49 protein-coding genes, 1 tRNA gene and 1 rRNA gene (1 of these 51 cut by a window edge) are annotated in these 57,229 nt (G+C 69.6%); 28 read left to right on the top strand and 23 right to left on the bottom strand.

All coding sequences use genetic code 11. The annotated features are described in order from the left end of the window. From ACFZBU_RS27200 to drmC, 4 genes are all read left to right on the top strand, one after another. On the top strand, positions 1 to 4,066 hold the 3' portion of the coding sequence (locus ACFZBU_RS27200) for an Eco57I restriction-modification methylase domain-containing protein (protein ID WP_391586294.1). 17 nt of this gene lie to the left of the window's left edge; the window shows 4,066 of its 4,083 coding nt (coding positions 18-4,083); the start codon falls outside the window, past its left edge; the stop codon is at positions 4,064 to 4,066. A 120-nt stretch (positions 4,067 to 4,186) separates the two neighbouring features. Continuing rightward, positions 4,187 to 7,729, top strand: coding sequence for a DISARM system helicase DrmA (gene drmA / locus ACFZBU_RS27195; protein WP_391586293.1), 3,543 nt, complete (start codon positions 4,187 to 4,189; stop codon positions 7,727 to 7,729). After that, positions 7,726 to 9,594 carry a DrmB family protein gene (gene drmB, locus ACFZBU_RS27190; protein ID WP_391586292.1) on the top strand — a complete coding sequence of 623 codons (1,869 nt, stop codon included), beginning with the start codon at positions 7,726 to 7,728 and terminating at the stop codon, positions 9,592 to 9,594. Before drmA ends, drmB begins: the two co-directional genes overlap by 4 nt. Then, positions 9,591 to 10,430, top strand: a complete 840-nt coding sequence (gene drmC, locus ACFZBU_RS27185; RefSeq protein ID WP_391586291.1) for a DISARM system phospholipase D-like protein DrmC — start codon at positions 9,591 to 9,593, stop codon at positions 10,428 to 10,430. The genes drmB and drmC overlap by 4 nt, the downstream gene beginning before the upstream one ends. Positions 10,431 to 11,061: 631 nt before the next feature. On the opposite strand, the gene ACFZBU_RS27180 is transcribed toward drmC, so the two are convergent. Both ACFZBU_RS27180 and ACFZBU_RS27175 read right to left on the bottom strand, forming a co-directional pair. Beyond that, positions 11,062 to 12,021 (bottom strand): alpha/beta hydrolase, encoded by a 960-nt coding sequence (locus ACFZBU_RS27180; RefSeq protein ID WP_391586290.1) that lies wholly within the window; start codon positions 12,019 to 12,021, stop codon positions 11,062 to 11,064. A gap of 97 nt (positions 12,022 to 12,118) precedes the next feature. Beyond that, positions 12,119 to 12,436: a putative quinol monooxygenase gene (locus tag ACFZBU_RS27175; RefSeq protein WP_391586289.1), complete on the bottom strand. Its 318-nt coding sequence runs from the start codon at positions 12,434 to 12,436 to the stop codon at positions 12,119 to 12,121. A 144-nt stretch (positions 12,437 to 12,580) separates the two neighbouring features. Here ACFZBU_RS27175 and ACFZBU_RS27170 point away from each other — a divergent pair, with 144 nt between their 5' ends. Both ACFZBU_RS27170 and ACFZBU_RS27165 read left to right on the top strand, forming a co-directional pair. Further along, entirely contained in the window at positions 12,581 to 13,486 is a 906-nt protein-coding gene (locus ACFZBU_RS27170; protein WP_391586288.1) for an AraC family transcriptional regulator N-terminal domain-containing protein, read from the top strand. A 157-nt stretch (positions 13,487 to 13,643) separates the two neighbouring features. Next, positions 13,644 to 14,393, top strand: a complete 750-nt coding sequence (locus tag ACFZBU_RS27165) for an SDR family oxidoreductase (RefSeq protein WP_391586287.1) — start codon at positions 13,644 to 13,646, stop codon at positions 14,391 to 14,393. Positions 14,394 to 14,877: 484 nt separating this feature from the next. Here ACFZBU_RS27165 and ACFZBU_RS27160 read toward each other — a convergent pair whose 3' ends face one another. Genes ACFZBU_RS27160 through ACFZBU_RS27150 form a run of 3 tightly spaced genes read right to left on the bottom strand, consistent with a single transcriptional unit; the run spans position 14,878 to position 16,968 of the window. Next, entirely contained in the window at positions 14,878 to 15,870 is a 993-nt protein-coding gene (locus ACFZBU_RS27160) for a hypothetical protein (protein ID WP_391586286.1), read from the bottom strand. Beyond that, positions 15,867 to 16,772: an ABC transporter ATP-binding protein gene (locus ACFZBU_RS27155; protein WP_391586285.1), complete on the bottom strand. Its 906-nt coding sequence runs from the start codon at positions 16,770 to 16,772 to the stop codon at positions 15,867 to 15,869. Before ACFZBU_RS27155 ends, ACFZBU_RS27160 begins: the two co-directional genes overlap by 4 nt. 13 nt (positions 16,773 to 16,785) lie before the next feature. Continuing rightward, on the bottom strand, positions 16,786 to 16,968 hold the full coding sequence (locus ACFZBU_RS27150) for a hypothetical protein (RefSeq protein WP_391586284.1): 183 nt from the start codon (positions 16,966 to 16,968) through the stop codon (positions 16,786 to 16,788). Positions 16,969 to 17,086: 118 nt separating this feature from the next. Between ACFZBU_RS27150 and ACFZBU_RS27145 the strand changes: the two genes are divergently transcribed. The 3 genes from ACFZBU_RS27145 to ACFZBU_RS27135 all read left to right on the top strand — a co-directional run bounded on the left by ACFZBU_RS27145 (position 17,087) and on the right by ACFZBU_RS27135 (position 19,913). Next, positions 17,087 to 18,217 (top strand): sensor histidine kinase, encoded by a 1,131-nt coding sequence (locus ACFZBU_RS27145; RefSeq protein WP_391586283.1) that lies wholly within the window; start codon positions 17,087 to 17,089, stop codon positions 18,215 to 18,217. Beyond that, a complete protein-coding gene (locus ACFZBU_RS27140) occupies positions 18,214 to 18,882 on the top strand; it encodes a response regulator (protein ID WP_391586282.1) in 669 nt (222 codons plus the stop codon). The genes ACFZBU_RS27145 and ACFZBU_RS27140 overlap by 4 nt, the downstream gene beginning before the upstream one ends. Positions 18,883 to 19,637: 755 nt before the next feature. Continuing rightward, positions 19,638 to 19,913, top strand: a complete 276-nt coding sequence (locus tag ACFZBU_RS27135; RefSeq protein WP_391586281.1) for a hypothetical protein — start codon at positions 19,638 to 19,640, stop codon at positions 19,911 to 19,913. Positions 19,914 to 20,154: 241 nt separating this feature from the next. Here ACFZBU_RS27135 and ACFZBU_RS27130 read toward each other — a convergent pair whose 3' ends face one another. Then, entirely contained in the window at positions 20,155 to 20,355 is a 201-nt protein-coding gene (locus ACFZBU_RS27130) for a hypothetical protein (protein WP_391586280.1), read from the bottom strand. 113 nt (positions 20,356 to 20,468) lie between these two features. Between ACFZBU_RS27130 and ACFZBU_RS27125 the strand changes: the two genes are divergently transcribed. From ACFZBU_RS27125 to ACFZBU_RS27095, 7 genes are all read left to right on the top strand, one after another. Then, entirely contained in the window at positions 20,469 to 22,805 is a 2,337-nt protein-coding gene (locus ACFZBU_RS27125) for a hypothetical protein (RefSeq protein ID WP_391586279.1), read from the top strand. Between the two features lie 270 nt (positions 22,806 to 23,075). Further along, positions 23,076 to 23,489, top strand: a complete 414-nt coding sequence (locus ACFZBU_RS27120; protein ID WP_391586560.1) for a cupin domain-containing protein — start codon at positions 23,076 to 23,078, stop codon at positions 23,487 to 23,489. Between the two features lie 110 nt (positions 23,490 to 23,599). Further along, the gene (locus ACFZBU_RS27115; RefSeq protein ID WP_391586278.1) at positions 23,600 to 24,451 is read left to right on the top strand and encodes an NAD-dependent epimerase/dehydratase family protein; all 852 of its coding nucleotides are present in this window, start codon (positions 23,600 to 23,602) and stop codon (positions 24,449 to 24,451) included. A 113-nt stretch (positions 24,452 to 24,564) separates the two neighbouring features. After that, positions 24,565 to 25,161 (top strand): GNAT family N-acetyltransferase, encoded by a 597-nt coding sequence (locus ACFZBU_RS27110; protein WP_391586277.1) that lies wholly within the window; start codon positions 24,565 to 24,567, stop codon positions 25,159 to 25,161. A 35-nt stretch (positions 25,162 to 25,196) separates the two neighbouring features. Next, positions 25,197 to 26,654 carry a PLP-dependent aminotransferase family protein gene (locus ACFZBU_RS27105; RefSeq protein WP_391586276.1) on the top strand — a complete coding sequence of 486 codons (1,458 nt, stop codon included), beginning with the start codon at positions 25,197 to 25,199 and terminating at the stop codon, positions 26,652 to 26,654. 62 nt (positions 26,655 to 26,716) lie between these two features. Further along, positions 26,717 to 27,610, top strand: a complete 894-nt coding sequence (locus tag ACFZBU_RS27100; protein WP_391586275.1) for a phosphorothioated DNA-binding restriction endonuclease — start codon at positions 26,717 to 26,719, stop codon at positions 27,608 to 27,610. A 204-nt stretch (positions 27,611 to 27,814) separates the two neighbouring features. Continuing rightward, a complete protein-coding gene (locus tag ACFZBU_RS27095; protein ID WP_391586274.1) occupies positions 27,815 to 28,600 on the top strand; it encodes an SDR family NAD(P)-dependent oxidoreductase in 786 nt (261 codons plus the stop codon). 101 nt (positions 28,601 to 28,701) lie between these two features. Here ACFZBU_RS27095 and ACFZBU_RS27090 read toward each other — a convergent pair whose 3' ends face one another. The 3 genes from ACFZBU_RS27090 to ACFZBU_RS27080 all read right to left on the bottom strand — a co-directional run bounded on the left by ACFZBU_RS27090 (position 28,702) and on the right by ACFZBU_RS27080 (position 31,430). Next, positions 28,702 to 29,406 (bottom strand): pentapeptide repeat-containing protein, encoded by a 705-nt coding sequence (locus ACFZBU_RS27090; protein ID WP_391586273.1) that lies wholly within the window; start codon positions 29,404 to 29,406, stop codon positions 28,702 to 28,704. 273 nt (positions 29,407 to 29,679) lie between these two features. Further along, on the bottom strand, positions 29,680 to 30,588 hold the full coding sequence (locus ACFZBU_RS27085; protein WP_391586272.1) for a PDR/VanB family oxidoreductase: 909 nt from the start codon (positions 30,586 to 30,588) through the stop codon (positions 29,680 to 29,682). 212 nt (positions 30,589 to 30,800) lie between these two features. Continuing rightward, a complete protein-coding gene (locus tag ACFZBU_RS27080) occupies positions 30,801 to 31,430 on the bottom strand; it encodes an MSMEG_1061 family FMN-dependent PPOX-type flavoprotein (protein ID WP_391586271.1) in 630 nt (209 codons plus the stop codon). A gap of 197 nt (positions 31,431 to 31,627) precedes the next feature. On the opposite strand from ACFZBU_RS27080, the gene ACFZBU_RS27075 reads away from it, so the two are divergent. Continuing rightward, positions 31,628 to 32,263: a TetR/AcrR family transcriptional regulator gene (locus ACFZBU_RS27075; protein WP_391586270.1), complete on the top strand. Its 636-nt coding sequence runs from the start codon at positions 31,628 to 31,630 to the stop codon at positions 32,261 to 32,263. Positions 32,264 to 32,520: 257 nt separating this feature from the next. Here ACFZBU_RS27075 and ACFZBU_RS27070 read toward each other — a convergent pair whose 3' ends face one another. The 5 genes from ACFZBU_RS27070 to ACFZBU_RS27050 form a co-directional block, all read right to left on the bottom strand. Next, positions 32,521 to 34,989 carry a protein kinase gene (locus ACFZBU_RS27070; RefSeq protein ID WP_391586269.1) on the bottom strand — a complete coding sequence of 823 codons (2,469 nt, stop codon included), beginning with the start codon at positions 34,987 to 34,989 and terminating at the stop codon, positions 32,521 to 32,523. Between the two features lie 287 nt (positions 34,990 to 35,276). Next, complete coding sequence (locus ACFZBU_RS27065) at positions 35,277 to 35,927, bottom strand: response regulator (RefSeq protein WP_391586268.1); 651 nt, start codon at positions 35,925 to 35,927, stop codon at positions 35,277 to 35,279. Positions 35,928 to 36,015: 88 nt separating this feature from the next. After that, positions 36,016 to 37,332, bottom strand: coding sequence for a sensor histidine kinase (locus ACFZBU_RS27060; RefSeq protein ID WP_391586267.1), 1,317 nt, complete (start codon positions 37,330 to 37,332; stop codon positions 36,016 to 36,018). 232 nt (positions 37,333 to 37,564) lie between these two features. After that, positions 37,565 to 38,944 carry an FAD-binding oxidoreductase gene (locus ACFZBU_RS27055; protein WP_391586266.1) on the bottom strand — a complete coding sequence of 460 codons (1,380 nt, stop codon included), beginning with the start codon at positions 38,942 to 38,944 and terminating at the stop codon, positions 37,565 to 37,567. Between the two features lie 109 nt (positions 38,945 to 39,053). Further along, positions 39,054 to 39,422 (bottom strand): CGNR zinc finger domain-containing protein, encoded by a 369-nt coding sequence (locus ACFZBU_RS27050; protein WP_391586265.1) that lies wholly within the window; start codon positions 39,420 to 39,422, stop codon positions 39,054 to 39,056. Between ACFZBU_RS27050 and ACFZBU_RS27045 the strand changes: the two genes are divergently transcribed. From ACFZBU_RS27045 to ACFZBU_RS27035, 3 genes are all read left to right on the top strand, one after another. Continuing rightward, the gene (locus tag ACFZBU_RS27045) at positions 39,408 to 40,241 is read left to right on the top strand and encodes an isocitrate lyase/phosphoenolpyruvate mutase family protein (RefSeq protein ID WP_391586264.1); all 834 of its coding nucleotides are present in this window, start codon (positions 39,408 to 39,410) and stop codon (positions 40,239 to 40,241) included. The two genes, ACFZBU_RS27050 and ACFZBU_RS27045, sit on opposite strands and share 15 nt — an antisense overlap. Before the next feature lie 444 nt (positions 40,242 to 40,685). Beyond that, entirely contained in the window at positions 40,686 to 42,134 is a 1,449-nt protein-coding gene (locus ACFZBU_RS27040; RefSeq protein WP_391586263.1) for a hypothetical protein, read from the top strand. A 75-nt stretch (positions 42,135 to 42,209) separates the two neighbouring features. Beyond that, positions 42,210 to 44,081 carry an AAA family ATPase gene (locus ACFZBU_RS27035; RefSeq protein WP_391586262.1) on the top strand — a complete coding sequence of 624 codons (1,872 nt, stop codon included), beginning with the start codon at positions 42,210 to 42,212 and terminating at the stop codon, positions 44,079 to 44,081. A 43-nt stretch (positions 44,082 to 44,124) separates the two neighbouring features. On the opposite strand, the gene ACFZBU_RS27030 is transcribed toward ACFZBU_RS27035, so the two are convergent. Next, the gene (locus ACFZBU_RS27030; RefSeq protein WP_391586261.1) at positions 44,125 to 45,657 is read right to left on the bottom strand and encodes a helicase HerA-like domain-containing protein; all 1,533 of its coding nucleotides are present in this window, start codon (positions 45,655 to 45,657) and stop codon (positions 44,125 to 44,127) included. A 168-nt stretch (positions 45,658 to 45,825) separates the two neighbouring features. On the opposite strand from ACFZBU_RS27030, the gene ACFZBU_RS27025 reads away from it, so the two are divergent. Beyond that, the gene (locus tag ACFZBU_RS27025; RefSeq protein ID WP_020556786.1) at positions 45,826 to 46,122 is read left to right on the top strand and encodes a type II toxin-antitoxin system VapB family antitoxin; all 297 of its coding nucleotides are present in this window, start codon (positions 45,826 to 45,828) and stop codon (positions 46,120 to 46,122) included. A 145-nt stretch (positions 46,123 to 46,267) separates the two neighbouring features. After that, positions 46,268 to 46,870: a LytR C-terminal domain-containing protein gene (locus ACFZBU_RS27020; protein WP_391586260.1), complete on the top strand. Its 603-nt coding sequence runs from the start codon at positions 46,268 to 46,270 to the stop codon at positions 46,868 to 46,870. Positions 46,871 to 47,044: 174 nt separating this feature from the next. Here the strand turns inward: ACFZBU_RS27020 and ACFZBU_RS27015 are convergent, their stop codons facing one another. Next, on the bottom strand, positions 47,045 to 47,935 hold the full coding sequence (locus ACFZBU_RS27015; RefSeq protein ID WP_391586259.1) for an NAD(P)-dependent oxidoreductase: 891 nt from the start codon (positions 47,933 to 47,935) through the stop codon (positions 47,045 to 47,047). A gap of 48 nt (positions 47,936 to 47,983) precedes the next feature. Here ACFZBU_RS27015 and ACFZBU_RS27010 point away from each other — a divergent pair, with 48 nt between their 5' ends. Beyond that, positions 47,984 to 48,391, top strand: coding sequence for a MerR family transcriptional regulator (locus ACFZBU_RS27010; protein WP_391586258.1), 408 nt, complete (start codon positions 47,984 to 47,986; stop codon positions 48,389 to 48,391). A 76-nt stretch (positions 48,392 to 48,467) separates the two neighbouring features. Here the strand turns inward: ACFZBU_RS27010 and ACFZBU_RS27005 are convergent. From ACFZBU_RS27005 to ACFZBU_RS26990, 4 genes are all read right to left on the bottom strand, one after another. Further along, positions 48,468 to 48,554, bottom strand: a tRNA-Ser gene (locus ACFZBU_RS27005). Between the two features lie 10 nt (positions 48,555 to 48,564). Further along, positions 48,565 to 49,095, bottom strand: coding sequence for a tRNA adenosine(34) deaminase TadA (tadA, locus tag ACFZBU_RS27000; RefSeq protein ID WP_391586257.1), 531 nt, complete (start codon positions 49,093 to 49,095; stop codon positions 48,565 to 48,567). A gap of 5 nt (positions 49,096 to 49,100) precedes the next feature. Next, complete coding sequence (locus tag ACFZBU_RS26995) at positions 49,101 to 49,568, bottom strand: tRNA adenosine deaminase-associated protein (RefSeq protein WP_355534957.1); 468 nt, start codon at positions 49,566 to 49,568, stop codon at positions 49,101 to 49,103. A 125-nt stretch (positions 49,569 to 49,693) separates the two neighbouring features. Next, positions 49,694 to 49,882, bottom strand: a complete 189-nt coding sequence (locus ACFZBU_RS26990) for a hypothetical protein (protein ID WP_026219506.1) — start codon at positions 49,880 to 49,882, stop codon at positions 49,694 to 49,696. A gap of 254 nt (positions 49,883 to 50,136) precedes the next feature. Between ACFZBU_RS26990 and upp the strand changes: the two genes are divergently transcribed. The 4 genes from upp (at position 50,137) to ACFZBU_RS26970 (ending at position 52,980) form a co-directional block, all read left to right on the top strand. After that, on the top strand, positions 50,137 to 50,778 hold the full coding sequence (upp, locus tag ACFZBU_RS26985) for a uracil phosphoribosyltransferase (protein WP_391586256.1): 642 nt from the start codon (positions 50,137 to 50,139) through the stop codon (positions 50,776 to 50,778). A 362-nt stretch (positions 50,779 to 51,140) separates the two neighbouring features. After that, positions 51,141 to 51,308, top strand: a complete 168-nt coding sequence (locus ACFZBU_RS26980; protein WP_020556777.1) for a hypothetical protein — start codon at positions 51,141 to 51,143, stop codon at positions 51,306 to 51,308. Positions 51,309 to 51,325: 17 nt separating this feature from the next. Further along, positions 51,326 to 51,850 (top strand): PH domain-containing protein, encoded by a 525-nt coding sequence (locus tag ACFZBU_RS26975; RefSeq protein WP_391586255.1) that lies wholly within the window; start codon positions 51,326 to 51,328, stop codon positions 51,848 to 51,850. A gap of 248 nt (positions 51,851 to 52,098) precedes the next feature. Further along, on the top strand, positions 52,099 to 52,980 hold the full coding sequence (locus ACFZBU_RS26970) for a SigB/SigF/SigG family RNA polymerase sigma factor (protein WP_020556775.1): 882 nt from the start codon (positions 52,099 to 52,101) through the stop codon (positions 52,978 to 52,980). Positions 52,981 to 53,079: 99 nt separating this feature from the next. On the opposite strand, the gene ACFZBU_RS26965 is transcribed toward ACFZBU_RS26970, so the two are convergent. Next, positions 53,080 to 54,237 carry a tyrosine-protein phosphatase gene (locus tag ACFZBU_RS26965; protein ID WP_391586254.1) on the bottom strand — a complete coding sequence of 386 codons (1,158 nt, stop codon included), beginning with the start codon at positions 54,235 to 54,237 and terminating at the stop codon, positions 53,080 to 53,082. A 601-nt stretch (positions 54,238 to 54,838) separates the two neighbouring features. Here ACFZBU_RS26965 and ACFZBU_RS26960 point away from each other — a divergent pair. Next, positions 54,839 to 56,626, top strand: a complete 1,788-nt coding sequence (locus ACFZBU_RS26960; RefSeq protein ID WP_391586253.1) for a protein phosphatase 2C domain-containing protein — start codon at positions 54,839 to 54,841, stop codon at positions 56,624 to 56,626. A 113-nt stretch (positions 56,627 to 56,739) separates the two neighbouring features. On the opposite strand, the gene ACFZBU_RS26955 is transcribed toward ACFZBU_RS26960, so the two are convergent. Further along, positions 56,740 to 56,922 (bottom strand): hypothetical protein, encoded by a 183-nt coding sequence (locus ACFZBU_RS26955; protein ID WP_391586252.1) that lies wholly within the window; start codon positions 56,920 to 56,922, stop codon positions 56,740 to 56,742. Between the two features lie 72 nt (positions 56,923 to 56,994). Beyond that, positions 56,995 to 57,111, bottom strand: a 5S ribosomal RNA gene (rrf, locus tag ACFZBU_RS26950). Positions 57,112 to 57,229 lie beyond the last annotated feature (118 nt).

The following is a 57,229-nucleotide window of genomic DNA, read 5'->3' as shown; positions in this document are numbered from 1 at the left end:
CTTCCCGAAGTCGGGCCAGCAGGCCCCCATTGACCAGCACGCCGAATGGCTCAACCTGCTGCGCCCGGAAGGCCCCTTCCTCTCCGCGAAGATCCTCGCCGAAGCGTTCCCCCAGGGTCTTGGCGTCGTAGAGACCGCGCTGCGCGCCCGCATCCGCCAGGCGTGGGCCGAGCTACAGGCTGATCCGGCGACCTTGTGCTCCGCCTGGCAGCATCTGGTGCTGGAGGAACTGCTCGGCTACCAGAGCCAAGCGCTGCGTCAGGGCTCGATGCTGCCCAGCGAACTGACCCAAAGTCCAGGCACAACTCCCGACGCCCTGCTGATGGGCCCGGCCGACCCGACCAGCGGCCTACCGGGTGCGGCCGAACGCGCCCTGATCTACCGGCGGCCTTGGGAGGAATCCCTCACCCGTGCGCGAAAGGGCATGCCGTCGCTGGCCGAGCAGGCTGCCGAGCTGTGCCGCCGTCGCGCCGTTCCGCTTGCATTGCTCAGCAACGGCCGCCAGTGGGTCCTCGTCCATGCTCGACCCACCACACCGACCTCCGTCGCGGTCTTCGACGCGGACACCTGGTCCGAAGAACAGCTACTTCTGCGAGCCTTCGCCTCGCTGTTGGGTATCCGCTGTGCCGCGATCGCGCCGAGGGACCGCGAGGGCAAGGACACTGACTCCCTGGCCGCCCTGTTCACCCGTACCGCCGACGACACCACCGCCGTCACCAAGACGCTCGGCAAGCAGGTCCGCGCAGCCGTCGAACTGCTCGTCGCGGAATTGTCCCGCCTCGATCGGGAGGCCGACGGCGCTGTCCTGGACGGCGTAGCCCCGCGCACCGTCTACCGCGCCACGCTGACCGTGATGATGCGCATCGTCTTCCTCCTCTACGCCGAGGAACAGAGCCTGTTGCCCGCCGACGACGAGTTGTACGCGGACTCCTACTCGGTCGCGAAGCTCTATGACCGACTCGACCAGGACGACGCGACCATCGCGGACCGCGGGCAGGCCGCCTGGCCTACATTGCTTGCCACGTTCAGGGCCATCCACGGCGGCGCTCGGCACCCGGATATGTGGATCCCGGCGTATGGCGGATCGCTGTTCGATCCGGCTCGGTTCCCATGGCTGGAACGGCTGAAGGTCACAGACCGCGTCGCCTACGCCATGCTCGACGCGCTCATCAAGCTCAAGCGCACCTCGCCGTCCGGCAAGGTCACCTCGACGGAACGTCTGTCGTACAAGGGCCTCGACGTCGAACAAATCGGCCACGTCTACGAGGGCCTCCTCGAACACTCCGCTCTCCGACTCGAAGAGACGCGCCTCGGGCTCAAGGGCAAAGCCGGCCTCGACGCCAAACTCACCGACCTCGAAGCCTGGCAGGCCACCGGGCGCCTCCAAGCCGAACTGGTCAAGGCAGCGGGGCTGACACCAGGACAGTTCGCGTCGGCACTCGTAATCGAACCGACGAGCACCGATGTCGGCAAGCTCGACGCAGCCTGCGACAACGATCCAGAACTTGCCGCCCGTGTCCGGCCGTTCTTTGGTTTGCTGCGCTCCGACTTGCGCGAAGAGCCGATCGTCCACCCTGCTGGGACCGTCATCGTCACCCAGGTCGGCGACCGGCGCGACCAGGGTACGCACTACACCCCACGTGCCCTCGCCGAAGAGGTCGTTCTGCACACGCTCGACCCGCTGTGCTTTTCACCCGGATCCCCGGATGGCATCCCCCGGCCATCCAATGGCATGCAGCCCGCCACGTGGGAAGTGCGTTCGGCTGCGGAACTCCTGGCGCTCAAGATCCTTGACCCCGCGATGGGTTCCGGGGCCTTCCTAGTGTCCGCGTGCCGGTACCTATCCGAACGCGTCGTCGAGGCTTGGGAGCGCGACGGTTTGCCCAAGGCGGTCAACATACGCCTCGGGGAACAACGAGAGGATCGTGACGCGCTGCTCCTCGAAGCCCGCCGCCTGGTCGCCGACCGCTGCCTCTACGGCGTCGACATCGACGAAATGGCCGTAGAACTCGCCAAACTCAGCCTCTGGCTAGTCACTCTCGCCAAGGGCCGCCCGTTCAACTTCGTCGACCACGCCCTGCGATGTGGCGACTCGCTGATCGGGTGCCTCACTGCTGATCAGATCGAGTCGTTCCATCTCAATCCGAGTGAAGGCCATCGTCTCAATGCCCGTCTCACCGGGGAGATTGACAAGATCACCGGACCGTTGCTCTCCCGGGCTGCGGAGCTGCGCCGTGACATCGAGGAACACGAGGTCTTCGACATCCGCGACGCGCAGGCAAAGGCTGCGAAGCTCGCCGAGGCCGAAGCGCTGACCGATCAGCTACGGCTTGCGGCGGATGCGGTAGTTGCAGCGAAGCTGTCTACCGCGACGGCCAAGTCTGATGAGGACTACGCAGACCGACTCGCTGCCATTGCCGACCTCGTTGAACAGGCCCTGCTAGGAGACAAGCCTGCCGAAATCGAGGCCCGCGGCATCATCGACGGCTGGCTCCTTGGCCCCAGCGGCGGATCCCGCGTTGTCCCCCTGCGTCCGCTTCACTGGCCACTTGAATTCCCGGAGATCATTGCCGACCCCACTCGCGGCGACCTTCGCTTTGATGCCGTGGTCGGGAACCCACCGTTTTCGGGCGGCAAGATGCTCGGCGGCCGGATTGGTACCGACGCGCACGCCTACGTTGGCGAGGTCGTGTCGCGGGGTTTTACAGCGGGTGGACGTGCCGACCTGGTTGCCTACTTCCTCTTGCGGGAAGTTGCTCTCGCGCCGCGTGGACGTGTGGGAATGATCGCAACTAAGACCATCGCGCAGAACGAGACTCGCCAGGTCGGATTCGATCAGGCAGTCAAAAGCGGCATAAGAATTTATCGGGCAATCAAGTCACAGCCATGGCCGGGTGAGGCGGCAGTGCATGTTGCGCTGGTTTGGCTCGGCAAGACAGGAGGCAATGAAGAATCTGTTCTCGACGGCACGAATGTAGTAGGTATCGATCCGAATCTGACACGGCCATCGCGGATTTCTGGCAATCCAAGTGTACTTAGCTCATTCGCGGGGAAATCCTCTCAAGGCTGCTCATTGAGCGCCAAAGATTTCCTTCTCGAACCAGTAGAGGCACAAGCTCTGATCACCAGGAATGAACGCAACGCCAAGGTCATTTTTCCTTATCTGGTCAACGATGAAGTAAACAATCGCCCAGACTCGTCGGCGACGCGCTGGGCGATCGACTTCAACGACATGTCTCTCGCTAGCGCTCGGGGTTTCCCTGAGGTGTTTGCCCTTCTAGAGAGTCGTGTTCAACCATCGCCCGCATCTGACACGGGAGCGGCCACACGTTGGTGGCAGCATCACAGGCGGCGCCCTGAGATGCGCCAAGCCATCGCGAACCATGACCACGTCCTCGTGATTGGCCGCCACAGCAAGTACGGCCTTCCGAGCATCGTCGCGAATGGTCAGGTCTACTCCGATTCGCTGGTCGTTTTCTTCACATCCGACTCAGCTGCCATGCTCGCGCTTCTGACCAGTACTTGGCACTTCAACTGGTGGACCGTCAAGGGTGAGTCGACGATGAAATCGGACCCGCGGTACACTCCCTCCGCCGGATTCGACACGTTCGCACAGCCGGATCTCACCTTCCGTATCCGTACTGCTGGCAAAGAACTGTACACCCAACGTCGAAGCATCCAGCTGGCGCGGACACCACAGCTCGGGATGACTGATCTATATCACGAGGTCCATAACCCAGCGAACCGAGATTCTGATATCCAGCGGTTGCGTGAGATCCATGTCGAGATCGATGAAGCCGTCGCCGAGTCCTACCTCGCACATGCCCTCGCTGTGCAGTTCGGGTGGACGCCACTCGATCTGAATTACGAATTCCACGAGACAACTCATGGTCTGCGTTGGACCGTTGATCCGGACGTCCAGATCGAGATGAACGACCGGCTGCTCGAGCTCAACCACGCCCTGTATAACGACGAAGTCCGCCGCGGTCTCCACAACAAGAAGGGCAGCGCCAAGATCAAGATGATCGCCGCCCCCACAGAGACCCCCGATGGCGCACTGTTCTAGCTGTCCGCGAGTCGGTGATCGGCGCTGGTAGCGCCGATCACCGATTCCAGCTCGCGTATGGCTCGTGTCCTGGCGATGATCTACTCGCCCTGTCGGTGTCGCGCCCTATCGTGGTGACGCATGAGTGATGAGTTCCCGTCGGCGACATCGAGCAGTCCCGTCCTCGCTGTCCCCGGTCCGGGCGCGGTGCGCGACGAGTTGGCCCAGCTGGTGGTTCGGGACCTGCTCGGACCAGTGGGCGGCGATGAGGAAGAGGTTCGAGACGCGCCGACGGATTGGTACGTGCTCGGTCGGCTCGCGCCGAACGGCACCACGATCGTTCCGGAGGAACTGGACGCCTCGCTTGGTGACAGCGAACACCAGAGTGCGGACGAGGGGTCCCCGGATGCGGATGCACCTAATGTGCCGAGCCTGAGCCCCTCCTCAGTCGGGTTCACCGCGCGGGTGCGTGGGGATACCGATCACCTGGAAGTGACCGGGACCTGGGCGCGCTATGTCCGTGAGCACTCGACGGATCCGAGCGTCGAGAAGCTGATCTGGCGGCGCAAGCCGCACTCCGGCCGTGTCCAGGTCAAGCTGGTCGAAGGCCTGGTCGACCCGGTGGTGCTCGATTCCAACGACGAGTCCAAGGACGAGCACGTCGTACTGCGTGGGCGAGTACGCCGCTTCCACCACGACTGGCTGGTCACACTGTTCCTGGTAAACGCGACCGAGACCGACTCCAAGTCCGCACTGCACTGGGTGTTCCAAGCCGAACTCGCGGCGGCCGGGGTCAACGGTGCGGCGGTCTTCCTGCCTCGACACGAGCCAGGCTCTGGCGGAGATAGCGCAGACCGGCGCGAGCAGCGTCGGCTGGCGATGGCGTACCGGTTCAGCCCCGAGTTCGTGGTCGGGCACGCGACTGGGGTGCATGCGACGGCGAGTGAAGCCGATCCGATGACAGCGGTTGCGGTCCAAACGATGGCCGCGCCGGCGCATGACATTGCGCAGACCGATGCGCCGTCGTTCGACAGCGATCCGGACCTGCCGGAATTGGCCGACCTGCTGGTGGATATGAAGCTGCTCGCCGAGCGTGAACCACAGCAGTTGCGGGCGGGGCTACAGCCGTTGGTGGCCGGCTACCGGGCGTGGATCGAGCGGGCCGAGGCACGGATCGGCCAGGACGGTCAGTACCTCAATGACGAGTACGCCGATCAGGCAAGGGACACGCTGACCGAGGCGAAGAAGGCGGCCGACCGGATTGAAGCGGGGATCGAGCTGATACTCGGAAATCCCCACGCCCTGGCCGCGTTCCGGTTCGCGAACAGTGCGATGCACCTGCAGCGCGTCCACACACGGGTTGCCGCCACTCGCCGCCGTGACCAAACCCTCGACGTCGATGTGGTGTTCAGCGACGAAGATAGACCGCACAACAGGTCTTGGCGTCCGTTCCAACTGGCGTTCCTGTTGTTGAACCTGCCCGCGCTGACCGATCCGGCACACCCGGAACGAAGTACCGGGGCTGAGGCGGTGGCGGACCTGCTGTGGTTCCCCACCGGTGGCGGCAAGACCGAGGCATACCTTGGCCTGACCGCATACACCCTTGCCATCCGCAGGCTGCGGCCGGACCTTGGCGGGCTGGATGCGCGCGACGGGGTCGCGGTCCTGATGCGGTACACGCTGCGACTTCTGACCATCCAACAGTTCCAACGTGCGACCGCGCTGATCTGCGCCTCTGAGGTGCTGCGCCGCCAGGACGAAGCGCAATGGGGCAACGTGCCATTTCGGATCGGTCTGTGGGTCGGCGGGAAGGTCAGCCCTAACACCACCAAGAAGGCCGAGGATTGGGTCAAGGACGTACGCCGGGCCAGTGGCCGGCCAGCGCAGGCCTCCGGCTCCCCATATCAGCTCACTAGTTGCCCGTGGTGCGGCACGAAGCTGGAGAAGGGCCGCGACGTTGACGTCGATATGACCCTTCGCCGCACGTATCTGCGCTGCCCGGACCTGTTCGTCTGCCCGTTCGGCGGCGGCGACCCGAACGGCGAGGGCCTGCCAGTCGTAGTGGTTGACGAGGAGATCTACCGGCTGCTGCCGAGCCTGGTGATCGCAACCGTCGACAAGTTCGCACAGTTGACCTGGAACGGACGTACCCAGGCCTTGTTCGGCCGGGCCTCGCGACGCTGCTCTCGGCACGGGTACGTCACGGCCCAGATTGCCGATGAGGACTGGGAAGCCAGCAGGCATCTGGCGGAGGGACGCCATCCTGCCGCGACGCTCACCGCAGCCCCAGAACTTCGCCCGCCGGACCTGATCGTGCAGGACGAACTGCACCTGATCTCCGGTCCACTCGGTTCGCTGACCGGTCTGTACGAGGCCGCCGTGGACCGGTTGGCCACCTGGGAGTGCGCGCCGGGCAAGTCGGCACGGCCGAAGGTGATCGCCTCGACAGCCACCGTGCGGCGTGCCGAACGGCAGATCCATGCCCTGTTCGACCGGCGTACGGAGGTCTTCCCGCCGCAGGGCCTGGAGATCGACGACAGCTTCTTCGCCCGGCAGCGGCCCACCGATTCGCATCCGGGTCGTCGCTACATCGGGATCTGCGCTCAGGGGGTGCGTACGAAGTCGACGATGATCCGGGTGTACGTCGCCGTGCTCGCCGCGGCTCAGACCGTACACAAAAAGTACGGGCGAAACTCGGTGACCGACCCGTACATGACGCTGGTCGGCTACTTCAACAGCCTGCGCGACCTCGGCGGCATGCGCCTTTCGGTCGAAGACGACGTCTCCACCCGTCTGGAGCGCATCAACGAACGTGGCCTGTCGCGGCGTTACGACCTCAGGCTCGAGGAGCTTACCTCGCGCCTGAGTTCGGAGAAGATCCCAGACATCCTCGAGCAGCTGGAGTACACCTTCCCCCGGGCAAACAAGCTGACGCCGATCGACGCGCTGCTAGCCACGAACATGATCGCCGTCGGCGTCGACGTATCCCGCCTCGGGGTCATGGTCGTAGCCAATCAGCCAAAATCCACCGCCGAGTACATCCAGGCCACCAGCCGAGTCGGCCGGGCCGCCCCAGGCCTGGTCTTCACCGTGTTCAACTGGGCCCGCCCGCGGGACCTGTCGCACTACGAGACCTTCGAACACTTCCACGCCACCGTGTACCGGCACGTCGAAGCCCTCTCGGTCACCCCGTTCGCGGAACGCGCCATAGACCGCGGACTGACCGGGGTGCTGGTGGCGCTGGCCCGCAACCTGACGGCTGGAGACAACGGCAACCTCGGCGCGCAGACCTTCGATACGCGTGGCAGCAAAGCCGACCACATCGTGCGCTATCTGGAGCGCCGTGCGGGCGACGTAGCCACCGATCGCGCTGTGGCGACGCGGGTACGCGAGGAACTGGACAGTATCCTGGACCTGTGGGCGCGCGAACAGCGCCGCCCGGCGTCGCGACTGGCCTTCGACGCCAAGGGCAAGACCGACGACATCGTCGCGCTGCTCCATAGCCCTGACTCCGGCCCGTGGAAGCGTACGACCTGTCCGACGTCGCTGCGCGAAGTCGAGCCGGGTATTCGGCTGGTACTGCGGAATGCGCCGGGCGGCGCCGACGACCATGACGAGCATCCGTTCCTCCCGCGCCAGAACCCGGACGCCGAAGATGGCGGACACGAAGTGGACCCCGCATGAACATCGCAGCAGACGGTTCCCGGGCAAGTGAGTTGCGCGTTGGGGAACTGAGGCCCAGCCAACTACTGCACACCTACGGGGTCGGCGCGGTCGCGGACCTGCCGAACCTCTCGGTGATGATCCTGGGGCTCGACGAGTGGGAGTTGGACAAAGCCGCGATCGTGCCGGAGGAGCGGCTCCTCGCGGCGGTGCGCAGCAAGATCGGTGCTCAGGTGCGGAACCTGCGCATGCCGCCGTACACGCCGGAAGACTCGACCGATTTCACCGGAGCCTGGACTCGGGTCGGAGTACCGGTAGCGGTATTTCCCGGCTGGCTGCGCTGCACCGACAACCGGTGCAACCGGCTCGCCCCGGCCGACTCCGGGTTGTTCCACTTGCTGCCCAACAACTTCGCGCCCGACCAAACCCGCTACGTACACTCGTGCCGCGATTCCGGGCGCAAGCGGCCGACCGCGGTGCCGGCCAGGTTCGTGTCCGCCTGCCCGGCCGGACACGTGGACGACTTCCCCTGGATGTACTTCGTCCACCGCGGCGCGCAGTACGGGGCGGACCACACGCTGAAACTGGTCGAGCGCGGTACTACCGGCGAGGCGGCGAACATCTTCGTCGAATGCTCCTGCGACGTAAATGCCAGGTCCATGGCCGAGGCGATCGGGACGCGCAGTGAGCAAGTACTCCCGGCCTGCCGGGGCCGACACCCGCACCTTGGAACCTTCGAACCGTGCACCGAACAGACCCGCACCATGGCGCTCGGCGCAACGAACGGCTGGTTCGCGATGCAACTGCGGGTCTTCTCCCTCCCGCGCGCCGACGACCCGGTGGACAGCGCTGTGTCCGAACACTGGGCTGCCCTACGGGTGGTGGCACCGCTGCCCCGGGAGACCGCGCGCGAGCTCCTGCCCACCCAAACCGTGTGGCCCCAGCTTGAGCGCTTCGGCACCGACCAGGTCTTGGACGCAATCGTCCGCCACCAGCACGCGAACCAGGCCGCTCAGGCGGAGGATGCCGACGCGCTGGATATCGCCGGGCCGGAATGGCTCGCGTTCACCGGGCGACCTCAAAACCACCCCGACTTCAACGTAAGTGACGAAGCCGTGCCAACCGCGCATCGCGATTGGCTGACCCAAGTACGACTCGTCAAGCGGTTGCGTGAGGTATCAGCCCTCTACGGGTTCAGCCGGATCGATGCACCGGAATGGGGCTCGGCGACCAGCGGCGGCCTGGTAGTGGAGGAGCACCGCGCACCCCTGTCCAGCGGCGCACCGACCTGGGTGCCGTGTGCGGAGACCCGCGGCGAGGGGATACTCCTACGTTTCGACGAGCAGCGGGTCGCCACCTGGGAACAGGACCTGAACGTCATCCGGCGCGCCAACACTCTGATGGAGGCACACCAAAAGTGGTGCGCCCAACGCCGAACCGATGCCGACTGGCCGGGCATCCGTTACCTGTTGCTACACACCTTCGCTCACGTCCTCATCCGCGAGTTCGCCCTCGAATGCGGGTACGGTGCCTCCGGAATCGGCGAGCGGATCTACGCCCGCTCCGGGGACGACCCAATGGCCGGGATCCTGCTGTACACCGCAGCCCCCGACAGCGAGGGAACCCTCGGCGGCCTGGTCAGCCTCGGCGGTCAGCACCGGCTGGGCGCCTTGATCGAGCAAGCGCTCGAAGCCGCGCGCTTGTGTGGCTCGGATCCGCTGTGTGCCGACCACAACCCGATCGCCCATGGCCGGCTGCACGGCGCGGCCTGCCACGCCTGCCTGTTCGCCGCGGAGACGTCCTGTGAACGCGGCAACCACTTCCTGGATCGTGAACTACTCGTCGAAACGTTCAGCGGTCGACCAGGCGGGTTCTTCACGACATGACCGGCCACGATACGCATCAAGTCGCGGCCTCCTTGCCCGAAGTGCTCTCCGAGCTCGTCGCCAGCCTCCCGGAGACGCACCTCGCCGCCTGGATCAAGGTTTTGCGCACGGTCGGCCACCCCGACGCATGGACCGAGTCCCACCTCGTCGCTGCGCACCCCGGCGCGGGCCTCGCACCGCGTGCTGCGCTGCTGTTGGCATCTTGGAAGGCCAGTGATCCTCAACCTCCAGGCCAGGCGTTAGCCCTGGCCCTCGAAGCCGCCAGCACCCGGTACGAGACGGACCTGGCCGTTCACCATGTCGAAATCGCCGTCTCCGGCCCCGTGAGCGACGCGGTTCCCATCAGGCTGACCGCGTCCGTCGCGATCCAGGTGATACGGGCGGCCACCAGCACGCTTCTGGTCACCAGCTACGCCGCGTTCGGCATCCAGGAGATCGTCAGCGAGATCAGGGCGGCGGCAGACCGCGGTGTCAGTGTGGACCTGGTCTTTGAGACCGCACGCTCCTCCGGCGGCAGACTGCATGGGGGCGATGACGGCCGCACCGCCTTCCACGATTTGCGTTTCCATCCGGATGTGCGCCTCTGGCAGTGGGCGAACAATGAGCGCCAGGGTCCCGGCGGCCGACGCGGCAGCATGCACGCCAAAGTCATTGCTGCCGATCGCGGCACCGTTCTGATCGGCAGTGCGAACCTCACCGACAACGCGTACAGCGACAATCTGGAGATCGGCGCGGTCATCCGCGACCCCACAGCTGTCGCCAGTCTCGTCGATCACTTCAGGACCCTGATGAATTCAGCGAACGGTCCCTTGATCCGACTGCCATGGGCGCCATGATGAGTCCAACCAGTTCGGCGTGCGCCATGTCGAGGTAGCTGGCACGGCCCGGTATTCAACAGAGGCGTGATCCCAGCTCGTCTGGTTCCGAACGTCGGCGTGTCAGCTGCGGATCCTCCCGCGCCGTCCCGTCCGAAGGTGCCGCGATGCTCATGTTCGGGATCGACCGGCACAGGTTCACCCACACAGCGACCGCAGGCAGCAACGTCGACCAGCGCACCTGCGGGGCGTCTCATGCTCCGCATTAGGCCGCTCAACTGCAACCACTCCGACCCGGTTCTGGTTGCGGTTCTGGTTGCGGTTCTGGTTGCATTCACCGCCGTACGGGAGCGTTCACCAGTCGACAGGCTGGGCACTCCTATGCAGGTCAGGACGTCGGCGAGGCTATCTGAACCGGCAGATGAACCATTGGAAAGCGTGTTGGGTTCACACCCTCACGAGTTCGAATCTCGTATCCTCCGCCAGCCTGAACAGGCAAAACGTTGCCCCCGGTCGCTCTGCGGCCGGGGGCAACGTCGTTGTCGGTCTCGGTTCTGCTCTCGCTTGCAGCGCATCACCCCCTCGCTTCCGTCCCCGGCCTTCGCCCGCCGAGCCGGCGCCGGGCGCGCCTGCGGCACCGCGGGTTGCGGCGTCATGCGGCGTGCAGGAGCCGGGCGAGCCAGTCGGTGCGGGTGCGGCGGGCCGTGGCCGAGATGTGAGCCTGCGGATACAGGGCGTCGAAGCCGTGGAAACCGCCTGCCCAGACGTGGAGTTCGGCCTGTCCGCCGGCCGCCCAGATCCGGGTGGCGTAGTCGGTGTCCTCGTCGCGGAACACTTCGGCGGAGCCGGTGTCGATGTAGGTGGTCGGCAGGTTCGAGAGATCGTCGGCCAGCGAGGGTGAGACATACGCGGGTACGTCGTCGTCGGCGAGGTCGCCGAGAACGCAGCGCCAGCCGAAGTCGTTCATCTCGCGAGTCCAGACGCCGGGCCCGCCGGAGTACTGGCGGCTGGAGGTGCTGGTGTTGCGGTGGTCGAGCATGGGGCAGGTCAGTATCTGCGCGGCGATCGCCGGAGTGCCGAGGTCGCGGGCCAGCAGGGTGACGCCGGCCGCCAGGCCGCCGCCCGCGCTGGCTCCCGCGACGATGATCCGGGCGGGATCGACGCCCAGTTCCTCGGCGTGTTCGGCGACCCAGAGCAGTCCCTGGTAGCAGTCGTCGACGGGGACGGTGCCGGTGGCCTCGGGTGCCAGCCGGTAGTCCACGGACACCACGACCGCGCCGAACTCGTCGAGCCACTCCAGCGGGATGTCGATCTGCGAAAAGCGGTCACCCATCACCATTCCGCCGCCGTGGATCCAGTACACGCAGGGCGCGGCGGTGGTGCGGTCGGCGCTGCCGGGGGTGAAGACCGACAGGGGTATCGGAGTGCCGTCCTTGGCGGGCACGGTGACCTCGCACCGGTGGACCCGCCGGTCGGCGAGCAGGGACTCGACCGGCGTCGAGGGGTACTGCCGCAGTTGTGCGAGCAATTCCATGGTGAGCTCGGGCATCAGCGGCATGTCGGAAAGGAGGTCGCGCAGTTCGGGGTCCAGGGCGGGGCGCGCTGTGGTCATGGTCGTCGGCCTTTCGCGGGGTGGTGCGGGGGCGTTCGGGCGGGATTTCGGGTGGAGCGAGGGCCGCCTCGGCAGCGCCGGGGCGGTCTCCCCGGGCCTAGAAGGCGGCCTTGCCGCAGACCGGGACGTAGTCGGTGTTCTCCGGCTCCTTGGCCAGCAGTCCGCCGATCCGCGCCACGATCGCCTGGGCGGCCTCGCCGGCGAACGTCCGGTGGTGGTCCTCCTCGCTGGTCCATCCCTCGGTGACGTGAACGACGTCGGGGTCGGAGGCGGAACGCGAGACCAGGTAGACGACGCAGTACTCGCTCGCGCCGGGGCTGCCCTCGTCCAGGCCGGTCGACAGCAGATCGACCAGCCGGTCGCCCATCCCGGGAGCGGCGGTCAGAGTGGCGTTGAATCCGTAGTTGGCAATCATGGGGAGCCTTCTTCGTTTCGGTGGAGTGGACCGCTTCCATTCAATGCCCCTGACCTGTGGAAACGTTAGAAGGATTCTCTTCCGCTCTTGCACGATCCTCCCGAACCTGGGAATGCTTTCGCGCATTGCTGCTGAAATGGGCGCATGCCCCTCGATGAGTTCCGCGACCTGCTGGCCCGGCACGCCCGCCCCGACTGGACCACCGCCGTCGACGGCGTCCTGATCTCGAAGGTCGACCGGCCCGACCCGCCCGCGCCCTCCATGTCCGGCACGGTCCTGGCGGTCATCGCCCAGGGCGCCAAACGGCTCGCGCTGGGAGACCGGGTCTACGAGTACGGCCCGGGGCAGTACCTGGTCGCCTCCGTCGACCTGCCCGTCACCGGACAGTTCACCCAGGCCGACCCCGGCCGCCCGGCGCTGGGTTTCGGGCTCGTCCTCGAACCGTCCGCCGTTGCCGAGCTCCTGCTGCAGGCCGGCCCCGGAGACATGCCCCGCACCGGCGGAGGCCCGCCGTCGGGGATCGCCGTCAGCAATGCCCCGCCCGCCCTCCTGGACGCGGTGGTCCGGCTGCTGCGCCTGCTCGACGAACCCCGCGACCGCGCCGTACTGGCCCCGCTGATCAAACGCGAGATCCTGTGGCGCGTGATCACCGGCGAGCAGGGTGCGACGGTGCGCCAACTGGGCATCGCCGACAGCGGCCTCAGCCATGTCTCACGCGCCGCACGCTGGATCCGTGAGCATTACGCCGAGCCCTTCCGGGTCGAGGACGTGGCCCGCCTGTCCGGCATGAGCGCCTCCGCGTTCTACCGCAACTTCCAGGCGGTGACCGCGATGAGCCCCATCCAGTTCCAGAAGCAGATCCGGCTCCAGGAGGCACGACTGCTGCTGGCCACCCACCCGGGCGACGTCGCCGGGGTCGGCCGGCGCGTCGGCTACGACAACCCGTCGCAGTTCAGCCGCGAGTACCGCCGCCGGTTCGGCGCGCCCCCGGGCCGGGACGCGGTCCGCCTGCGTAACGCCGCCCGCACCCCGGCAAGCATCATGCTGTAAGCACGGTTGGGCAGAACGGGAGAATCATGCAAGGAAGAGCGAGGATAGTTCTACTGTTTTCCCAGTTCAGAGCGATTCAATGGGATCACTGAAAGCACCGCCGAGCAGGAATGAACATTCCAGCCTGCGGATCCCACCACATCGCAAGGGGCACAGCATGAACACCGTTCTGATCACCGGGACCTCGTCCGGCTACGGCCGCGCGACCGCCCTCCACTTCCACGCGCAGGGGTGGAACGTCATCGCGACGATGCGCAGCCGGCGTCCGGATGTCCTGCCCGAGTCGGACCGGCTGCGCATCGTCGAACTGGACGTGACCAAGCCCGACACGATCACCACCGCGCTCGAGCTCGCCGGGCCGATCGACGCCTTGGTCAACAACGCGGGCGTCCCCTCGATCAGCGTGTTCGAGGGCACCCCGATGACCCGCGTGCGGGAGGTCTTCGAGACCAACACGTTCGGCGTGATGGCCACAACGCAGGCGGTGCTGCCCCAGTTCCGCGAGCGCGGATCCGGCGTGGTGGTCAACGTGACCTCCAGCGTGGTGCTGGGCCACATGCCCCTCTCGGCCGTCTACAAGGCGAGCAAGGCGGCCGTCGAGGGGTTCACCTCGTCCCTCGCGCTCGAACTCGCACCCTTCGGCGTACGGGCCAAGACGGTCCAGCCGGGCGCCTGTCTGACGACGAACTTCGCGGGAAAGGCCATGGACGGCGGGCCGCTGGACGAGCTGGTCCCGTCGCCCTACACGCCGTTCGCAAGGAAGGCCATGGCCGACTTCACCGGCCAGGATCTGTTCACTCAGGAGAGCGACGTCGCCGAGACGGTCTGGCGCGCCGCCCACGACACGACCGGCCAACTGCGTTTCCCGGCCGGCCCCGACGCCGTCCTGCTCGCCCAGGCGACGTGACCAAACCGGATACGCGCTCACGTGCACCGGCGTGGGGCTGTCCGAGACGGGCTTGGGGAGACTCGGCCCGCTGGGCGCGGCGGCCGTCTTCATCCGCCGGCAGTGGCGCTGTACGCGCCTTCCTCCCAGAGCTGCCACAGACCGCCCGCAGCATCACCGAGCCGTAAGGGCGCGGCCCCGAGAACCTCAGGGGCGCAGGAGAGGCTGTCAGCCTGATCAACTGCAATCAAGAGCCACCACCCTGGTTGCGGTTCTGGTTGCATTCACCGGCGTACAGCGGCGTTCGCGAGGCTGCCAGCCGTGTACTCCACCACAGGTCAGCACGTTGGCGAGCGTCGCCGGATCAGCAGATGACCCCTTGGAAAGCGTGTTGGGTTCACCCCCTCACGAGTTCGAATCTCGTATCCTCCGCCGGTAGAAGGCCCGGACCGCACGGCGGCCCGGGCCTTCGTCGTGTTCGGAAGCGGGGCGCGGTGGTGTTCGGTCAGACCGGATGCCTGCGGATCCGCCAGAAGGCAATGGCGGCCAGGACGGCCGTCAGGGCGGCGAAGAGAGCCGTCTCCAGGTACTGGAAGGTCCAGTAGCGGTCGGCCGGCTGCTCGGCGATCTCGACGTGGACGTCGCCCTTGGCCAGGCAGGTGGGCAGTTCGGAGAGCGAGCTGTGGTCCATGCAGTCCTGGAACCAGGCGGTGTGGCCGACCTCGTTGCCTGCGGAGTCGAGGATCGGGCTGGTCTCGACGACCCAGGGCCCGCCGGGGATGCGCAGGCCGCCGATGTCGCCGTAGGTGCCGATCTTCGTCAGCCGGCCGATCAGGTCGGCGGTGAGCGGCACCGAGGTGCGGACCGGCGCTTCGTAGTGCGGTCGGACCAGGGCGGGGACGGCGATCTGGAGTGCGGCGAAGACCACGAGCGTGGCGGCCATGGCGGGCACGGCACGGCGGAGGACCAGGCCCAGGGTCGCGCCCAGGACGGAGGCGAAGGCGGCGTAGCCCAGCGGGGCGAGATTGCGTGAGGCGAAGAGCGCCGGCTCGAAGCGGTTGTTGAGGACGCTTGTCACCGGCCCGGTCGCCCAGGTGAGCAGCAGGCTGTACAGGCCGGTGGTGGCGACGCTCAGCAGGCCGACCAGTCCGAGTTCGGCCGCGAGCCACCGGCCCCGGGTCACGCTCTGGTTCCACACCAGCTGGTGGGTGCCGGCTTCCAGCTCCCGAGCGATCAGGGGCGCGCCCCAGAACACGCCGATGGCACCGGGGACGGCGAGCAGCAGGTAGCCGAGCAGGTCGGTCCGGAGGCTGTAGTGGTCGGCGAAGGCACCGAGCGGTCCCGCGCAGGCGTCGCGGGTGGCGCAGTGGGCGAGGGTGTCGTCGTACGCGTCGTGGATCTGCCCGCCGAGTACGACGAGATAGGCGGTCAGGAGCACGAGTGCCCCGAGGCCCACGAGGGCCTGGGCGCGGAACTGGCGCCAGGTCATCCAGATCATCGGTGAACCTCTGTACCGATCGGGGTGGGTTGGGGGCCGGACTGCTCGGCCCTGCCGAGGTGGGCGAGGACCAGTTCTTCGAGGCCGAGGTCCGCCGTGGTCCAGGGGCCACCGGCCGGCAGAGCGCGGTCGGCGCGCACGACGGCGGTGCTCTCGTACTCGGTCCGGTCGGTGCGCAGGATGATCTCGGCACCGACGGGCAGGGCCGCGAAGTCCGTACGACGGGCGGTCACCCGGACGTGGCCCGCGAGCAAGTCCGCCACATCACCGGCCAGTTGGACGCGTGAGCCCGCCAGCACGATCAGGTGGTCGCACACCCGCTCCACGTCCGGGAGGGCGTGGGAGGAGAGGATGGCGGCGGCTCCGAGTTCGGTAACGGACTCCATCAGGTGGTCCAGGAAGGCGTGCCGGGCCAGTGGGTCCAGAGCGGCGGCGGGCTCGTCGAAGATCAGCAACTCGGGCCGTTTGGCCGCGGCGACGGTCAGGGCGAGTTGGGCACGCTGGCCACCGGAGAGCCGGCCGGCCTTCTGCCGGGGGTCGAGGTCGATCCGGGCGAGCCGGCGGCGGGCGAGAGCCGCATCCCAGCCGGGGTTGAGTCGGGAACCCATCCGCAGGTGGTCGGCGACGGACAGGTGCGCGTAGACCGGGGTGTCCTGAGCGACGAAGCCCACCTTCGCCAGGTGGGCCGGCCCGGTCGCGGGGGTGTCGCCCAGCACGCGGATCGTGCCCGAGCTGGGCCCGATCAGGCCGCAGGCCAGTTGCAGCAGGGTCGACTTGCCGGCGCCGTTCGGGCCGACCAGCCCGATCACCCGGCCCGGCGGGACGTTCAGGTCGACGTCGGCGAGCGCGTGGTGGCGGCCATAGCGCTTGCCCAACTTCACGGCTTCGAGTACCGGTGTCATGGTGCTCCCCCGGTCAGCCGCGCCGGGCGCGCTTCGTGCGCCGCCCCAGGACGAGGCGGTACACGCCGTAGCCGAACGCGATGAGGACGGCCAGATTGAGCGCCCACCAGGCGTAGAGCAGCGGGCTCCGCTCGGTCTTCTCGGCTTGGGCGGCCGCCGTGGCGAGCAGGGTGGGTGCGGAGATGAGATCAACCATGGGGCCCAGCCTGCGGAACCCCGCTGACCGCCACAGCAGCCGAAGGTACGGTCTGCTGGTCGCCGAGTCGTACTTTCGGCCGGTTCGAGGCCTGCGGAGATCGCCTAGCGTGGCCCGGGTGAGTTCAGCGAAGCGCCCGACGGCGCTGGTCAACACGGCACTGGGGCTGATGTTCGCCCTGGCCCTGGTCGCCATGGCCGCCCAGTACGCGGCCCAGGACCGGGTCTGGGCCTTCGACGCGGCGGTCGGCACCGTCGTGTGCCTGATCGCGCTCGGCCGCGGGCGACACCGCGGCTGGGCGGCGGCCTTCGGGCTGCTAATGGCAGGCGCGGCAGCGGTCGTTGCCCGGTTCACCCACCTGCCCGGTGAACCCGGAGCCGCCGCGGTGCTGGGGCTGCTCGTCCTCGGCGGCTCCGCCGTCCGGGCGCTCGCCTGGCGACAGGCGGCCGCCGTCGCGGTGGCCGGGTTGGCCCTGATGGCGGCCGGCCTGCTGACCGTCGAGGCGCCGAGCACCCCGTTCCGGGTGGGGATCGAGGTCTGGACCCTCGCGCTCGGTGCCGGGCTCGGCCTGCGCTTCCTGGACCACCGCCGCCGGGCGACCGCCGAGGCGGTTCGTCAGGAGGAACGTCTCGCCCTGGCAAGGGAGTTGCATGATGTGGTCGCCCACCACATCACCGGCATGGTCGTCCAGACGCAGGCCGCTCGGATCGTGGCCAGGCGTCGGCCCGAGAGCCTGGACACCACTCTCGCCGGTATCGAGGAGGCAGGCGGCGAAGCGCTTGCGGCGATGCGGCGGGTGGTCGGCCTGCTGCGCGACACCGACGACGTCGCCACCACAGCCCCCACGGCGCCCGGCCCAGAGCAACTGGCCGAACTGGTCCGGCGGTTCGACGGGCACGGCCCCGAGGTGAGCATGCGGCTGCCCGCCAAGTCGGCGCCCTGGCCGCCCGAGGTGGCCACCACCATCCACCGCATCGTCCAGGAGGCTTTGACCAACGTCGCCCGCCACGCCGCATACGCTCGCACCGCCATCGTCGACATCGTCGAGGGTCCGGAGACCGTGACCGTCACGGTCACCGACGACGCCCCGCCCGGCCGTACTCCGCGCAAGCACCATGGCGGCTACGGCCTCATCGGTATGCGCGAGCGGGTCGAGGCACTCGGCGGCCACCTGTCCGCCGGGCCCGGGCCGGACACCGGGTGGTCGGTCCGCGCGGCCCTACCCGTTCCGGCAGAAGAACCCCGTTGAGCATCCGCGTCCTGCTCGCCGACGACCAGGCGATGATCCGCGGCGGCCTGCGCCTCATCCTGGAGGACCAGGACGACATCAGCGTGATCGGCGAGGCCGCCGACGGCGCCGAGGCGGTCGAACTCGCCCGCCGGCTGCGACCCGACGTGTGTCTGGTCGACATCCGCATGCCCTGCCTGGACGGCATCGACGTCACCCGCGCCCTGTCCGGCCCCGGCGTCACCGACCCGCTGCGGGTGGTCGTCGTCACCACCTTCGACCTGGACGAGTACGTCCACGGCGCACTGCGCGCCGGGGCGGTCGGATTCGTCCTCAAGGGCGCCGCGCCCGCGCTGCTCGTCGAAGCCGTCCGCGCCGCGCACGCCGGCGACGCGCTGATCTCCCCCTCCATCACCCTGCGACTGCTTCGCAACCTCGCCCCGACCCGTACGACGCCCCTCGCCCGACCCGCCCAGCCGCTCTCGGCCCGCGAGACGGAGGTGATCCGGGCCATCGCGAGGGGTCGCACCAACCGGGAGATCGCCGCCGCCCTCTTCATCACCCTGAGCACCGTCAAGAGCCACCTGGCGACCATCCAGAACAAACTCGGCGTCCGCAACCGCGTGGAGATCGCCGCCTGGGCCTGGGAGAGCCGCCTCATGGACTCCGCCGGAGAAGGTGCCTGAGGTCCTGCCGCGGTCTCGGTTCTGGTCTCATTCATCGTCGTTCAGGCCGGTTCAATCGCCTACCCGGAGACTGGAGAGGCACAGGTCAGAAGGTGGATGCACCCCGCAGGACAACGCTGCGCAGAATTGGAAAGCGTGTTGGGTTCACCCCCTCACGAGTTCGAATCTCGTATCCTCCGCCAGCCTGAACAGGCAAAACGTCAGCCCCGATCGGATCGCCGATCGGGGCTGACGTCGTCTTGGTTGCAGTTGACCTTCGGAACAGGCAGGCCGTTGACGAATCGGCCGATCACGGGTGCACCGCGAATCGGGTGATGAACGCCTGCTAGCCGTTCTGTCAGCACTCGCATCGGGATTCGGTCGTCAAGGTGCGGCACAGGAGCAGCCCCCGTCCGAATTCGGCGTCCGGTTCTCGACGGGCTGCGGCAGTGTTGGCGGGCCGGCACGATTACCCAGAACGGGCGTCGGCCGTGTGGGTGGTCACCAGGACCGCGCTTGTCGGGTGGCCGTGGACAGAGACGTCGGTGGTTCGCTGATCACCTCGGCGACGTCGTCCTCGTGGGCGCCGCCGACTCGTGCCTTGGCTGCGGCCTGCTCACGCGCGGTCTGTACGGTTCTTCGGGCAGGGAGCCAACGCGCCGCCGCTCACACCTGAGCCGGTCCCGTCGGCTTCGCTTCTGGGACGAAAGGTCAGGTGCCGAGAATTCGGCTTGCTCGGGCGTGCGGGGGTTTTTCCAGGTCGAGGTTGTCGCCGCGTGTGGTGGTCTGCGGGTAATGACATCGCGCTGCGCACGGACCTCTTGGAGGTGGCCGAGCGCTACGACAACTCACCTTCCGCTGGATCACTCGCCGACACGGATCAATTCCTGACCCGCGTCACCATGGCTGCCGACCACGCCCGAGTCGGACGCGTTCAACGCGAACTCCGCATCCCGCAGGCCGAGGCCGCGACCCTGATGGGCCAACTCGTCTGGGACGCCTCGCAACGTTCGGATCACACCACGGCCCACAGACCGAAGAAGTCGCGATGATCAAACTTTCGGATGCTGAGTGCGTCCTGGGCACGGGCCCCAACGCACAGCTTCGGCCGTCGCCTCGGCCGCAGCAGCGGCATAGCCGAACGGGAGATCGCGTACGTGAAAGTCGAATGATCGCGCCGACGCCTGGCGGGAAGCGGTAGAGGTACACGTCGTCGAGCCTGCCGTCGAGCAGCCGGTCACGCCCGTCGCGGAACGCACACCGCCGGGCCGTTGGCCTGCGGTGCCCCATGGCTCACGCGAGGACGAGGGCGAGCGTTTGAGTGACCACTGCGGCAAGCGTGACGCCGGCGGCGAAGGTGGTTCCTGCTCGCATGAGAGCAGTGGGGCGGGTGGCGCCGTCGAGACGGGCGAGCACGCCCGCAGCTACTGCGGCAAGCAGCGCGAACGCAACAACGAGAGCAACGGCGACGAGAACGAGTGCGAGGTGGGTCACGATAATCTCCCAGGAGGGGGCGGGACTTGGCGAACTCACTTTCCCGGGAACGGTGTTCACCATGGTTCGGCCGGACAAAGACGAACACCGGTGAACACGGAGCTGGGGGTCCTGTGGTCAAGGAGCACAGCGGCAGAACCGCTCTCGCGGAACTGCGCGAGCGGTTGCGCTACGGGCGGGTTCTCGCCGGGATGAACATGACCCAGCTCGCGGCCCGGGCCAGATTGAGCCGCACCACCGTCCACACCGCCTTCCAGGACGGGAGGCCGGTTCCCTCAGCGGAAACGGTCGCGGCTCTGGGAGCCGCATTGCGTCTGCCGGTGGAGGAACTGCTGGCACTCCAGCGGGCCGCGGCCGAGGAAGCCACCCCGGCACCGGTACCGGAGAAAGGCCCGGGAAAGCCGATCGCCGAGTGGGACCCGCACGATCTGGAGGTACATCCCGCCGGAGTCACCCCCGGCTCCGGCTCCGCAGAGTCAAGGCGGATGCTGTCCGGTTACGTGCACCGCGTTCACGACCGGATCCTCGCCGACACCGCAGGGGACGCCGAGATGGGTCGGAGCCGAATGCTGGTCCTGGTTGGCTCGTCCTCGACCGGCAAGACCAGGGCATGCTGGGAGGCCGTCCAACCGCTCGCGGCCCAGGCATGGAAGCTGTGGCATCCGTTCGACCCGACCCGGGCCGAAGACGCGCTGGCCGAACTCGAACGCGTCGCACCGCAAACGGTGGTGTGGCTCAACGAGGCCCAGCACTACCTCGGCGATCCGCAGGTCGGCGAACGCCTCGCCGCCGGCCTGCACAGCCTCCTCACCGACCCCAGCCGCGGACCGGTCCTCATCTTGGGAACCCTCTGGCCCGAGTACGAGGCCCAATACACCGCCATGCCCAGACCCGGCGGTCCCGACCCCCACAGCCGCGTCCGCGAGTTGCTGGCCGGCCGCACAGTAACTGTTCCCGACACCTTCGACCAGGACGCGCTCGGCGCTGCCGCGACCCTTGCCGAGGAGGGTGACCGGCTGCTGGCGGAGGCTCTTACCCGCGCCGGCACCAACGGGCGGATCGCCCAAGATCTTGCGGGTGCCCCGGAACTCCTGCGCCGCTACCGGCAAGGCACCCCGGCTGTCCGGGCTCTCCTGGAGGCCGCGATGGACGCCCGCCGTCTCGGGCTGGGTCTCCGCCTTCCCCAGGCGTTCATTACCGACGCTGCCACCGACTATCTCGCCGACCACGACTGGAACCAGCTCACCGACGACTGGGTCGAAATGGCCTACACCGACCTCGCCCGTCCCGTCCACGGCAAACAAGCCCCGCTCGGCCGGACCAATCCCCGGCCCACACGGCGTCCCCCGATCGGTCCGACACCAGCCACTGCTGCGGCCCCACCCGCGGGTCCGATGATCCGGCTCGCCGACTACCTCGAACAGCATGGCCGCACCGCCCGGCGTCTGATCTGTCCCCCCGCGTCCTTCTGGCACGCCGCTCACATCCACCTCACCCAGTCCGGCGACCTGAACAACCTCGCCGAAGCCGCCAAGGACAGGGGCCGTTTGCAGTGGGCCCACCACCTCCGCCTCCGAGCTGCCCGAACCGGCCACACCGGCGCCATGATCGAACTGGGCTGGGAGAGGGAACGGGCCGGGGACCGGGAGGCCGCCGAGACGCTCTACCGGCGGGCCGCGGACACCGGCGATCCCGGCGCCGTCCGCCGTTTGGGGCAGATGCGGGAGGGTGTCGGGGACCGAGAGAACGCCGAAGCCCTCTACCGGCAGGCTGCCGATGCCGGTGAAGCCGACGCCCTGCGTGGCCTGGCACGTTTGCGGGAAGCGGTCGGAGATTCAAAAGGTGCCGAAGCCTATTACCGGCAGGCTGCCGACGCCGGTCACACCAACGCCTTTACCGACCTGGTGTTTATGCGAGAAAGGGCTGGAGACCGGGAGGGGGCCGAAGCCTATGCCCGGCAGGGCGCCGATGCCGGCGATGCATTCCCCCTCTCCAACCTGTCGGTGATGCGAGAGGAGACCGGGGACCGGGAGAGCGCCGAAGCTCTCGCCCTGGAAGCCGTCGGCGCCGGTGATGCCAACGCCCTGTTGGAACTGGGGCGGATGCGGGAGGAGGAAGGAGACCGAGAAGGTGCCGAAGCTGCCTACCGGCGGGCCGCGGACGCCAACGGCGGCCTCACCGTCGCCCAAATGGCGTGGGTGCGGGAGGAGGCCGGCGACAAGGCGAGCGCCGAAACCGTTGCCCTGAAGGCTGCGGATGCCGGCGATTTCTACGTCTTGCGCGACCTGGCGCGGATGCGGGGAGAGGCCGGGGACCGTGAGGGCGTCGAAGCCCTCTACCGGCACGCCGCCGACGCCGGCCATCTCCGCTCACTCAGCATGGAAAGGTGGCAGCACGGACTGGACCCGGATGGATCCCCCTCGGCTCCATGGAGCGCGGACCATCAATGACAGGCAGGCGGAGAAGCCGACGCTCCGGCCTGAGGTACACGACCAGGGTGAGCAGCGTCCTGTCATCGCGATCTCATCCGGGCGCTCTCCATGCCGTCGGACGGGCAGCGTTGGCAAGTGCACGTTGACGGCACGGAGTGTGTCGATTGCCGCCGGCCATGTGGCGGGGCTGCGGGGGTTTTTGTGGGTGTCGCGTCGGGCAACCGGTCCAGTTGATTCGGGGTCGAGTGGACCACTCGCTTGGGCCGGCTCGTGCTTACCGTTTCGGGCATGATCGAAAAGCGTGGTGGGGCTGTATTGACCACCCTCCTTCACCAGACTCCGCCACTTCTGCCGACGGACGCCGAAGTGATGACGATGACGGTCGAATTGCCGCCCGGCGACGCGGGTACGCCGCCTCACAGGCACTCGGGGCCGGTCTTCGGCTACATGCTCGAAGGCGAGATGGTGTTCGAGCTGGAAGGCGAGCCCGAGCGGATCATTCGGGCCGGTGAGGCGTTCTGGGAGCCGGGCGGCGACGTCATCCACTATCAGGCGGCCAACAACCTCGCGGACGCGTGGAGCCGGTTCGTGGTGGTCATGGTCGGCGTGCCCGGCGAGCCCATGCTCACGCTCGTCGAGGAGGGCGAGTTGCTCGAGCGGCGAGATCGGCGAGCGGTGCGAGCGGTGCGAGCGGTTTTGTGAGCATCAGGCCTGTCCACTGCCCCGACGCCGACGCGGGCTCCGGCCCTGCTCCGGCACCGACACCGACACCGACACTCAGCCGACCCCGACCGAAGGTCGAAGTGCCACCCATGCATGTTTTCGTTGCCGGCTCGACCGGCGTTCTCGGCCGGCGGGTCGTACCCGCGCTCGTCGCCGCAGGGCATCGCGTCACCGCGCTGACGCGCCGGGCGGAGGCCGCGGCGGGTCTGCGAGCACAGGGCGTCGCGGTCGCGTTCGCGGACGTCTACGACCGTGAGGCGCTCATCCGTGTGGTGACCGAGGCCGGGCCCGATGTCGTGATGCATCAACTCACCGACCTGTCCACGGCCGATCTGGCAGCCAATGCGAGGATGCGTGACGTCGGTACTCGCAATCTCGTCGATGCCGCCCGCGCCGCGGGAGTTCGTCGCATCGTGGCGCAGAGCATCGCGTGGGCGTACGAGGCGGGAGAGGACCCTGCCGACGAGACGACGCCGCTGGACGACGCGGCGACCGGACCTCGACGCGGCACGGTCGATGGCGTCATCGCCCTGGAACGGGCGGCAAGCGAACTTCCCGAGTGGGTGGTGCTGCGCTACGGCCTGTTCTACGGCCCGGGTACCTGGTTCGCGGTCGACGGGATCAAGGCAGCCGACGCGCGGGCGCTTCGGCTGCCTGTCGGCCGGGACGTGTCGAGTTTCGTGCACGTCGACGACGCCGCCGCAGCGGCGGTGGCCGCGTTGGACTGGCCGAGTGGCGTAGTCAATGTGGTCGACGACGAGCCGGCGACTGCCGACGAGTGGGTGCCGGCGTTCGCCCGAGCGGTGGGTGCCTCGTCTGCCGGAGCCGTCCACGCCCCACATGCCCACTGGGCCCGAGGCGCGGACAACCACTTCGCCCGCAAGCACCTGAACTGGACCCCTGCCCACCTCTCTTGGCGATCCGGGTTCGACACCATATAGGCCGGCGCCGGCCCGTCAGGCGGCACGCACGCCCGAGGCAGTCGTCCACGGAATGAGCAATGAGCAATAGGGATGAGCATTGAGGAGTGAGGAGTGCGGAGAGTGCGGCAGAAATGAACGAACGCGACCGCAACCGCGACCGCCCGTCGGACATCAAGGTCCGGCGAATCCTCGTCGCCGACCTGCCCGCGCACCTGAAGGACGTGCGCGACGTGTACCAGGCGGTGTTCTCCGCCGAGCCCTGGAACGAGGACGAGGCTGCGGCCGAGCGCTATGTGCGCCGACTCGATACCGACAAGGAACGCGACGGGTTCACCGTCGCCGTCGCCGAGGATCACAGCGGGGTGGTGGGATTCGCCGTCGCCTGGACGACACCCGCCGTGTTCCCGACCACTCGCAGCTATACGCGGGTCGAGTCGATTGTGGGGGCCGCTCGTACACAGGCGTGGTTGTGTGGCGCGCGGGAAGTGGACGAACTCGCGGTGCACCCGGGCGTCCGTGGCTCGGGAGTGGGCCGAGCGCTGCTGGCGGCGGTCACCGACGACGCCCCGGCCGGGAGGTGCTGGTTGCTGACTTCCGCGCACGTCGACCTGGCCGTGCGCTTCTACGAACGCGCCGGATGGCACCGACTCGGCACCGATGCATCGGGCACCACGGTCTTCCTATCACCGCACCACCCGGCCTTCGACGCTTCCTCAGCACCCCGTTGACAGCCTCGCCGAGCCGGCGCGTCGGCGTCCGAGCCGTGCCCGTCGTCGCCGGGGTCGATCTGCACATCGACCTCGTGCCACGTGGCGTCGGAGCCGGTCGCGCCGTGGAGGACGCGTTGCGCGAGGCCGTGCGGTCCGGTCGGCTGGCCGCGGGGACACGCCTACCGGGCTCGCGCACGTTGGCCGCGGACCTGGGGCTGGCCCGCGGCACGGTTGTCGGCGCGTACACCCAACTCGTCGCCGAGGGCTGGTTGACCGGATCGCCGGGCTCCGGCACGCGTGTTGCGCACGTGAGCGCTCCCGAACCCTCCGGCGCCGGTCACCTCGCGGAATCCGCGCCGACCGAACGTCGTTGGCGGGCCGATCTGCGGCCCGGTCGACCCGACTTCACGTCGTTTCCCCGTACCGCGTGGACGACGAGTGTCCGCCGGGTCCTGAGCCGGGTCGAGGCGGGGGTCCTCGACTACGGCGACTTCGAGGGGACGGCGACCCTGCGCGCGAGCCTGGCTGCGTACGCCGCACGGGCCAGGGGTGCGCGGGTCACCCCGGACGCGGTCGTGATCACCGCGGGCTTCACTCACGGACTCGCCCTGCTGGCACGCGCACTGCACGGCCTGGGGGTAAGGCACGCCGCGACCGAAGACCCGGGGCTCGCGCGGCATCGCGAACTGCTCACGGCAGCGGGTCTGGCCTGTGTACCGCTGCGCGTGGACGAGTTCGGCGCCGATCCGGCCTACCTCACCCCGCAGACGGGGGCCGCATTGCTTACGCCCGCGCACCAACACCCCAGTGGTGTCGTGCTGTCGCCCGCGCGCCGCGCCGAGTTCGTCGCCTGGGCCGGACGCTGTGACGGCTTCCTGATCGAGGACGACTACGACGGCGAGTTCCGCTACGACGGCAGGCCGGTGGGGGCACTCCAGGCGCTCGATCCCGAGCGGGTCGTGTTCGCCGGCAGCGTCAGCAAATCCCTCGCTCCGGGGCTGCGTCTGGGCTGGCTCGTCGTGCCGCCGACGCTGCGCGCGCCGGTGTGCGCGGCGATGCGCGAGAGTGGCGGCGGCGTGTCCGTGATCGAGCAATTGACGCTCGCCGACATGGTCGCGCGAGGGAACTACGACCGACACGTGCGCCGTGTGCGTACGGCGTACAGGCAACGGCGCGCCGAACTCGCCGATTGCGTGGGCACGTTCAGCGGGCTGCGGCTCGTGGGCGCGGCAGCCGGCCTGCACGCGTTGTTGCCTCTGCCCTCCGCCGAGCACGAACGTCGACTGATCGCCGCCGGCGAGTACGTGGGGCTGCGGTTGCACGGCCTGCACTCCTCCGGTTACCGCCATCCTCCCGACGCGTCGGCCCCGGCCGCACTCGTCCTGGGCTACGCCACACCGGCGCCGCACGCCTGGGGACAGGCTTTGGACCTACTCGGCGAAGTGTTGGAGGCGGAGGGATTGCGCGCGCAGGGTTGCTGGACGGTCGATCCTGGCCTTGCGCTTTCATGAAGCGGGACACCCCGCGTGCGGCCGGAGCGGAGTTCCGCCGGACGGCCCCTATGATCCTGCGCATGGACTGGCCGGCGCGAGCCGCGAACCTGAGGCAGTGGACGAACAACGGTGTCCGGGCTCCTCACAAGCCGCTTCTGCTTCTGTACGCGCTCGGCCGCTACCAGCAGGACGCCGATCAGGAGCTTGTCTACAGGGCGATCGAAGCGGACCTCAAGCGACTGCTCGCAGAGTACGGACCGGGCAACCGGAGCACGCCCGCGTATCCGTTCCACCACCTGGTCAGCGACGGGGTATGGGAGGTGCGCACGCGTCGTGGGGCCGGGAGCCCCGGGAGCGGCGTTCGGGAGCTGCGGGATTCCGGAGCCGCCGGGCGGCTGACTCCGGACTTGCGAGCCGCGCTGCGCCGCGACCCTTCTCTGCTCGGTCGGATGGCGCGCACGTTGCTCGACCTGCACTTCCCGCCCTCGCTTCATCAGGAGCTGTGCGAGGCCACCGGCCTGGAACTCGAGTACGCCGAGACCCAGCCGCTGATTCCGGGACGCCGGCCGCGAAGCCAGGCGCTGCGCGAACTGGTCCTGACCGCCTATGAATACCGGTGTGCGTTCTGCGGTTACGACGGTCGGATCGGCGCGATTCCCGTAGGTCTGGAGGCCGCGCACGTGTACTGGTGGGCGCTCGGCGGACCCGACGAGGTGGACAATGCGCTGTGCCTGTGCTCGCTCCACCACAAGCTCTTCGACAAGGGCGTCCTCGGGGTCAGCGACGAACACCGAGTCATGGTCGCGCAGCGATTCGTCGGCCATAGCCCGGCAGCACAGGACCAGGTCGTCTCCCTGGCCGGGCGCCCGCTGCTCGGCCCCCAGCCGGGGACACCCTCGATAGCCGCGGCCCACCGGTCCTGGCACGCCACACAGGTCTTCCATGGACCGTCGCGCCCTGCGATGGCGTCGTAGTCCCGGAGTTCGCCACCGCCCGACCACGTTGGCGGGTATCGAAGCATCTCCACGCCGCGTCTCGGGTTCACACCCCTACGGGTTCGAATCTCGCGCCCTCTGCCGACCTGAACAGGTTCGACGGCGCCCCTGGTTGTGGTGCGGTCGGGGGAACGTCGTTGGTGGGACCGGTTGTTGGGGGTGGGCGTTGGGTAGCGAGGCGGCATGAGACGTTTCGAGGGGTACGGCGTGCTGATAACCGGTGCGGGGCGGGGCATCGGGGAGGCCGTCGGCCGTCGGTTGGCCGGGGAGGGGGCCCGGGTGCTGGTGACCGACCTGGATGGGGAGCGGGCCGAGAAGGCGGCGGCGGGTATCCGGGCGGTCGGGGGTGCCGCCGAGGCGTCGGCCTGCGATGTGGGCGACCGCGGCTCGGTCGAGGCGGCCGTGGCGTATGCGGTCCAGTGCTTCGGCACGCTCGACGTACTCGTCAACAACGCCTATTCCTGTCACCCGGACGCGCCGCTTTTCGAGGACGAGACGGACGAGGTCTGGCACCGGGACCTCGACATCACGCTCACCGGGGCCTACCGCTGTGCCCGCGCCGCCCTCCCGCACCTCGCCGTCGCCCCCGACCACCGCGGGGCGATCGTCAGCATCGGCTCGGTGAACGCCGAGCAGGATTTCGGCAACCACGCCTACAGCGCGGCAAAGGCGGGTCTGGCGAGTCTGACCCGCACCCTTGCCGGTCACGCGGCATCTCGCGGCGTCCGCGTCAACCTGGTCGCCCCCGGCACGGTCGACACCGAGGTCTGGGTCGGGCGCGAGTCCGCCCTGGAGGCCGCCGCCCCGCACTATCCGCTCGGCAGGGTCGGCCGGCCCGACGACATCGCGGCGGCGGTGGCCTTTCTGGCCTCCCGGGATGCCGCCTGGATCACCGGAGTGACCCTCCCCGTGGACGGCGGCATGCTCGGCAGCCGGGTGGGCATGCGCCGTGCCCTGCACGGGGAGTGAGCGCTACCGCCAACTGTCGGGATCGTGTCCAGCTGCGCGGCTGCGGTCCGGGTCACCGGGACCACGGCCGGCGGGGCGTGGTCCCGGCGTGCCGAGCGGACTCAGCCGGCCAGATGGCACACGGGGTGGTTCCTGCACATCCAGTTGGTGCGCCAGGTGGAGATGTAGCGGTAGACGACGGCACCGTTGAGGTCCGAGTAGTAGAGATTGGTGTCGCTGAAGTCGGTGAACACCATGCTCGTGTACGACAGGTCCGCATCGACGACGGTGGCCCGGGTGAGGTTGGTGCCGACGAGGTCGGCCCCCACCAGCCCGGAGCGGGTGAGGTCGGCGTCGGTGAGGTTGGCGCCGCGCAGGTTGGCACCGAGCAGACCGGTGTGCGAGAGGTTGGCGCCGCGAGCGTCGGTGTTGGTGAGGTCGGCGTGGTTGAGGCCCGCGCTGAGAAGGTCGGCGCCCCGCAGGTCGGCGGCGGCGAGGCGGGCATCCGTCAGGTCGGCACCGAGCAGATGGGCTCCGTGCAGGTCGGCGCCATACAGGTCGACGCCGGCCAACGAGCTGTACTCCAGGTCGATCCCCGCCAGATCCGCGAAGGCGAGGTTGGGCACGACGGTCGGGTTCTGCCGCCGCCAATCGTTCCAGGCAGCCCAGCCGCTCTTGAGCAGCGCGACGTGGGTCGGGTTCGGACCGGCGGGTGTGCCGGTCGGGGCTGCGCCGGCAGTCGCGGCCATCGGCACCGCCACGAGGAGGGACGCGAACAGGGCGACTACCGCCGCCCATACACCGTGCTGTACGCGAAGCAAGCGCACGAGGAGCCTTCCTGACGAGCGATCACGCATCCGTGATCGGCAACGAATGAGGAGGACACCACCGCAATGGGCGCGGCCCGCACTGCGGCCCTCGACGGCGCGTCACGGAAAAGCTAGAGCTCCGCCCACCCACCCGAACCTGTCAAAAGTTGCGTCCTACAGGGGATTTGACGGCCGTTCGGACCAGCCGCGTCCATCGTCGCCTTCGCCTCTCCGGCCTTCACCTCTTCGGCCCCTCCCATCTGCGATGGACCGGTCCCGGGCCCGATCGGGTCAGAGGTCCAGGACGAGGCGGGGGGAACGGGCTCGGGAGACGCAGGTGTATATGCGGTCCGGTGGGGCGCCGATGTCGTCGCGGTGGTCGGGGGTGCCGGCGAGGACGGTGAGTTCGCAGCTGCCGCAGACGCCTTCGCGGCAGCCGGAGGGGATGGCGTGGCCGGCGTGGTGCAGGGCGTCCAGCAGGGTTTCGTTCGGGGCGACCTGAATCGTCCGGCCGGAGCGGGCGCATGTCGCCTCGAAGGCCGTGTCGGGTGCGAACGTGCGGGCCGCCGGCCGGAAGCGCTCGGCGTGCAGGCGGCCGGCGGGGAACGCGGCCTCGGCTGCGGTGAGCATCGACGCGGGGCCGCAACAGTAGGTCAGTGCACGGGGGTTCAGGTCGGCCGCCAGGGTGGCGAGGTCGAGTCTGCGCCGATCCTGCGTGGCGACGAGGTGTACCAGGTCGCCGTAGGAAGCGCGGAGTTCGGTGGCGAAGGGCATGGTGGCAGGTGACTTGCCGGTGTACACGAGTGTTGCCGGGACGCCCGCTTCGACGGCTGCCCGGAACATCGGCAGGATGGGGGTGATGCCGATGCCGCCGGCGAGGAACAGGTACTCCGGGGCCGGGACGAGCGGAAAGTGGTTTCGTGGCAACGAGACTTCGAGGGCTCGTCCGGAGCGTAGGAAGAGGTGGATGTACTCCGATCCGCCTCGGCTGAGCGGCTCGTGGCGTACCGCGATGCGGTAGCTCTCCCGGTCGGCCGGGTCTCCGCACAGCGAGTACTGCCGGGTCAGGCGGTTCGGCAGGAGCACATCGAGGTGCGCGCCCGGCTCCCAGGGGGCGAGCGGCTCTGTGGTGGCGCGCAGGACGAGGGAGACGACGTCGTCGGCCACCCGGTCCACGCGGTCGAGCAGGGTCTGTTGCATGGAAGTCACCTTGGGAAGTTGCCTTGGGAAGTCACCTTGGGAAGTCACCTTGGGAAGTCACCTTGGGAAGTTGCCTTGGGAAGTTGCCTTGGGAAGTTGCCTGGGGAGGTCGCCTCGGGGAGCTGCCCAGGAAAGTCGCCTTGGGGAGTCACCCGCGGAAATCACCCAGGGAAATTGCCGTGGGCCCCGGGAAGTCCCCTCGGTGCGCTCGGTCAGTACAGGTTGCGGTAGCCGAGTTCGAGGCCCTGTTCGATCAGGTTCGGATCGATGTCGAGTCCGAGTTGGGCTACGGCGACCTCACCCGTCGAGGGCAGTTCCGCGGCGAGGGCCTGGCTCGCGGGATCCCACAGCCGGGATCGGATCAGCGCGCGGCCGCAGTGGAAGTAGGCCTCCGCCACCTCGACGACGAGCGCCAACTCCGCCTCCTTGCCCTCGATTTGCATGCGGGTGAGCACGTCCGGCTCGTCGGTGGGATAGGCGCGGCCGTTGACTCGCAACGTCTCCCGGAGGCCGGGGATGAGGAACAGCAGCCCGATGCCGTCGTTCTCGGCGAGATTGCGGAAGGAGTCGGCGATCTTGTTGCCGGGCCGGTCGGGAATCGCGAGCGTGTGCTCGTCGAGGACCTTTACGAAGCCCGGATAGTCACCGCGGGGTGAGCAGTCGGCGCGGCCCGCCGCGTCCGCCGTGGCCAGCGCCAGGAATGGGGAATGGGCGATGAAGCGGTGAAAGTGTTCGTCGATGCGGTCGAGAATCTTGGCCTCGGTCATGGCCTCGGGCTCCCCGAGCCGAGCGCGGACCTCGTCCGGTGGCACCCGTCGGGGGCGCGTGCGGGCAGGCGTCATCGAGGGCTCCTTCTGCAGGTTCTCCAGAGTCGAGCGATGGTGGGCGCGAACGGCCCGCCGGCCGGGCCGGCGGCGGGCGCGCGTTCGTACCTTCCTGCGATCGTCGTTTCTCGCTCCGAGGCAGGTCAGGGCACTATTGTGAGCAATTATTCAGTTCGCGCGCTACTCGCTTTTGGCGTGGTCGACCAGGAGGTGGCATGACATCGGACCGACGCCGGCTTCAACCACGTAAACAGCCCCGTCAGATCCGGGCCGAGCTCACCCGGCAGCGCATCCTCACGGCGGCTGCTCACGTTTTCGCCGAACACGGCTACGCCGCCGGCACCACCAACCGGATCGCCGAACAGGCCCGGATCTCGATCGGCTCGCTCTATCAGTACTACCCGAACAAGGACGCGATCCTGGTCGAGCTGATGAGCCGCCACCTCGACAGCGGCATGGTCGCCACCCACAGCCGCCAGACCGGTGAACTGCCGGAATCGATCGAGGAGATCATCCGCGTCTTCGTGCGCATCGCCATCGAGAACCACCGCGAGGATTCGCAGTTGTTGCGGGTCATGATCGAACAGGCGCCCCGATCCCCCGAATTGCTGGAGAAGATCCGTCGACACGAGCAGGTGCGGGTCACCTTCGTGCGGGAACTGTTCGACGGCCACCCCGAGGTCCGCATCGAGGACACGCACACCGCGGCCCGACTCGTGGTCTCGACGGTCGAACTCGTCGTGCACCAACTCATCGCCGCACCGGAACCGATCGACATCCCCCGGTTCGAGAACGAGCTCGTGGCCATGCTCACCCGCTACCTCACCGCCGAGCCGGCCGGGGGCGGGTAGCCGTGCGTACATGGGTGGCCGTCGGCCTCCGGGAGCCCTGAGCACACCGGTGGCCGTGAGCACGCGGGGAGCCGTGAGCACGCGGCCGGGACGGCCCGGCGGGACGGGCGCAAGCGATGCTCGGTCGCCCAGGTCAGGCCCGCGTGCGCCCCTCCACGCGGGCGTCGGCCCGGCCCTCCCGCGCGTTCCCGTGGTTCGGGGTCGAGGGCACTTCCTCCGGGCCCGCTACCGCGAAGCGGTGTGCGGCCGGGCCGGTGTCAGGGGATGCGCCATTGCTGGGACTTGTTGCCGGGGGTGCACTCGGCCACCGACAGGGCCTTGCCGGGGCCGTTGTTGGTCAGGCAGTTCTGGCCCATGTAGTCCTTGATGTAGACCGCGCCCGAGGTGGGGGCGTCGGACAGCCGCCAGTTGGTCGAGTAGCCGAATGTGATGGCGAGTTCGGGGCGTGTGGCGTTCCCGTACGGCTGGCCGAGGGCGGGGCCGCTCAGGCTGCAGGTGTTGAAGGTGTCCCAGGTGGAGACCGAGTGCACCCAGCCGAACTGGGAGTTGCCGCCCATGATCAGCTCCTTGCCCTGGGTGGGGCTGTCGGCGGCGAGGCCGATCCTGCGTCCGTCGGCGACGCTGGTGATGGCGCCCCAGCGGTCGCCGCCGCAACCCTGCGGGACGCTCTGGGCCGGGGGCGAGGTGGATGCGGGCGGCTTCGGTTGCGTGCCGCCGCCGGGATTGCTGCCGCCTCCACCGGGTGAGCCGCCGGCCCCCGCGGACGTGGAGCCGTTCGCGCCGCCGGGAGGGGGTACCGGGGCGCCCGCGTTGCCACTGCCCTGTGCGGTGCCCGGGGGTTGGCTTGCACTCGCGTTCGTGCTCGGGGTGCCGGTGGCGGCTGTCGAGGGCGGCGCCGAGGCCGGTCCGGGATCGGCCGCCGCGCCTCCGGCGGTCCGGCTCTCGGTTATGGCCGGTTGCGCGTTCGGCACGTTGCGGTCCGCGTCGGATCGGCCGGAGAAGGGCTTCACGAACAGGACCGTGGCGACGACCCCGGCAATGACGCCCAGGACCAGCAGGACGGCGGCTATGCCGTGCCGCTTCCAGGCCCGAGTGTTCGCGGGTGTCGTTGTTGTTGCGTCGCGCGGAGCGGAAGTGGCTTCCGGCGGCGTCGAAGGGGACGCCGGGGCGGGGATCGCCTCGGAGGCGGAAGCGGAAACGGAATCGGAAGCAACGGCGGCAGCGGCAGCGGCGGAATCGGAGGCGGGAGCGGATCCGGAGGCGGGAGCGGGAGTAGATCCGGCATCCGTCGCAGGAACCGAAGCGGACGCCGGTACGCCGGGCGACGAAACGTGCGCAGCGACGGACGCAGCGGCCGCAGCCGATCCCCCGGGCGCGCTCGGAACGCCGTCCGCCGCTGCTCCCGACACCGAACCGCCGGGCGCCGCCGCCTTCGCAAGGTCGGTCCTGCCCGAACCCGGCTCGACCCCACCCGCGTTGCCTGCGGCCACGGCCCCGGCAGCCGCGTTGCCCGCCACCGCACCCACGGAGCCGCCGCCGTCGCCGCCGGAGTCGGACCCGGACGCGGGCTCGGAGGAGCCGCCGCAGGATTCGGACGCCGAGGAACCGCCACCGGAGTCGAAAGCGGGCTCGGGCCCGGAGGAGCCGCCGTCAACCGAACCCAAACTCGCACCAACCGAGCCCCCGGAAGCCACACCCCCCAAGCCCGATCCCGAGCCCAACCCCGAAGCCGCCGCCCCGAAGCCGGTCTCGACATCGACAGCCGCCGCACCCGCGATGCCCGAATCCGCCCCACCCACCCCCACATCCCCGACGGGGGTCACCGTCACCGCCGTCACCGCCGTGACAGCCGCCTCCGACCCACCCGCCGCCACCCCGCGCACTGCCTCGCGCGCCGCCGCGCGGGCCACCGCCGCCATCTCGGCCGCGTCGGCGTACCGCTCCTCCGGCTCCTTGGCCAACGCCTTCGCCACAAAAGCGCGGACCGCTTCGGGGAACGCCGCCGGGAGTACGGGCGCCGGCTCCCGAATGTGCTTGAGCAGCACCTCGAACACCGCGTCACCGGAGAACAACGCTTCCCCGGTGAGGAGTTCGTAGCACAGCACGCCGATCGCGTACTGATCGGACGCAGGCACCGCGCCGCTGCCGCGGGCCTGTTCCGGAGCGATGTACCGAGCCGTGCCGAGCACCGCGTGCGAAGCGGTGAGCTTGGTCTCGGCCATGGAGCGGGCGATGCCGAAGTCGGTGACGGTCACCCGGTCGTCGGCGCCGATCATCAGGTTCGACGGCTTGACGTCGCGGTGCACGATGCCCCGCAGATGCGCCGCGTGCAGCGCGTCCAACGCCTGGACCACAATGCCGAGCACCCGGTCGACGGGCATGACCGCACCGCCGCCGTCGCCCGCACCCTCCGCCATGACCGCGTCCAGCGTCCGCCCGGCGACCAGTTCCATGACGATGTACGCGACGCGCGGCTCCGACCCGCTCTCGCCGTAGTCGTGCACGTCGACGATGCCGGGGTGGTCGAGCGCGGCCAGCACCTTGGCCTCGCGCCGGAAGCGCTCGGCGAACTTGACGTCGGCCAGCAGCGCGGGCAGCAGGAGCTTGACCGCGACCTGCCGTTCGAGTACGCGGTCGTCCGCCCGCCACACCTCGCCCATGGCGCCGCCGCCCAGCCGCTCGGCCAGCGTGTACCGGCCGCCCAGCACCGTGCCCAAACCCCACATGCCCCGCTCCCCCGTAGGCTCCCGCGTTTCCCGCCCGTCGGCGACGTGCGGTCCGCCGGGGCGTCAGGGCGCCGAGGTCCCCTAACCGCCCGTGACAGGCGATCATTTCATCGCACCGCACCGACCGAGTCCGCCGGGAGTCCCTCACCCGCATCCCTCTGCCTACCGACGCCCGGCAAGGACGACCCGGTCGGCGGGCACGAATCCGAGCCCGAGAGCCGGTCGGCTCCCACCAGGCTCGTCCTCGGCCCGCGCGATCGTGCCCACTGCGTCCCGCCGCCGAGTGCTCAGGTCGTCGTCGTCCGGAGCCAGGTCAGCACCGCCAGGACGCGGCGGTGGGCGTCGGCGGACGGTGGGAGGGTCAGTTTTTCGAAGATGGCGGAGATGTGCTTCTCGACGGTGCCCGGGGTCAGCGACAGGAGCCGGCCGATGGCGCTGTTGCGGTGGCCCTCGGCCATCAGACCCAGAACTTCGCGTTCGCGAGGGGTCAACGCGGCCAGCGGGTCGTGCCGGTGCCGACGGGTGAACAGCGCGGAGACGACTTCCGAGTCGAGGACGGTGCCGCCGGCCGCGACCCGGGTCAGGGCGTCGGAGAGGTCGTCGAGGCGGGAGACCCGGTCCTTGAGCAGGTAGCCGACGCCGCCGCCGTCGGCGAGCAGGTCCTCCGCGTAGGCCTCCTCCACGTACTGGGACAGGACCAAAATGGCGGTCCCGGGTACTTCGCGGCGGATCCGCAGGGCCGCGCGCAGGCCCTCGTCGGTGAACGTCGGCGGCATCCGGACGTCGACCACGGCGACATCCGGACGGTGCGCGGCAACCGCCTCGACCAGCGCCGAACCGTCGCCGACCGCGGCCACCACCTCCGCGCCGATCTCCTCCAGCAACCGCACCAGGCCCTCGCGCAGCAGCAGCGAATCCTCGGCCAACACCACCCGCATCAACGCTCCCCCAGTCCACTCGACAAAACCCCGGCCGCCCCGAGGAGCAGCCCACCCGACCACCGACCCCCCGTCGCCACCACCCGCATCAACGCTCCCCCACCCCGCTCAACGGAACCTCGGCGGCGAGGGTGGTCGGCCCGCCCGCCGGGCTGTCCACGTCCATCCGACCCTCGACCGCGGCCAGCCGATCGATCAGGCCGGCCAGACCGTGCCCCTTGCCGGGGTGCGCCCCGCCGCACCCGTCGTCCCATACCCGTACGAACAACGCCCGTTCGTCCATTCGCACGGACACCGCGCAGTGCTCGGCCCGGGCATGCTTGGCGACGTTCGTCAGTGCCTCGGTGACCACGAAGTACGCCGTGTTCTCCACCGCCGCGGCGAACCGCCGCCCCGGCGGCAGGTCGGTGGTCAGCTCGACCGGGATCGGACAACGCGCCGCCGCCGCGGTCAGCGCCGGGGCCAGGCCGCGGTCGGCCAGGATCGGCGGCGCGATCCCGCGCGAGAGGGCGCGCAGTTCGGACAACGCCTCGTGGCTCTGCGAGATCATCTCGGCCACCAGCGGCCTGGCCCGATCCGGATCGTCGTCCAGCCGGCGGGCAACCGTCTCCAGGTCCATGGTCAGCCGGACCAGTCGCTGCTGCGGACCGTCGTGCAGGTCCCGCTCCAGCCGGCGCAGCGTCTGCGCCTCGGCCGCCACCGCGCTGCGCCGGCCGAGCGCGAGTTGTTCGGTCCGGACCTGCAGGGCGCTGCGCTCGTTCGTCAGCAGACCGCGCGCGAGCGCCGCCTGTACCGCCACCAGCGCCCGCACCACCGGCGCCGCCGTCGCGAGCAGCAGCACGCCGATGCCAATGTTGAAGGCGATCTCGGCCGCTCGCGAGGAGATGCCGAACATCAGGTCCAGCAGGCCCTGCTTGCCCGGGTCGCGCGGGATCGGCCACGACCACGCGGCGTAGAGCAGTTCACCGAGACCGCCCAAGGTCCAGGTCAGCGCGATGCAGAAGCTCACCACCCGCAGCGGGAAGGACACCAGGATGTGCGCCAGGTCGCGCCAGGACTGCGGCTCGCGCAGCGCCCGCCACCACCCCTTGAACCCCTCGCCCGCCCGTTCCCGGTAGGCGTGCGGCGGCAGTTCCCGCCCGGTGACGGCAACCACCCGCCGGCGCTCCAGCTCGGCGAAACCCCGGGCCGCGGCCAGCGTGGCGACCAGGATCGGTACGCCGAGCAGCACCGCGAAACTCGCCGCCCCGGCCGCGAGGCCGCCGATCGCGACCACGAACGCCGCCGCGCCCAGCGGGAATCCGGCGAGCAGATAGCCCAGTTGCCGACCGAACCGGCCGCCGCGCGAGACCGGCGCCGCGACCGGGACGGGTATCGGCTCGAATGATGTCGTCGTCTCGGTCATGGCCATATCCTCCCCGCCGGAAACGGCCGCGCCCAGCCGGCGTTCCCGGTGGCGAGGGTAGGGCACACCCCCATACCGATCGGCAGCCGAAGCCACCGGCCCGACGACCGAAACGACCCGATAGCCGAAGCAACCCGGGCCGAATCAACCCGGGCCGAAACGGTCGAGCCGCCGAACCGATCCGCCGAACCGATCCATCCCCTCTCCCGCATCCTCTCGACCCGTCGCCGCCTCAACCCCTCGGCTTGATGTTCTGATTGGCGTGGAAGAGGTTGTGCGGGTCGTACCTGTACTTGACCCCACCGAGCCGCTCGTAGTGCTCGCGATAGGTGGCCTCCACCCGATCGTGGCTCTCGTCGGCGCCGATGAAGTTGACGTAGGCGCCGCCCATGGAGTGCGGGTGCAGGTCCTGCCAGTAGTCGACGCACCACTGCCGGATGGCCTCGGCGTTGGCCGGGTCCGGGTCGATGCCGCCGATCACGCCGGACCACATGGCGTCCCGGTAGCCCCACGCGGTGTCCGCGGCGTCGACCCGATGCGCGGCTCCGTCGACCGGGTAGAGGTGCATCGTGGACAGCGCGGTGGGCAGGCTCTCCGCGTACTTGGCGTGTACGTCGACCGCGTCGTCCGGAATCGCGTCGAAGAAGTCGCCGCGCCAGTACCACTGCAGGCCGGCGGGGATCAGTTCGTCGAACATGGTCTGCAATATGGGATACGGCATCGGCGCGGTGAAGTGGAAGGCGGGCGGGGCCGGTTCGCGCACCGCGGCGAGGTTGTCCTCGGCGGCCTCCGGGTCCCCGGTCCAGCACCACACGACGCCGCACATCTTGTGCCCGTGGATCTCCTCCGGGAACGGCGGACCCGGTGGGACCGTGAGCGCCGCGAAGAACCCGTTCAGGTCCTCGGGCGCCTGCGGCAGGAACTCGCGGTACCACCGCAGCACCTCGCGGGTCCGCTCGACCGGCCACAGGGTGACTCCGGCGGCCACGGTGTCCACCGGGTGCAGACGGAAGCGGAACGAGGTGACGACACCGAAGTTGCCGCCGCCGCCCCGCAAGGCCCAGAACAGGTCCGGGTGTTCGGACTCGCTCGCGGTGACGAAGCTGCCGTCCGCCAACACCACGTCCGCGGCCACCAGACTGTCCACCGTCAGGCCGTACTTGCGGGTGAGGTGGCCGTGCCCACCGCCGAGGGTGAGGCCGCCGACACCGGTCGTGGACATGATCCCGGCCGGTACGCCCAGCCCGAAGGCGTGCGTGGCGTGGTCGAGGTCGGCGAGCAGACTGCCGCCGCCGACCCGGGCCGTCCGGGCCACGGGATCCACGCGTACCCAGCGCATCGGCGCCAGGTCCAGGGTGACCGCGTCGTCGATCACGCACAGGCCCGCGCCGCTGTGTCCGCCGCCGCGAACCGCGAGTTCGAGGCCGTGCTCGCGGACGAAGTCGACCGCGGCCATCACGTCCCCCGCGTCCGCACACCGCACCAGGGCGGCCGGATGTCTGTCGATCATCGCGTTGTAGATCCGGCGTGCCGGGTCGTAGTCGGAATCCTGCGGTGCGATCACCGGGCCGCGCAGCGCGCCGCGCATGTCTTCGAGGGTTTTGCCGTCCATGACCATCTCCCTGACGGGACGCGGACCGCAAACCCGCCCGGCCTTCTCGCCGACCGGCCCTCGGGAAGCAATCGTGCGCCGGTGCCCGGCGCCGCCGTGGCCTGCACGGTCACCGAACGCCGCAGGGCTTACCCCTCCAGCCTCTCGCCGAGTACACGGCGGCGCAATTCCGCGCCCCGCGCCGGCGAACCGGTCGCACGGCCCGGCCGTGGGGTGTCACTCGGGAGAAGCTCTGGTCTCGGCAGCGGTTGCCGCAGGTGGCCAGACTGCACCAGCGGCGGCGTCCGCCGGGGTCCGCGAAGAGCCGGCCGCAATCTTCGTCGGGAATGAGCCGGGCCTGCCGGGGCGAGGCTCCGCGCCCGAGGCTCCCGGGCCGGGAGAGGTCGGATCGGGGGCTCCCGGCCCGGGGGATGCCGGCACAAAACCGCCGGCCCGATCGATGGGCGGATGATGGAGTAGGGGCATGACCAGTCTTCACGACAACGCCCTGACCTTCCGGGCGCTGCACACCGGTGCCGCGCCCCTCGCCCTCGCCAACGTCTGGGATGCGGCAAGCGCCCGACTCGTGGCGGACGCCGGAGCAAGCGCGGTGGCCACCACCAGCGCCGGAGTCGCCTGGGGCCTGGGCGCGGCCGACGGCGATCGGCTGGGCCGCGAGCGGGCCCTCGAACTCGTCGCGCGGGTGGTGGCCGCGGTCGACGTGCCGGTCACCGCGGACATCGAGAGCGGCTTCGGCGACGACCCGGAGGGAGTCGCCGAGACCATCCGCGGCGTGCTGGCCGCCGGCGCCGTGGGGATCAACCTGGAGGACGCCCTGCATGCCGGCCCCGTGCCGCTGCGCGCGGTCGCCGACCAGGGCGAGCGGATCGCCGCGGCGCGGGCCGCCGCGGACGCCGCCGGCATCCCGCTGTTCATCAACGCCCGGGTGGACACCTACCTTCGCGGCATCGGCGACGACGACGCCGAGCGGCTGCGGGAAACGCTCGACCGGGCGACCGCCTACCTCGCGGCCGGTGCCGACGGCATCTTCGTCCCCGGCGTCACCGACCCGACCACCGTGTCCGGCCTCGCCGAGGCCCTGCCCGCCCCGCTGAACGTGCTGGCCGGCCCCGGCGCCCCCACCGTCGCCGAATTCGGCAAGCTCGGCGTGGCCCGGGTCAGCCTCGGCTCCGCGATCGCCGAGGCCGCGTACGCCGTGGTCCGCCGCTCGGCCCGGGAGTTGTTCGAGACCGGCACGTACAGCACGCTCACCGACTCGATCCCCTACGGCGACCTGAACGCCCTCCTGGCCCGCTGACCACATCCACACCGCCGGCGCATCGCCCTCCCGGGGCGGTGCGCCGGCGGTATGCCCGCCCTCCCTTCGCCAGGCCGGCCGGTGTGCCCACTGAGGCGCGAGCCCGCCCCCGCCGCTCCGGTCCGTACGTGCGTCCGCGCGTGCGGCGACCCGTCCACCCCGATCGAACGACGGAAAACAAACACGATCCGCTTCCCGCCGGTCCCACCGCCCGCCGCCCGCCGCCCGCCGCGAGCGCCGCCCGCCGATCGCGGGAAAACCCCCTGACCCCGGGCCCGGCCGCGGCACACAATGTGGATCCGGCGGACCGAGCGACAGGGGTGGGAGCGGCCCGACCGAGCCGGCCGCGACCGCGACGGCGGTGGCCGGGAGCGCCCCGGGCCGGCCGAGCCGCTGTCGGTCGGCACTGGGATCATCGAACGACACCGAGGGGAGGTGACGGACGTGGCGTACGGCGAACGCGCCCCGCAGGCGCCGATCGTGAGTCTGACCGACCGTCGAGCGCTGGAGGCCTGGCGACCGGCCGACGACGAAGTGATCGCGCGGGCCCGCAAACTCAAGGAAGAGGCGCTGCTCGACTTCGGCATGGAACTGTCGGTCATCGCCTCGTGGTTGTACACCAAGTGCCACCACCACATCCCGACCACCGCGATCGACACCGCGGCCGTGATGGCCTCCGGCGACGGCACCTGCCTGTTGCTGTACAACCCGCAGTTCTTCTGCGATCTGGGCCTGGACGGCGTGAAGTTCGTGCTCTTCCACGAGGCGCGACACCTGATCCAGCGGCACCTGTTCGCCGAGTCCGAGCTGCGCGCCGACCCGGTGTTCACGCTCGCGGCCGAGGTGACCATCAACCACGTCGCGATGACCCGCCTGGGCCGCAGCACGCTGCCGATCCTGCGCCGGCTCGACCCGGACACCGGTGCCTCGATCGAGGACCCCACCGGCATCGACCCGCGCAAGGTTCACCACTCGTACGTCCAGGACCTCACCGACCAGGGCCTGGCGGCGCTGTCCTACAGCGACTTCGTGGACACCGACGCAACGGTCTACGCCGAGCTCAAGCGCATGAAGAACCCGCCGGTGCCGCCCCCGCTGTGCGTGCACGTGATCCTGGGCGGCGGCACCGGGCACAACGACGGCATGGACGGCGAGACCGTCGGCCGGGTCGCCTCCGAGGTGCTGCGCAGCGTCCTGCTCGCCGCCCGCCGAGGGGAGCGGCTGGCCCGGCAGGAACTGCTCGACCTGCTCTCGCGCACCGACGGCGCCACCGACCGCGCCACCAAGCTGTGGGGCGACCTGGGCGCGGGCTTCCTGCGCGGCGAGACCCAGCGCACCCGCCGGGTCGAGTGGTGGCAGCAGTGGCTCGTGGACGTGCTCGCGTCCAAGCTGCGCGAGGGCGAGCGCCTGGTCTATCCGAAGAAGCGCGGCGCGCTGCTGGCGGCGCTGGGTCACGACCCGATGCTCGCCCGGCGCGGTCTGGAGCGCACCAAGGTCGTGGTGATCGCCTACGACACCTCGGGGTCGATGCCCGACCACGTGGTGAGCTGGCTGACCGAACTGGTCGGCAAGGCCGACGGCGTCGAGACGCACTGGCTCAGCTTCGACGGCACCGTGATGCCGTTCAAGCCGGGCGAACGGGTGCTGGGCGGCGGCGGCACCGATTTCCAGAACGTGGCCGACTACGTCGAGGGCCGACTGGAGATCGAAGGGTCGGGCCGCTTCGACGAATCGGTCGACGCGGTGGTGATGCTCACCGACGGCTACGCGCCACCGATCACCCCCGCCGACCCGGACAAGTGGATCTGGCTGATCACCGAGGGCGGGGACGACTGGCCGGAACGGCACCACCCGCCGATGGACTGTCACCGCGTCCTCACCGGCGACCACTGATCGGGGCCGTCCATGCCGACGCGCCTCGCCGAAGAGCCCTCCGCAGCACGCCGTGCGCAGCACCCGGAAGGAACCATGACGATCACCGCTGACACCACGCGCGCCGGCCGCCCCGCGGCCGAGCCCAAGTGGAAGGCCACCGCCACCTACCCCGAACGCCCCAAGGGCTGGAAGGGCGTGTCCAAGCTGGAGGAGTTCATCGACGCGATGATCGACCTCGGCCAGACCGGCCAGATCTTCGGCGAGCACGGCATCGGCAAGACGGCGACGTTCTTCAGCCACATCCCCGACCGGCACGACGACACGGTCCTGGTCTTCGTACCGGCCGCGAATCTCACTCCCGACGATCTGCTGATCAACGCGCCCGTCCGGGACGAGCGCACCGGTGAACTGGTGCTGCGTCAGCTGATCATGCGTCAACTGCGGCCCGGAAAGCGGTTCGTGCTGCTGATCGACGACGCTTTGCAGGCGGGCGAGACGATCCAGTCGCAACTGATGCAGGTCGCCTGCAACTGGACGCTCGGCGAGCACGACCTGCGCGAACTGGGCTGCGTGGGCGTGTTCCTCACCGACAACGAGTCGCTGGCCGAGACCGCGACCCGGCGCACCGACCTGGCCATCCTGGACCGGATGGTCACGGTCAAGATCACCGCGACCGACACCGCGTGGCGGTACAAGCTCGCCGAGCGCTTCGCCGGCACCGACCTGACCCCGGTCTTCCAGGTCTGGACGAGCCTGTCCCCGGCACTGCGCCAACTGGTGTCCCCACGCACCCTGGAGCACGTGATCGACTGCGCGCTGGCCGGCTTCCCCCTGGTGTGGGGGCTGCCGCTGGTCAACGGCGACCGGCTCGCGCTCACCGAGACCAAGAAGGACGGCTCCCCCGGCCCGGACCGCACCGACGAGGTGCTCGACCGGATCGCCGCGGGCCTGAACGTGCGCAACCCCGACCAGACGCCGGACTCGGTGCGCCGGATCGTCCGCGAGGCGATCCACCGTCGCTGGTCGGTGCTGATCCAGGGCCCGCCCGGCTGCGGCAAGACCGAGGTGGTGCGCGACGTGGTCCGCACCGAACTCGGCCGCGAACCGCTCTACTTCTCGCTGCCGGTGACCAACGTCGAGGACCTGTGCGCGCCGGTGCCCACCCCGGACGGCTCGCTGGAGAACCTGCTCGCCGCCAAGTTCACCGATCCCGGCGCCAAGGTGATCGTCTGGGACGAGTACAACCGGCCCAAGGACAAGTCCACCTTCGCCAAGCTGATGGAGGTCACCCAGGAGTGGTCCATCGCGGGCCGCCCGATTCCCGGCCTGCGTGCCCAGATCGCACTGCAGAACCCGCCGTACCACCTCGGCCGCAAGATGCTCGTCTCGCGCAACAACATCGCGCAGGCGACCCGCTTCACCGCGTCCCTGACCATCCGTCCCGAGGACATCCCCGCCAACGAGTGGTTGATCAGCACCTACGGCCCGGTCGCCGAGACGGTGCTGGAGTGGTGGAAGAACGACATCGACGACGAGGGCCGCGACTGGATCACCAAGCGCACCCTGGAGCGGCTGATCAAGCTGCACAAGCGCGACCTGCCGCTGGAAATGGCCAAGGTCTACCTCGGCGACGGCGAATACGCACCGGTGCCGCTGAACGCGCTGGAGGCCAGGTTCGCGGAGAACCCGGCCACCGGCCTCGGCGACATCTCGGCCAATCTGGCCGAGTGGGTGCGCCGACTGGAGGCGGCCAACGAGGAGTCCGCCGAGGGCACCGACGACACCGATGTGGTGCACCAGGTGCTGGCCAACGCCGAGTTGTCGCAGCTGCGCGAACATCTGGACACCGTGGCGCAGTTGCTCGCCGGCCTGCCGCCGAAGCTGCGCTCCAGCTACCTGGTCGGCCAGTCCGTGGACAAACAGCGGTTCTGGATCGAGGCGTTCGCGAAGATGCCGAGGAAGTAGACCGGGCCCCGGCGCACGAAGTCCCCGGCACCCGCCCGCCCGTTCAGCGTCTGCGGCGGGCGGTGCCGAACAGGCTGCGGGTGATCTCCCGGCCGATCTGGGTGCCCATCGAGCGCAGCACGGACTTCACCGCCGAGTTGCCCATCATGCGGTCGACCACGCCCGGTTCTGGCTCGTGCGCACGCTCGGGCGCCGGTTCGCGAGCCGCGTCCGGTTCCGCGGGCGGCGCCTGAGCGGCCGTCAGCTTCTCGTACGCCGACTCGCGGTCCACGGCCGCGCCGTACTTGGCGAACTGCGGCGACCCGGCCACCGCCGCCTGCATCGCCTCCGTCGGGATCGGCGCCATCAGCGACGTCGGTGCGCGAAGCCGGGTCCAGGCCACCGGCGTCGGAGCGCCGCTCTCGCCCAGCACGGTGACCGCCGCCTCACCGGTACCCGCCTGGGTGAGCACCTGATCCAGGTCGTAGGCCGAGCGCGGGAACGTGGACACGGTGGCCTTGAGCGCCTTGGCGTCCTCGGGGGTGAAGGCGCGCAGCGCGTGCTGCACCCGGTTGCCCAACTGGGACAGCACCTCGGCGGGCACGTCCCTCGGCGTCTGGGTGACGAAGAAGATACCGATGCCCTTGGACCGGATCAGCCGCACGGTCTGGGTGATCGCGGTCGAAAACGCCTTGGAGGCACCGGTGAACAGCAGGTGTGCCTCGTCGAAGAAGAACACCAGGCGCGGCCGATCCGGGTCGCCCACCTCCGGCAGATCGTGGAACAGGTCGGCGAGCAGCCACATCAGGAAGGTGGAGAACAACTGCGGCTTGTCCTGCACCGCCGCGAGTTCGAGCACCGAGACCACGCCGCGCCCGTCGGGGGTGGTGCGCAACAGGTCGGCGGTGTCGAAGTCCGGTTCGCCGAAGAACGCCCCGCCGCCGTTGTTCTCCAGCGTGATCAGCGCGCGCAGGATCACCCCGGCGGTGGCGGCGGACAAGCCGCCGATCCGCTTGAGTTCCGCCTTGCCCTCATCGTCCGTCAGGTACTGGATCACCGCGCGCAGGTCCTTGAGATCGACCAGTTCCAGTCCGCGCTCGTCGGCGAAGTGGAAGATCAGGCCGAGCGAGGACTCCTGCGTCTCGTTCAGGTCCAGCACCTTGGCCAGCAGGGTCGGCCCGAAGTCGGTGATCGTGGCCCGGATCGGCACGCCCGGTCCGATCCCGCCGAGCGCGTGGAACTCGGCCGGACAGCCGGCCGGTTGCCAGTCCTGACCGACCTCGGCCGCCCGCGCGGCGACCCGGTCGCCGGGTACACCGGGTGCGGAGATGCCGGACAGGTCGCCCTTGACGTCCGCAAGGAAGACCGGCACGCCCTGCGCGGACAACTGCTCCGCGATCAGTTGCAGGGTCTTGGTCTTGCCGGTGCCGGTCGCGCCCGCGACCAGGCCGTGCCGGTTGAGCACCGCGAGCGGGACACGCACCTGCGCCTGGGGACGCGCGGCGCCCTCGACCACGGCCGCGCCCAGTTCCAGGGCGGGCCCGGTGAAGGCGTATCCGGCCGTGATGGCCGCGATCGTGTCGTCCTGCTCGCTCATGCGCTCCTCCGCTTGCCGAGATGCGAAGGACGAATACACCGATAGGACGAGAAATATCCCGATTGCCCCGCCGGATCGGCCATCCGAGCCGGCGTGATCCGCACCCCCGCTGCTTCTCTTCGGTGCCGGGTGGGGGTTAGGCGACCGCGATCCCGGTAGGCTGAGCCTGTGATCTTCAAGCGGATCGGTGACGGCAAACCGTACCCGGACCACGGGAGGTCGGGTGCCCGGCAATGGGCCGACATCGCCCCGCGGCCCGTGCGTCTGGACCAACTCATCACGACGAAGCGGCAACTCGACCTCGACACGCTGCTCGCCGAGGACTCGACCTTCTACGGCGACCTCTTCGCGCACGTCGTGAAATGGCAGGGCGACCTCTACCTGGAGGACGGACTGCATCGCGCGGTCCGGGCCGCGCTCCAACAGCGCCAGGTGCTGCACGCGCGCGTGCTCGAACTCGGCTGAGCACGCAACCCCGGCGGCCCGATCAGGTGGTCGTCTCGCGTACGGCCGTGCCCGGATACGCAAGGTGCCGCGTCGGCGCTAACCTCGACTCCATGGCGACCGGGATCACGGCCATGCCGTGCAGGAGGAGGACGGGGGCACACCGATGAGCATGCTCACTCCCCGCGGCATGGGAGGCCAGTACAAGATCACTGGCAAGCTGTATCCGCGGATGACGCGGCGCAGGCGACGCATGCCCGTCGTCATCGCGATCGTGGTCGGCCTGGTCGTGCTGGCCACGGCGGGCTGGGGCGTGTACCACTTCACGTCCGACGACAGCGGCGACAAGGCCGCCGCGTGCCCCTCGCCGACGGCCTCGGCCCCGCCGGCCGCCCCGCCCGCGGCGCTGCCCGATCCCAAGACGATCACGGTGAACGTCTACAACGCGACCAAGCGGGGCGGTCTGGCCAAGACCGTCAGTGAGGCGCTCAAGGTGCGCGGCTTCACCATCGGCAAGGTGACCAACGACCCGCTGAACCAGCCGATCGCGGCCACCGCCGAGATCCGACACGGCTTCCCCGGCGCCACTCCGGCGAAGGTGGTCGCGGCCCAGGTGGCGGCGAGCACCGACAAGGAGGACCAGCGCACCGACGGCACGGTCGACCTGGTGATCGGCGACGGCTGGACCGACCTGGCCACCCCCGAGGCGGCCGCCGCGATCCTGTCCCCGCCGCCCCCGCCGCCTGCGAGCCTTCCCCCGGGCTGCTGAGCCGCCGAACGACCCCACCCGCTGCCGCCCCGCGCCCCCGCGGAGGCGGCAGCGGCACGCCGAGCCCGACCGGCCGCTGCCCACTGCCCGCTGCTTCGCGGTGAGAGGGCCTCGGAGCGGTCGGCTCCCGGGTTCGGGGCCGGGGCGGGACGAGACGGGACGGGACGGGACGGATCAGTTTCGGCCGGGTTTGCCGAACTCCTCGATCAGCACGGGGTACTGCTCCCCGCCGTGTCCGGCGGCGATCGAGCGATCGGCCATGGCCTTGATCAACCTCGGCAGTTCGGCATTGACGCCCACCGCCTCGCTCTCCTCGATCAGGTGCGCCATCGCCCGCACGTCGGTCTCCAGGGCCGACACCTCGGCCGGGTACGAGCCGCGGGCGATCTGCTCGGCATAGCCGGGCAGCCATTCGGCCACCCCGGCGGCGATCTGCCGCGCGAACGGCGCGAACGCCGTGGCATCGACCCCGGCCGTCCCGACCAGGGCGGTGCCCTGGAGCCAGGCGTTCAGGACGCTCCACATCATGGCCAGGCCGGCCACGTCGTACAGGGCCGCCAGTCCGTGGTCCGCACCGAGGTGGGTGACGGTGCCGAGGGCCTGGAGTGTCGACTTGTGCGCCTCGAAATACGACTGCGGCCCACTGTGCAAAATCACCGCCTCGGCGGTCCCGATCGCCGACGGAATGGCCATGATGGCGCCGTCCAGGTATCGGGCGCCGCGCTCCTCGGCCCACCGGGCGGCTTCCCGGGCCTGGGCCGAGTCGCCCGACGTCAGGTTGATCAACATCGTGCCGTGCAACGCGCCGGCACTCGCACCGAGCAGCTCGTACACGGCCGGGTAGTCGGTGACGCAGATGATCGCCACCGAACCGGCCTTCAGCGCATCGTCGACCGTCGGCGCCAGGCGGGCTCCTCCGGCCACCAACCGGTCTGCTCTGGCGGTCGTACGGTTCCACACGGTGGTGGGGTGCCCGGCCTCGAGGAAGGCGCCGGCGAGCGCCCGACCCATCAGTCCGAGTCCGATGACGCTCACGGCCACGGGTGTATCGCTTGTCTTGTTCATGGCAGCATCGTCAACGTTGATACCGGTGTGAAGGTCAAGTGAGGTTCGATGCGAATCGGGGAACTGAGTCGTCGGACGGGCGTCAACGCCCATCAGCTGCGCTACTACGAGGCCCAGGGCCTGCTGACGGCCGACCGCGGCACGAACGGCTACCGCGAGTACGACGAGACCGCCGTGCTGCGCGTGAAACAGATCCGGCACCTGCTCGGCGCCCGGCTGTCCTCCGAGGACATCGCGTACCTGCTGCCCTGCGCGGTCGGAGAGGCCCCGGAGCTGCCCGGGTGTCCCGAACTGCTCGCCGCGATGCGCTCACGCCTGCGGCGCTTGGAGGATCAGCTGGACCTGCTCGCCCGATCCCGCGACGCCCTCGCCGACTACATCGACGCAGCCGAGCGAACGGGCGGCGAGAACTACCCACCCTTCGACGGCACCGCCCTGGAGTGCCTCCCCGCCTGAGCAGCCGAAACGGGCCCGGACACGAAAAAGGACCCGACCGCATTCGGTCGGGTCCTTCATTCGTACTGCTCGAGAGCGGTAGCGGTGGGATTTGAACCCACGGATAGCTTGCACCATCACACGCTTTCGAGGCGTGCTCCTTAGGCCACTCGGACACGCTACCGAGAGAGAGCTTACCGGATGCCGGGGTGTGCTTCGTAACCGGTTTCCGGGGAGCGGGTGTGGGTGAAGAAGTCGCGCAGGACGGCGGCGCAGTCCGCCGCCGCGACGCCGCCGACCACCTCGGGGCGGTGGTTGAGGCCCCGGTCGCGCAGTACGTCCCACAGGGAGCCGGCGGCGCCGGCCTTGGGGTCCCATGCGCCGAAAACCACCCGGTCCACCCGGGCCAGCACGAGGGCGCCCGCGCACATCGTGCAGGGCTCCAGGGTGACCACCAGGGTGCATCCGGACAGGCGCCACTCACCGACGGCCTTGGCGGCCTCGCGCAGGGCGAGGATCTCCGCGTGGGCCGTCGGGTCGCCGTGCGCCTCGCGTTCGTTGCGGCCGCGGCCGAGCACCGCGCCGTCCGGGCCGAGCACCACGCACCCCACCGGCACATCCCCGGTGTCGACCGCCAGGGCCGCCTCGGCCAGGGCCAGCCGCATGGCCAGCTCCCACCTGCGCAACGCGGGGTCGAACGGGGGCTCGGGCACCGGTGGGGGCATCGTGCTCAGCGGACCGTCTCCAACTCGTCCGCGCAGCCCAGACGTTCCGCTATCACCGCGATGGCGTCCGCCGGCAGACCCGCCTCGCCCGCGAGGTCGGCCAGCAGCTGGGCCGACACGCCCAGGTCCACGAGCACCGTCTCGTCGCCGGCGGGGCCGGGCGGCAGCACGGCCTCGTCGTCCTCCTCCAGGCCGTCCAGCACGTCGGCCGTCAGCAACGCGTCCGCGTAGGCGCTGCGGGAGACCGCGGCCACGTCGGAGACGTAGATGCGCGGATCCTCCTCACCGTCCACCCGGACGACCGCGAACCAGGTGTCCTCCTGTTCGACGAACAAAAGCACCGGCTCGTCGTCCACCGCCGCCGACCGTGCCAGCGCGGTCATCCCCGCCGAGTCCTCGACATCGTCGAGGTCGGCTTCACGGGCCTCCCACTGCTCGTCTGTACGTACGAGCACTGCGGCGAAGTACGCCACGGGACTCTCCAAGATCGTTCGCTTCGGCGTTGTCCCTCGCATCGTGGCAGATACCGGACCACGACGACGGGAATTGGCGCACGTTGACGAACAAGGTCACCGAGACGATCAAGGATCGGTCGGACTCAGTAACGGAACGTACGCATCCGCATCATCTGCCGTAGCCGCTCATTGCGCACGCGTCGCGGTTGGATGCGGGCCCGCAGCTCGCGCGCCTCGGCCAGTTCGCGCAGGAAGAGGGTGCGCCGGCGGCGGCGCGCCGCCTCCTCCTCGCGGCGCTCGGCCGCCGTCGTTCGAGGTTCCCGACTCTCCATCACCACGCCCCTGGGCTCGAAATGCCTCCGGAACCGACGTGGCAGTAGTTCCCGGGACGCGCCGGCTCAGTCATCGACACCGGCAGGTCGCACCGGATGTGTGTTCGCAAATCGGTGTAACGATCGCAATTTGCCCGACATTCCCGCAAACACACGAGTCGGGCCGGTCGGCCGGCCGGCGAATGCCACCGAACACGCCTCGAATCCGACAACCCGGCAGGGTCGCCGCCAGGCCAAACGGCTAATGTCGCAGCATGCGGATTCACGTCGTCGACCATCCTCTGGTGGCCCACAAGCTCTCCACCCTGCGCGACCGGCGCACCGACTCGCCGACCTTCCGGAGGCTTGCCGACGAACTGGTCACGCTGCTCGCCTACGAGGCGACCCGAGGCGTACGCGTCGACCCGGTGGCGATCAGCACGCCGGTCAGCGAGACCACCGGCGTCAAGCTCTCCTACCCGCGTCCGCTGGTGGTGCCGATCCTGCGGGCCGGGCTGGGCATGCTCGACGGCATGGTGCGGCTGCTGCCGACGGCCGAGGTCGGCTTCCTCGGGATGATCCGCAACGAGGACACCCTCGAACCGTCGACCTACGCGACCCGGATGCCGGACGACCTCAGCGGCCGGCAGGCGTACGTGCTCGACCCGATGCTCGCCACCGGCGGCACCCTGATCGCGGCCACCAAGCTGCTTCTGGAGCGCGGCGCGCACGACGTGACCGCAATCTGCCTGCTCGCCGCGCCCGAGGGCGTCAAGGTGATGCAGGAGGCGTTCCAGGACACCGAGGCGAACGTCACCGTCGTGACCGCGTCGATCGACGAGCGGCTCAACGAGCACGGCTACATCGTCCCGGGCCTGGGCGACGCGGGCGACCGGCTGTACGGCACCGCCGGCTAGGGCAGGCCGCCGAAAAGGGTCCGGAGCGCCGCTCGGCCCATCCGGCCGATCCCGGCACCCACCTGCGGGTTCGGCCGTTCGGGGGCGGCTCACGAGCGCGGACGCCAAGCGGGACCAAGGCCCTTCCACGTCAGGCCGAACGCCGGATGCGCGGCGGCACACCTCGGCGCATGCTGGAAGGGTGCCCGGGGCTGGGCAGGAGCCCCGCAGGCACCCCGGGACTGTTTGCCGATGCTGCGAAGGTACGACCCACCTTTGCTCCGGCGGGGGTCCCACAGGGGAGAGGAAGTGGCCGGTCCCCCCGCGGCTGCTCCCTCTCCCCTATTGTTTCTCCCCGATACCTCATTCGGGGAGGCGGGGAGATGCAGGCGCAGACCAAAAGGATCCTGACGCTGCTCCTGATCGTTTTCGTCATCTACACGATCATCGCCACGCCGGAAAAGGCCTCCGACCTGGTAGCGCAGTGGTTCCAGGCGATGTCGTCCGCCGCCAAGTGGTGCGGCGATCAGATCAGCGGCTGGACGAGCTGAGGCGGGCACGTCGAGAGGTGGGGGCGGGACCGGTCACCGGCTCCACCGTCGACCCACACGCGATACGCAGATACCTGCTGCCCACCGAGACCTGCGCGATAGCGGTGCGTCGGCACTGGGCCATCATCCTGCGCCCGCTGGCGATCACCGCCCTCGGGACGGCCCTGCTGCTCCTGCTGCTGTGGTACTTCCCGGCCGAGAACCTGGCCGTGCGCTACGGCGTGTGGCCGATCGGGGCGGGACTCCTGCTGTGGTGCTCGGGGCACGTACTCACCTGGCGCAACGACTACTTCATCGTGACCGACAAGCGGATCATCCTGGCCGGCGGGCTTTTCGCCAAGCGGGTCAACATGATGCCGCTGACCAAGGTGACCGACATGAGCTACCGGCGCACTCCGGGCGGCCGAATACTCGGGCACGGGACGTTCGTGATGGAGTCCGCCGGGCAGGATCAACCACTCAAGGAGGTCGGTTTCGTGCCCCGGCCCGACGCCGTCTACCTCAAGGTGTGCGATCAGCTGTTCGGTCCCGACGTCGACTAATCGGCATGACCGGCGAGTAACACGAAACAGCTGGTAAAACCTCGAATTTTCTTTGCGGTGATTTGCGGCTTTCGTACTGTCGACATGCCGCTAGATACACCCGCATCACCTGACAAATCGGGGATGTCGCAAGGGGTTTGGGGCGGTGACCCGCGCCGGTAAGGGGGTACCGAACGACGGCTGCCGTTCCACCATGGCCGGCAGCGGCCAGGTTCCGCTCCAGGACCGACGAGGAGGTGGGCTCTCCAGTGCTGCTGCGAGATGCTTCCCACGAGGGCACGGCCGGCTCGACCGCCGACCGGGCCGCGCCCGCGCGCCTTCCCCGTACCGGCATCCCCCGCGTTCGCGCGGTCAGGGGTTCCGGCACCGACACCCCTCAGGACACGCGCACGCTGTCCCGAACCCTCCTGCTCCGCCTCACCGATGTCGTCGAGGGATCGGCCGAGCACGCCTACGTGCGCAGCACCCTGGTCGAGCTGAACCTGCCCCTGGTGCGCTTCGCGGCCAACCGCTTCCGCAGTCGCACGGACCAGTACGAGGACGTGCTCCAGGTGGGCACGATCGGGCTGATCAAGGCGATAGACCGCTTCGACCCGCATCGCGGCGTCGAGTTCCCCACCTACGCGGTGCCGACCATCATCGGCGAGATCAAGCGCTTCTTCCGGGACACCTCGTGGAGCGTGCGGGTACCGCGCCGACTCCAGGAGTTGCGCCTGGCGCTGGCCGAGGCCACCGAGCAGTTCAACCACAAATACGACCGCGCCCCGACGGTGGTCGAGCTCGCCAAACACCTGAACCTGACCGTCGAGGAGATCCTCGAGGGCATGGAGGCGGCCAACGCCTACTCGCCCGCGTCGCTGGACGCACACGACCTCGACGACGATCGCGACAACGCGCTGATCGCCCGGCTGGGACAGGAGGACGAGGCACTCGACGGCGTCGAGTACCGCGAGGCACTGCGCCCGCTGCTGGCCCGGATGAGTCCGCGCGACCGGCAGATCATCATGCTGCGCTTCTTCGGCAACATGACGCAGTCGCAGATCGGCGAGCGGCTGGGGATCTCGCAGATGCACGTGTCCCGCCTGCTGGCCCGTGCGCTGGCGCGCCTGCGCGCCGATCTGTCCGCCTGAGCGGCCCGGCCCCGACCGCTGCCCGGCAAGGACCCTGACGAACCGTCAGAGCCCTTGCCGGGCGGCAGGTCGAGGCCGTCCGCGGGGTCGACCGGGTGCTCAGAGGGTGAGCAGCCGTGCCCGGAGCTTGAGTTCGGTGGTCGGGTCGATGCCCAGACCCGTGCGCAGGTAGTCGTCGAACGAGCCGTACTTCGTCTGCACCTGCGCGAACACCGTGTCCAGGTATGACTTCTGCACGTACAGGAGCGGGTCCATCAGGCTCGGGTCCTGCATCAGACCGGCGGCCTTGAGGCCGGCCTTCGTGCCCTCGTTGCGGGCCCGGAGGTTGTCGTTGGAGGCGAGGTAGTCGGCGTAGACGGTGGCGTCGTTGACACCGAGCGCCTTGAGGACGATCGCGGTCATCCACCCGGTGCGGTCCTTGCCCGCCGTGCAGTTGTAGATCACCGACTTGCCGTCCGCGATGTCCCGCAGCACGGTGGTGAACTGCGCGCGCTGGGCCGGGTCGTCGACGAAGCCGCGGTAGATGTTCTCCAGCGCGGCGGCGGCCTTGCCGTCGCCCAGCAGTTCCTGCTGCTTGATCGGATCCCGGCTGCCCACCGCGGCGTTGGTGATGTTGGTCAGGTTGCCGTCGGCGATCGGCAGGTTCTTGATCGGGGTGCCGGCGGGCAGTCGGTTCACGCCGTTGCCGGCGATCTCGGTGTCCGTACGGAAGTCCGCCGCCACGTCCACGCCCAGGCTCGCGAGCCGGGCCACGTCCGCGTCGGTCGCCTTGCCGAGCGCGTCGGTACGGAAGACCTGGCCGTACTTGACGGTCAGGCCCCGATCGGTGCGGTAGCCGCCGATGTCGCGGGCGTTGGGCGCACTCTGCAGGCCCAGCGAGCGCGGTGCGGTGACCACGCCGACGAACGGGCCGACCGGGGTGACGTTGAAGTACCAGCGCTGGGCCGGGTCCAGGCCGGACACGGTCAGCGAGGTGCCGTTGGTGGTGCCGACGAGCCGGGTGAAGCGATCCACGTCGGTGGATGCGTACACGCGCATCGGGCCGGGCCACCGGTCGGTCCAGGTGATCGTGTACGTACCGGCCGCGTCGACCGTGGCCGACGCGCTCGTGACGATGCCGAGACCGCCTCGGGCCGAGACGTTGGCGTCGCTGCCGACCTCGTCGGCCGCGGCCGACGAGGTCACCGCGACGGAGCCGCCGAGCGTGAGCGCCGCCGTGACGGCGATGGTCGCGAGGCGGGTGGTGCGTATGCGCATGCGGTTGTGCTCCCGAAGAGGAAGTGTTCGTGAGCGCGCGGGAACCACCTGGAAAACAACCGGTCGTTGCTACCGCGCGACGAGCACCACTGTAGTGACGACCAGGCACTTGCTCCAGACGGTGCCGTATGGAGAGACGAACGCATCACCGCGACGGGGCGGGCGCATCTGCGGAGAGCGACGAACACATCACCCGGGAGGGATCGCGCATCGGCCCGGCGACCCACCCGATACTCGCGTCGGCCGCCGGCCGGAACAGCAACCACCCGTATCTTTCGGCCACTTCGCCCACGGCCGTCGACCCGCTCGATCCGCCGGATCCGCGGCCCGGACGGGGAACGCCGGCACGGTGTCCGAGAGTTTCCCTGATACGCCGTCAAATAGGTACCGAGCACGGGGATTCCGGGTAGGAGCCCGCCATCCGCACGGTGATCCGGACGGCCCTGCGGCAAAGTGGTGGCCAATGCGCGCGCGTGCGCACACGGGCACGGGCCGTGCACGCTATACCTGTTGATACCTGTCGCACGGGTGGGGGATGGTACGCCCACCGGCGACACGACGGGACCGGCTCGCCGGCCGGCCCGACGCGAAGGAGGAAGCCGTGCCGGACGGTACCAGCAAGCGCCACACCCCCGGCGATGGTTCGCCGGCCGAGCCCATCCCGCGAGCACAGGGTCCACGACGCCCCGGCCCGACCGGTCGCGAACGTCCCGATCCGGACTACGACCGTCGGCCGGATGCCGACTACGACCGTCGCCCCGACCCGGAGTACGACCGCAACGGCGTCGCGCCCGACGGGCCGACGGCCTACCCGGACCTGGCACCGGATCAGGGCGGACGCCGCTCCGGCCGGGCGCGCCGGGTCGCGAACTGGTTCGGCTTCGGCGCACCCGCCGAGGAGGAACCGGATCCCTACGACCGCCGACCCGGCTTCGGCCGGCGCGATCCGTACGAGGCCGACGCGGGCTACGACTACGGCCGCGACCAGGGCCCGGAGTACGACGCCGACTACGACGCGGCCCCGCCCCCGACGTCGGGACGCACCCGGCGGCGGACCGGCTCCTCGCACTGGGAAGACGTCATGCTCGGCTCCTCGCCGTCCCCCGGCACACCGATGTCGGACAGCATTCCCGGCGACACCATGCCGCCCGACCGGCTGCACCGCGAACCGCAGGGCGTACTGCCCCCGTCCCGCGGCACCTCGCGTCCGGGACGCCGCGAGGAACCGACGCCGAAGTGGCAGCCGGAGCCCGAGGACGACATCGAACCCGCCGATCCGATGGATCCGGTCGACCCGCTCGACCCGGGACCGAGCCCGTCGTCCGAGCGCCGCCCGACCTACCCGCCGATCCCCAAGCGCAGGCCCGCCCCGGCGGCGGAGTCCGATCGGGCGACGGTCGACACGATGCCCGCCCTCGACGACGAGCCCGACGACCGACGCCGGTTCGACGCCGGCACCACACCGGATCAGGACGACGACGACGGGCCCGGCACCTCGTTCGTGCCGGTGCCCGCGGCCCCCCGCGTGCCCTACCGCCCCGGACCGGCCGCGGACGCGGTCGACGAGGTACCGCGAAGGATGTTGCGCATGTTGCCCCCACCCGCGCTCGCCGACGGCGGCGGCATGGTCGTCGACGGTGGCCGACTGGGCCGGTTGAACGTTCGCGCCGCCGGCGTCCGCGGCGAACTGCACCAGCAGCAGGGCCTGCCGAGGCAGAACTGCTTCGCCGTCGGCCCGGACCCGAGCGCGCGGTGGACCATCGCGATCGTCTGCGACGGCGTCGACAACGCACACGCGTCCGAACTCGCCGCGCAGATCGCGGTCCGCAGCGCCTACCGCACGGTCGCCAGGATGGTCGCACGCGAACGCCACGAGAACTGGGACTGGGCCGGGGTGCAGGCCGAGGTCGAGGAGGACCTGCGCACCAGGCTCGCCGGAACCGCCGACCGGGCGCATGAACTCGGCCGCTCGGAACCTGCCACGCGCCTGGCGATATTGGTCACCGCGGCGGATCCGCTGGAGGACGATCGGGTCGACATGGCCGTGCTCGGCGACAGCACCGTGCTCCGCCTGGCCCAGGGTGGTTGGCGCGCGCCGCTGGGCATCCGGGACGCGTCCGTGGAGACCGCCCCGGCGGCGATCCCCGACCAGGCGGGCGACGACCAGCTGCGCATCTGCCGAACCACGTGGCGTCCGACCGACGTTCTGGTCATGATGACCGGCGGCTTCGCCGAGGCACTCGGTCAGCCCACGGCCGGACTCGCGCCACGTCTCGCCGAGGATTGGCGCACGCCGCCATCCCTCTTCGACTACCTGCGCGACGTGGACGAGGGCCTTCGCCTGCGCGAGGACGACGGTTGTGTGGTCGCCCTGTGGCCGTCGACGTGACCGACTGAGGCGCCCACCCGCGCGGTGATCACCGCTGTGGGGAATACCGTTTCACCGATTCACCGCATACCTCGGGCGGGTCCCCGAACAATTGGGGCCCGCCCGTCGGTATGTCAGCTGACGGCAATGAGTACGGCCACCGCGACGACGATGATCGCGATCACGACCCCGGCGATCAACATCACCGGCGGGGTGCTGCGCCGGGCCGGTTCACCGGGGGCCGCAGGGCGATCCTCGTTCACGAAAGCCCGGAACATCTGAGTACTGGCTGCAGGATCCATCTCGTTGTCAGGCATGCGCACGACCATACCGCACTCGAAAAACGCAAAAGGCCCATCCCTGTTCGGGATGGGCCTTTCACACGTAGATTCCGGCGGCGTCCTACTCTCCCACACCCCTTCGAGTGCAGTACCATCGGCGCTGGAGAGCTTAGCTTCCGGGTTCGGAATGAGACCGGGCGTTTCCTCTCCGCCAAGACCACCGGAAAACCATCGAACCCGACAATCACGGGTCGTTCGGTGAACCAGAAATCACATGCGGTGATTCAATTATCAAACGGGTTCCCCGAAACCGATTGCGGTTCGGGAACCACACAGTGGACGC

This window comes from Embleya sp. NPDC008237 (assembly GCF_042956465.1).
Taxonomy (GTDB): Bacteria; Actinomycetota; Actinomycetes; order Streptomycetales; family Streptomycetaceae; genus Embleya.
Note: the sequence above shows the minus strand (reverse complement) of the source record. Positions and strands in the feature narration are given on the sequence as shown.

Bases quoted from the DNA above. Each gene is read 5' to 3' on its own strand.
- drmA (WP_391586293.1), top strand. From the start codon at position 4,187: ATGAGTGATGAGTTCCCGTCGGCGACATCGAGCAGTCCCGTCCTCGCT.
- drmB (WP_391586292.1), top strand. From the start codon at position 7,726: ATGAACATCGCAGCAGACGGTTCCCGGGCAAGTGAGTTGCGCGTTGGG.
- drmC (WP_391586291.1), top strand. From the start codon at position 9,591: ATGACCGGCCACGATACGCATCAAGTCGCGGCCTCCTTGCCCGAAGTG.
- ACFZBU_RS27180 (WP_391586290.1), bottom strand. From the start codon at position 12,021: ATGACCACAGCGCGCCCCGCCCTGGACCCCGAACTGCGCGACCTCCTT.
- ACFZBU_RS27175 (WP_391586289.1), bottom strand. From the start codon at position 12,436: ATGATTGCCAACTACGGATTCAACGCCACTCTGACCGCCGCTCCCGGG.
- ACFZBU_RS27170 (WP_391586288.1), top strand. From the start codon at position 12,581: ATGCCCCTCGATGAGTTCCGCGACCTGCTGGCCCGGCACGCCCGCCCC.
- ACFZBU_RS27165 (WP_391586287.1), top strand. From the start codon at position 13,644: ATGAACACCGTTCTGATCACCGGGACCTCGTCCGGCTACGGCCGCGCG.
- ACFZBU_RS27160 (WP_391586286.1), bottom strand. From the start codon at position 15,870: ATGATCTGGATGACCTGGCGCCAGTTCCGCGCCCAGGCCCTCGTGGGC.
- ACFZBU_RS27155 (WP_391586285.1), bottom strand. From the start codon at position 16,772: ATGACACCGGTACTCGAAGCCGTGAAGTTGGGCAAGCGCTATGGCCGC.
- ACFZBU_RS27150 (WP_391586284.1), bottom strand. From the start codon at position 16,968: ATGGTTGATCTCATCTCCGCACCCACCCTGCTCGCCACGGCGGCCGCC.
- ACFZBU_RS27120 (WP_391586560.1), top strand. From the start codon at position 23,076: ATGATCGAAAAGCGTGGTGGGGCTGTATTGACCACCCTCCTTCACCAG.
- ACFZBU_RS27115 (WP_391586278.1), top strand. From the start codon at position 23,600: ATGCATGTTTTCGTTGCCGGCTCGACCGGCGTTCTCGGCCGGCGGGTC.
- ACFZBU_RS27110 (WP_391586277.1), top strand. From the start codon at position 24,565: ATGAACGAACGCGACCGCAACCGCGACCGCCCGTCGGACATCAAGGTC.
- ACFZBU_RS27100 (WP_391586275.1), top strand. From the start codon at position 26,717: ATGGACTGGCCGGCGCGAGCCGCGAACCTGAGGCAGTGGACGAACAAC.
- ACFZBU_RS27095 (WP_391586274.1), top strand. From the start codon at position 27,815: ATGAGACGTTTCGAGGGGTACGGCGTGCTGATAACCGGTGCGGGGCGG.
- ACFZBU_RS27085 (WP_391586272.1), bottom strand. From the start codon at position 30,588: ATGCAACAGACCCTGCTCGACCGCGTGGACCGGGTGGCCGACGACGTC.
- ACFZBU_RS27080 (WP_391586271.1), bottom strand. From the start codon at position 31,430: ATGACGCCTGCCCGCACGCGCCCCCGACGGGTGCCACCGGACGAGGTC.
- ACFZBU_RS27075 (WP_391586270.1), top strand. From the start codon at position 31,628: ATGACATCGGACCGACGCCGGCTTCAACCACGTAAACAGCCCCGTCAG.
- ACFZBU_RS27070 (WP_391586269.1), bottom strand. From the start codon at position 34,989: ATGTGGGGTTTGGGCACGGTGCTGGGCGGCCGGTACACGCTGGCCGAG.
- ACFZBU_RS27065 (WP_391586268.1), bottom strand. From the start codon at position 35,927: ATGCGGGTGGTGTTGGCCGAGGATTCGCTGCTGCTGCGCGAGGGCCTG.
- ACFZBU_RS27060 (WP_391586267.1), bottom strand. From the start codon at position 37,332: ATGACCGAGACGACGACATCATTCGAGCCGATACCCGTCCCGGTCGCG.
- ACFZBU_RS27055 (WP_391586266.1), bottom strand. From the start codon at position 38,944: ATGGACGGCAAAACCCTCGAAGACATGCGCGGCGCGCTGCGCGGCCCG.
- ACFZBU_RS27045 (WP_391586264.1), top strand. From the start codon at position 39,408: ATGACCAGTCTTCACGACAACGCCCTGACCTTCCGGGCGCTGCACACC.
- ACFZBU_RS27035 (WP_391586262.1), top strand. From the start codon at position 42,210: ATGACGATCACCGCTGACACCACGCGCGCCGGCCGCCCCGCGGCCGAG.
- ACFZBU_RS27030 (WP_391586261.1), bottom strand. From the start codon at position 45,657: ATGAGCGAGCAGGACGACACGATCGCGGCCATCACGGCCGGATACGCC.
- ACFZBU_RS27020 (WP_391586260.1), top strand. From the start codon at position 46,268: ATGAGCATGCTCACTCCCCGCGGCATGGGAGGCCAGTACAAGATCACT.
- ACFZBU_RS27015 (WP_391586259.1), bottom strand. From the start codon at position 47,935: ATGAACAAGACAAGCGATACACCCGTGGCCGTGAGCGTCATCGGACTC.
- ACFZBU_RS27010 (WP_391586258.1), top strand. From the start codon at position 47,984: ATGCGAATCGGGGAACTGAGTCGTCGGACGGGCGTCAACGCCCATCAG.
- tadA (WP_391586257.1), bottom strand. From the start codon at position 49,095: ATGCCCCCACCGGTGCCCGAGCCCCCGTTCGACCCCGCGTTGCGCAGG.
- ACFZBU_RS26990 (WP_026219506.1), bottom strand. From the start codon at position 49,882: ATGGAGAGTCGGGAACCTCGAACGACGGCGGCCGAGCGCCGCGAGGAG.
- upp (WP_391586256.1), top strand. From the start codon at position 50,137: ATGCGGATTCACGTCGTCGACCATCCTCTGGTGGCCCACAAGCTCTCC.
- ACFZBU_RS26980 (WP_020556777.1), top strand. From the start codon at position 51,141: ATGCAGGCGCAGACCAAAAGGATCCTGACGCTGCTCCTGATCGTTTTC.
- ACFZBU_RS26965 (WP_391586254.1), bottom strand. From the start codon at position 54,237: ATGCGCATACGCACCACCCGCCTCGCGACCATCGCCGTCACGGCGGCG.
- ACFZBU_RS26955 (WP_391586252.1), bottom strand. From the start codon at position 56,922: ATGCCTGACAACGAGATGGATCCTGCAGCCAGTACTCAGATGTTCCGG.